Raw genomic sequence first — 52,829 nt, 5'->3', positions numbered from 1 at the left:
TAATTCCCCCATGAATGGGGGCTAGGGGGCTGAAGTGTCGAAGACACTTTTTTATCAAAAGACGGTCGGAAAACAGCATGATTATTGTGCACAGTGACGAAAATTTATAATTTCTCGAAAAAAAATAAAAATTTACAGGAAAATTCTTCCGATTTTTTGCGAAAAAATGTATAATATGAACTATATAGGTCAAAGGTACTGTTGTTTTGAGGAAGGGGGAGATATCGTATTAAATGAAAGATTGTATGCTGTTTTAAATCATTTACAGTAATTCATTTTTATTTTGGGAGGTATAATTGATGAGAAAATCAGTGAGAAAATTTACAGGAATTTTATTGGCGGTAATTATGTTCGTTACAGCAGTCTTTCCCCAGCAGGGCATGGCAGCGGAGAATAATGCCTTGGAACGTGAAGCTGCAGAAAAGGTGAAGGCACATTCAGAAGGAGAGGCGGAAAAGGAGAAAGCGTTTCTTTCTGAAGATGCAGTAACGGAAGAACTGAGCAGAAAGCGGGATTCATCGGAGCAGGATCAGATACCGGAAACAGAACAGCTGCCAGAGGCTCAGGGCGGGGGATTGGAAAATCCTGCAGGTCATGAACTGCCTTTTACAGAAGAAGCGGAAGGAAGGACATTTATGCTTCCAGGAGGCAGCGAAGATATCCTTCCTCAGGCAGATTCTTATGATATTTACCCGCCGGTTATTGAGAACTTTGAATTTGAGGAAAACGGAGATGCATTAACAGTAAATGATATCCTTCATTTTACCGTGTCGGCCTACGATGCAGATGGTGAGATTCAGTCGATTGTTGTTTCTGTATCCTGCAGTGACGCCCAGGGAAGCGGAGCATCCGTAACCCTGGAAAAAAGCGGAGAAGGAAATCTGTATGCCGGAACCATTTCCTGCAGTAGCCTGAAAGGCAGAAATTTTTACATTTCCGGCATTTATGCAGAGGATAAAGCGAACAATTATGTGAATTGGAAGACATGGGATGAGAACGGGCAGTACAAATATCAGTTCACCTTGGATGCGGAGGTAAACATAGATGAAAATGTATTGGTTTCCAATTTCAGGATGCAGGCAAATCCGGCGAATGAAGACGGCAAATTAAGAGCAGGAGATATGGTAACTTATACGGCTGATGTAACCTGTAAGGAGGAAACTATAAGAAATATTGTGCTCTATCTGTACGCAAATACAGACGGCTATTATGGTTCAGAATCCATCAGCGCAGTTTATAGTGCTGAAACGCAGACGCTGACAGGCACTTATACTGTAACAGAGGAAACGTATCCTGCCGAGTGGAGATTGGAACAGATTTATGTGTATACAGAGTCTGATAAATGTTATTATTTTTATCCCAATCAGACAGAAACGGATGCAAACCTGAGTTTTACAGTAGTACAGGCGGATTTTGATACTGAGAAACCAGTGATTGAAGATATTTCTATCGATAAGAACGGGGAGATCTTACGGGCCGGGGATGTGGTTACTTTGACAGTGAAAGTAAAAGAGGAGCATCCTTCGGAAAATGCATCCGCATGGTTTTATCCTCAGGTGGAGAATGTATCAGCGTCAGCTTATGTGAATCTGGAGTTTCATGCATCTGCCGGAGCGTATACAGGGAGCATCACTGTTACAGAAGATATGTATCCCTGTGAGTGGGCGCTGACAAATGTGAGCGTAAGTGATAAAGTTGGGCATTTCACCTATATCCATGATTTCCAGTCAGACAGTAGAAAACGTAGGGCGCAGAGCTTCCTTAAAGGAACTGGGAGTGTCTTTTCCTCAGCCGATGGAAGGAGTTTCTGCAGCCTGGACTTATGGCTGGCGTGGATTGGAAGCAGACGAGGATACGCGATTACTCTTTAACAGTTCAGCGGATATGACATGGGATTTTTATGCCAGCTATGACCAGGGATGTGCCAATATAAGGCTTACCTATATGACAGAAAACAGCGGCATAAAGGAAGTATACCTCCCGAAATTTACGGATAAGGAGGCAACCTATCAGAACATACTGGAGCTTCTGGAATTGCCGGAAGATGCCAGAACACAAGATTTTGCCGGATTCAGGCTAACTTACAGCGATGATTATCACAATGAAAGTACCATGATAGGAGATTGTGCTTATATCTATGCAGAGGCAAAGTATAAAAATTGCCAGGCGGCCTGGAATGCAAGATATCTGGACGCGGACGGGAAAGAAATATCCAAAGTAATCAATCAATCATATCTGGAAGGGACAAAGGTACGGGATGCTTTGGCAGAACTGGAGGAGCCGGAAACGGAAAATGGCCTGGAGTTTGCAGGCTGGGTTCTGACAAATTCTGGTATGGACGATACCTTTACCCAGCCTATGACAAGCTTGGATGTGGTTGCAGTATATCAGGGAAAGACAACGGCAGACGCATCTTACACTTACCGGGGAGAAGACGGTAAGATAACCTGCGGCAGCAGAATGATGCTTTTGGATGGAGAAAACCTTACAGATACACAGATTCAGGGAGAAGCATCCGAAGCATTCAAGGCTGCGGAGCATTTTCCAGGCTTAATCCTGTCGGAATGGACATGCAGTATGGAGATCAATCAGGAAAGGTATAAAAAAGTACAGTTCCAGGCATTATATTCCAACTGTGTGGTAATCCTGAAATATCCGGATGACGTCTGTCAGTACGTTGTTGTGGATAAAAACTCGGAATTTTTACTGCCTGAAGAAAATGATAAATACAAAGATATTCTCTGGGAAGGCTATCAAAAGGGAGAAGCCGTAGTGATTACGGAAGACAGGGAGTTTCTTGCTTCAGAGTATAAGAGGAAGGACGGCGCAACAGAAGAACCCGCTGGAGAGAAGCTTCCGGAAGAAGAGATTGCAAAAATTCTGACAGAGATTGAAAGCGCTCCGGCAGGAAGCAGGATTAAAATTGACATGAAAAAAGCTACTGTGGTGCCGAAAGAAGTTCTGGCTGCAATTCAGGGAAAGCCGTTGGATATTGTTTTGGATATGGGAGAATACAGCTGGTCTATTGGCGGTACGGAAGTGTTGGCAACAGAATTAAAAGATATTGATTTGGAGGTGAAAATTGGAACCAACGCAGTGCCTTCCAGTCTTGTATCCTCTATTGCAGAAGGAAAGCCGGTAACTCAGCTTTCTCTTACCCATAATGGAGAATTTGGATTCCGCGCAGATCTTACGCTGAATCTGGGCAGTGAGAACAGCGGTGGTACCGGGAATTTGTACTATTATGACAGCAGCGGAAAACTGATCTTTCGAAATGCCGGGCAGATAGGGGCAGACGGAACTGCAAGTCTCTCATTTTCTCATGCGTCAGATTATGTTATTGTAATTGATCCCAAAGCAGAGACGGAAGAGAAGGAGGAAGACAAAGAAGTTTCTGAGACAAAGAATCCGGAAGGAGAACAGGAAAAGAATACAGATATGAATACAACTAAGAATACAACTAAAGTTCCGGATAATGACACAATAAGTATCAGAAAAAATCAAAATAGCATAACGGCAGATTCCGGAGAAACCGGGAAAAATGATACAAACCAGAGAAAAAGTCCAAAGACAGGGGAGTAAAGAGGTATGAAATTCGAAAAAAAGAGTATTTTATCCGTTCTTTTCATTGTAGTATTCGGCGCAGCGGTTTCTTTGGTAAGCTTTCGCACAGGGAATGTGAGTTTTTCCGGGGATGCCGCAGCTTCTGTGGAATTATCCTTGGAAACAGCTGCTGACAGCGTAAAGCACACGGATGAATCCGGCAATGTAACGATTGATTTTGAGATGTTGCAGGAGTGGAATCCGGATATTTATGCCTGGATCACCGTTCCGGGAACCAGTATAGACTATCCGGTTCTCCAGAAAAGCGATGCAGAAGATCCTTATGATAATTATTATCTGAATCATACGGTGGATTTAGAAGAAGGGCTTCCTGGGGCTATTTACAGCCAGCCGGTCAATCAGAAGGATTTTATGGATTCTGTTACAGTTCTTTATGGGCATAATATGAAAAACGGAAAGATGTTTACCAGTCTTCATGAATTTGAAGACAGTGATTTTTTTGAAAAAAACCATCAGATCATGGTTTACACGCCAGACGGCACCCTTACTTATGAAATCTTTGCAGCGGTGGATTTTTCCGATGCACTGATTCCCTATGAGTATGAATTCAGCGACAGCGCTCAGGTTCAGAAGTATTTGGAAGATGTGGAAAACTCTACAGGAAATTTCCGGGAAGGAACGGATGTTTCACAAGAGAACAGGATTCTTACGCTGTCTACCTGTTATAGCGGAAGGGATGACAGACGTCTTCTGATTGAAGCGGTGCTGACAGATGATGCAGTTTAAAGAAGAGGGAAAAGCTGCATGAGGACAGGAAGAATTGAGGCGAAGCAGTTTCGCGGAAATTTACTGAGGAGGTATATCAATGAAGAAATCAGGCAGAAAATTATTAGGGATTTTACTGGCAATATCTATGACAATGGCAGCAGTGGTTCCAATGCAGGGGACGGCAGCAGAAAGCCAGAATAGTGAAGATGCGGCAGCAGAAGATACAGAACAGCAGAAAGGGTCTGAAACTGAAAATGCGGCAGCAGAAGATACAGAACAGCGGAAAATGTCTGAAACTGAAAATGCGGCAGCAGAAGATACAGAACAGCAGAAAATGTCTGAAACTGAAGATGCATCAGAAACTCCGGAGTATGAGCAGAAACCGGAAGAGGATTCCGTGATACCCCGCGACGATTCTTATGATATTAACCGGCCGGTGATTGAGAATTTTGAAGTGGTTGAAAACGGAGAGATTTTAGAGGAAGATGATACTGTCCATTTTAACCTGTGGATGTATGATGCAGACAGCGATATTCAGCTTGTTTCTGTGGAATTGTACTGTTACAGCACTTACCGCGGCAGAAATCTGACATTTGAAGAAACCGGCGAAGGAAATCGGTACACGGCAGAAATACCCTGCAGTCAGCTGGAAGAAGGCCGTTATTGTATTACACGCATTTATGTAGAGGATGCGAAAAGCAATTACGCCAACTGGAATGTATATGATGAGTACGGGCAGGAGCGCTATACGTTTACCAGAAAGAATAAGGAGGTAGAAAGAACTGTAGCGCTCTCAGGCCTGCAAATGGAGAAAAACATACAAGGAGAGAGGGAGACGCTGAAGTCGGGAGACAGCGTAACCTATACGGCAGACGTCCAGTGCGAGAATGAAACAATCACTTACATCGTGATGCATATAACATGTAAAAATAAATCTCGTGAACAGGATATTATTGGTTTCTATGACAAAGAAAACCAAAAAATATCGGGCATCTATCGGATTACAGAGCTGACTTATCCCGGAGAATGGGAATTGAATTATATTCGCATACATACAGGTTCTGGAAAAATCCTGCATTTTAATCCGGAAGAAATTGGGCCCTCTGCAGAATTGAATTTTATTGTGGATCAGGAATATGACGAAACCAAACCTGTGATTGAGAGCATTGATATCGGCGAAAACGGGCGGACGGTTCAGGCAGGGGATACCGTTGAGATGAAGGTGAAGGTGCAAGAAGCGCATCCCCACGACTGGGCAAGCGCATATTTCAGCCTGCAGGAACCTGGTATGGCAGACAGTGTATCTGTCAGTCTCCGATACAATACAGAAACAGAGGAATATGAAGGGAACATCAAAATTACAGAATCCACCTATCCGGGCGAATGGAAGCTGACTTCCTTATCGGTCAAAGATACTTATGGGAATTATGCATTTTTGGGGAATTTTGAGGCGGAACATCCCAATGCTTCCAGGCATTATTTTGTATCGCAGGATACTTATGACAGGACAGGGCCTGTGATTAAGAGTATCCGGCTGGATAAAAACGGTCAGTTAGTGGGGGCAGGAAACAGCGTTTCCATAGAGGTGGAAGTAGAGGAGCGTAATCCTGCCCGTTATGCAGAGGTGCGTTTTGACCCTGAGGATAACCTTGGCTATATATCATCCCTTTATACTCGTTTGAATTACAGCAGCGAAACCCATAAGTATGTAGGGAGGATAGACATTAATGAATCTATCCAGCCTGTAAAATGGGAGCTTGCAGAGCTTACCCTCTGGGATACAAACTACAATTACACATATCTGTCAGAGTGCGAAGAGGCTCTGGCGGAAGGCCCCTGGTATTTTACGGTGGATCCCTATGGGTATGACGCGGAAGGCCCGCTGATTGAGAGCGTTGCCATAGACAAAAACGGCCAATGGGTCAGTCCTGGGGAAACTGTTAATATCCGCATTAAAGTAAAGGAGAAGAATCCTTCCCCTTCGGGAGTGGTATATTTTCGTCCTCAGGTAACCAATGTGTCTGCTTTGGAACGTGTCGCTTTGAACTACAATCCGGAGACACAGGAATATACCGGAAGGATTTCCATTACAGAGGATACCTATCCCTGTGAGTGGACCCTTACAAGCCTGGAACTGAAAGACACGCTGGGGCATGGGGCGGATTTCTCCAGCTATCAGTCAGACTGGGAATATACCTATCCCTGGTATTATAAAGTAAAATCTAAAAATACCTATCGGGAAGATTTTAAGAATGTGACATTCCATTTCTATGGGTATGCAAAGTCACAGGATGGCAGTTATCAGCCTAACTCTCTGATTTCCTCCACAATGGTAGAAAATGTGGGAAGAAGAGCCACCCTGAATGAACTTGGCATTTTTCCGGAACCTATTGACGGAGTTGAGACAACCTGGAAATATGAATGGCATGAATGGGAAGTAAATGGGGATACGGAACTGTTATTTAACAGTACAGAGGATATGAGCTGTTATTTTTACGCCAGCTATGATAAGGGATGCGCCAATGTAAGCCTGACTTATATGTCAGAGGAAAGCGGCGTGAAAGAGATCCTGCTTCCGATATTTGTAGATAAGGAAATGACATACCAGGAAGTAATGGACGTTCTGGAATTGCCGGAAGACGCTAAAACAGAAGATTTTGCAGGCTTTCAGCTTCAGGATGGATATGATGGAACCATAGCTGTAGGAGAAATGGCATATCTGTCTGCAAAGGCGGTATATAACAACTGCCAGGTGGCCTGGAACGTAAAGTATCTGGATCAAAACGGCAGGGAAAGAACCAATGTTATCACCAAATCTTATCTGGAAGGAACCAGAGTCAGCGATGCATTGGCTCAGTTGGAAGAACCGGAAGAAGTGCAGGGAATGGGCTGGGAAGGCTGGGTTCTTACAGCCGATGGCACAGAGGAAACCTTCTCTCAGCCGATGACGGGCATAGACGCTGCGGCTGTATATCAGGGCAAGACGACGGCTGAAGTACATTATTCTTACCGGGGAAAAGATGGAAAAACCGCCTGCGGCAGCAAAATGATGATGATAGATGGGGAAGAGCTTTCTGATGCAGAGCTTCAGGGAGCTGCCGCAGACGCTTTTAAGGATGCGGAACATTTGGATGGGTTAAGATTGTCTGAGTGGACGGGCGCTATCCAGCTGGATTTGGGAAAATATAAGAAAATAAATTTTGAGGCGTTATACAGTAACTGCGTGGTAACCTTGAAGTACCCGGATGATACCTGCCAGTATGTGATTGTGAATCAAGGCGCCAATTATACGCTGCCGACGGAAAATGAGAAATATGAAGAGATTCTCTGGGAAGGTTTCGAGAGAGGGGAAACGATTGTGGTTACAGAAGATCGGGAGCTTCTTGCAGCGGACGCCAGGTTAAAAGGCAATGAACCGGAAGAACCAGCAAAGGAGAAACTTTCCGAAGATGAGATTGCAGAAATCATTGAAAAAGTTGAAAATGCCCAAGCAGGGGAAGTGATCGCAATTGACATGAAGAAAGCCACCGTGGTGCCCAAAGAGGTTCTGGAAGCCATTCAGGGAAAACCGGTAGATATAGTTCTGGAACTGGACGGATACAGCTGGTCCATCGGCGGCGATGAAGTGTTTGCGTCAAATTTGACAGATATTGATCTGGAAGTGAAAATTGGAACAGATGTGGTGCCCTCAAGCCTTGTGGCCTCTATTGCAGAAGGGAAGCCTACCACACAGCTTTCCTTAACCCATAACGGTGATTTTGGGTTCCGGGCAGATCTGATCCTGAATCTGGGCAGCATCAACAGCGGCGGCACTGGAAGTTTGTATTACTATGACAGCGATGGAAAACTGAAGTTCATGAATGCCGGGCAAATCGGAGAAGACGGAACCACAAGCCTTTCCTTCTCCCATGCATCTGATTATGTAGTTGTCATTGATTCCAAGAATCAGCAGACGGATGATAAGAAAGAAGAAAACGCTGGAAAAAATGACGATCCAGAGACACCGGAAAACACTGGAATTGGAAATAACACTGAAAACAACACTGAAAACAGCAATGAAAGCGGTAACGGACAAACCGGCGCTACTGGGGAAAGCGACAAAGATCCACAGGCGGAAACGAGTGGAAAGAAAGAGAAAAATTCCGATGAAAGTATGACCGGACAAGAAACCATAAGCATCCGAAAGAACGAACGCAGCCTGACGGAGGATTCCGGTCAGACAGAAAAAGACAGCGCAGATTCCAGCAAAAGAAAAAGTCCGAAAACAGGAGAATAATTTATCTCTTGACAGATCCTATAATCTGTTTTATTGTATCATATAAATAGTACAATAATACATAAGGTTAGAAAGGATTGGATATGAGAGAATTACTACAAGTGCGGGATTTGAAGAAAACCTTTAAGATTTCCGCAAAGCAGCAGAAAATCCAAAAAACAAAGGAGAGGATAAAAGTAGCGGTAAACCACCTGAGCTTTACTGCATACCAGGGAGAAGTATTCGGGCTCCTGGGTTCTAACGGCGCAGGAAAAACCACTACCTTGCGGATGATAGCATCTCTGATTACACCCGACGAGGGTGATGTAGTGGTTGACGGAACCAGCGTAGTTACAAACCCCAGCGAAGTCCGCAGGAAAATCGGATTTTTAACCAGTGAATTGAAATTGGAAGAATTTTTTACTCCCAATTATCTGTTTGATTTTTTTTCAGATTTGCATGGAGTGGAGAAAGAAACTGCAGAGAAACGAAAACGGGAATTATTTGATAAATTTCAGATTTCAGAATTTGCAGAGGTGAAAGTGGCCAACCTTTCCACTGGAATGAAGCAGAAGGTATCACTGGTGGTTTCCATTGTGCACGATCCGGATATTATCATTTTTGATGAGCCTACCAATGGCCTGGATGTACTGACCGCAAAAGTGGTGACGGATTTTCTTCTGGAGCTGAAAGCCCAGGGCAAAACCATTGTGGTGTCTACCCATATTTTCAGCCTGATTGAGAAAATCTGTGACCGTGTAGGCATTATTATAGACGGCGCCATGGTGGTTTGCGACACTTTGGAACATATGACAGAAGAGAAATCTCTGGAAGAGAAATTCTTTGACATTTATGCAGAAAGAGCAGGTGAGTCCTATGAAAAGTAATATGATGACGGTAATGAAGAAAGAGCTTACACGTTTTTTTACTGACCGGCGAATGGTGCTTACCACACTGCTGATGCCTGGAATTATGATTTATCTTCTGTATTCTCTGATGGGGCAGGGATTTTCCTCACAGTATGAAGATTCCGAGGATTTTAAGGCGCAAGTGCAGGTGGAAGCTCTTCCAGAGAGCATGCGGCAGATATGGGAACAGGATGTTCCTCTGGAATATGCAGAATTGTCGGGAGCACAGGAGAAGGAAGAGGCATTGGAAGCTTTGTCAGGGGGAGAGGGCGAATACCATCTGGTGGTTTCCTTTCCGGAAGATTTTGATGCAAAAGTGGCAAAATATCAGGTTTCTTCGGGACTGCCTGCACCGGCGGTAGAAATCTATTATAATTCCAGCGACACAGATTCCCAGTCTGCTTACGGGATCATGACAGGGATGCTGGACAGTTACGAATCTGCCCTTGCCAATAAATTTGACATCAATCCAGAGGGGGAGGACTATGATCTTGCCTCTGAAGAAGATTTGTCTGCCCAGGTATTCTCTATGATGGTGCCTATGCTAATGATGGCATTTCTGTTCAGCGGATGTATGGCCATTGCTCCTGAGTCCATTGCAGGAGAAAAGGAGCGGGGAACCATTGCCACATTATTGGTTACCCCTTTAAAGCGCAGCCATCTTGCATTGGGAAAGGTGGTCAGCTTAAGTATTATTGCCATTTTATGCGGCCTTTCCAGCTTTCTGGGAATGATGCTGTCTCTGCCTAAGCTAATGGGAGACGGAGCGCTGATTAATGCCAATGTGTATGGATTTCAGGACTATCTGCTGCTGCTGCTGGTAATTCTTTCTACAGTTCTGGTGATTGTTGCGGTGGTGTCTATCGTGTCCGCCTTTGCGAAAAATGTAAAAGAAGCTACTGGATGGGTGACTCCTATTATGATTGTTTCCATGCTCCTTGGCGTAACCTCCATGGTGGAAAGCCTCTGCAAAACAGAACCGATGTGGTTTTTGATTCCCTTGTACAACAGCGTACAGTGTATGAATGGAATTTTTTCACTTAAGATGGATATGGTAAATCTTGCAGTCACTGTTGCTTCGAATGTTTTCTATGCCGGAATCGGGGTAGTGATTCTTACGAAGATGTTTGACAGTGAGAAGGTGATGTTTTCAAAATAAATCAGAATACATAGTTTGAATATTCAGGGAAATACTATTTCAAAAAAGAAAAGCTCTTCTCTATATAGAGAAAAGGCTTTTCTTTTTTGAAATAACAGGAAAATGCCTGAAAAAAGAGTTGGAGGAAGCATATGGAATCTGTCTGGAAAAAAACGGCTGAAATTCCCTCAAGGGAGAAATTAAAGGAAAATATTCACACAAAAGCAGTGGTGATAGGTGCAGGGATGACTGGAATTCTGACTGCATATATGCTGCAGGAACAGGGAGTGGAAACAGTTGTACTGGAAGCCGGACGGATCGCAGGCGGGCAGACCTGCAATACTACAGCGAAGATTACCTCCCAGCACAATTTGATTTACGCTTACCTGATGGAAAAATTTGGAGAAGAAAAGGCTGCTATGTATGCCCATGCCAATCAGCAGGCCATCGAAGATTATGCCCGAATCATAGAAAAGGAAAAAATAGCCTGTGACTTTCAACGGAAACCAGCATATTTATACAGTAGGGAAAAAGAGCGAATAGAAGAACTGGAAAATGAGGCCAAATGGGCAACTCTTCTGGGCATTCCGGCGGAATTTGTGACAGAGACAGAATTGCCCTTTCCAGTGGCAGGGGCAGTACGGTTTGCAAATCAAGGTCAGTTCCATCCGTTGAAATTTATCGGGAAAATTGCAGAAAAATTAACTATCTATGAAGAATCCAGAGTAGTTCGTTTGAAAGATAACTGTGCGTTTACAGAACATGGCATGGCGGAAGGAGAGCATGTGATTTTTGCAGTTCACTATCCCTGGCAGATAGTGCCTGGATATTATTTTTTACGGATGCACCAGGAACGGAGTTACGTGATTGCCCTGGATATTTCAGAATGGGAAAAAATAGATGGCATGTATCTTGGAATAGAGCCGGAGGGATATTCTTTTCGGACGATGGAAAAAGACGGGAAAAGGATTTTGCTTTTGGGAGGCGGGAGTCATCGTACCGGAGAAAATACCTCCGGCGAAAGATATGAGCTGCTTCGAAAAAAAGCAGAGGAATGGTTTCCAAAAAGCAGGGAAATTGCCCATTGGTCCGCCCAGGATTGTATGCCTATGGATAAAATTCCTTATATTGGCTATTTTTCCTCGGAAATACCCAATTGGTATGTGGCAACGGGATTTGGCAAATGGGGCATGACATCTGCTATGGCAGCAGCGTCTGTGATCCGTGATATGGTGCTGGGAAAAGAGCATGAAGATGAAAAAGTATATGCGCCTCAGAGGTTTCCCGTGTCCGCGTTGTCAAAAAATTTTACAGAAAATACCATTCAGGCTGTGAAAGGTTTGACAAAGCAGGCAGTTTCTGCACAGGAATTTCCAGGAAAATGTACGCATATGGGGTGTAAACTGGAGAAAAATGCAGATGAAGGCACCTGGGAATGTCCCTGCCATGGTTCTTGTTTTACAAACGAGGGCGAATTACTCCATGGTCCAGCTCAGTATGGATTTGAATTGCTGCAAAAGGACTGACACATTAAGGAGCTGTCCTGCTGTCATATCCTGCAGGATAACTCTTTAATGTGGCTGCCCTTTCTTAGCGGCCGTTTTACCGGCAGCAGGCTACAATAACTTCCGGGCAATAGCCTCCGCAGTAGCGGAGCGGGCTGCCGCAAACAATTCCGGATTGCGTTTACAGAATACATAAAACAGGCATTCAATCAGAAAAAGCTGTCCCACTTTAGCAGCCACGGAACCGGACTGAAGGGGGCTCTCATTGTAACCGCAAAGTAAAATCACATCGGCAAACTCGGCTGCCCGGGATTTGGAAAAGTGAGTAATCAGTATAATGGGAATTCCCTGCTTTTTGGCAATGTTCATAATATCCTCCATGTCCTTGGTAGAGCCGGAGTAGGAGAAAAACAGAATCACGTCCTTCGAAGTTGCCAATGCAATATTCATGGCCTGCATATGGGAATCCTCAATATGGATAAAACGGGAGGAAGCAGTGGAAAAGCGGGCCCATGCCTCCATCGCCATTACCATGCTTCCACCTTGACCGAAACAGAAGACACGGTCTGCTTCAGAGAGTAAATCTACGGCTTTTTCTACATTTCTTTCGTCTATCAGCTCCAGCGTTTCATTCAGAGAGAGAATGTTGGACGCATGGAGCTTGTGAAAGATGTTGTTTAAGGAATCTTCTGAGGTGATGGTTTCCGGGGAATGGGAAGGGTCGCCTAAATCAGTGACATAATCCGCCTTGGCCAGCGCCAGTTTAAAGTCATTGTATCCGGACAATCCCAATCCATGGCAGAATCTTGTAATTGATGCCTCGGAAACGCCGCTTTGTTCTGCCAAAGTGGAAATAGACAAGTACTGGGTAGTGGAAGTATTGGCAAAAATAAAATCTGCCAACTTCTTGCCGGAGCGGGTGAGGGAATGATATTGTTCCGTGATGCATTCTAAAATATTACCGTTCAAAATATCTCCTCCTTCTGCTAAATAATGTGTGATTCAGGCGCCCGGAACTTTCTCAGATGCTTCTTCAATAGGAGACACTGTCTAATACAGCGGCTCCTAACATGCCGGCCTGGTTGCCAAGCTCTGCCTTTTTAATCTCTACATGGCGAAAGCTGGGAATCAGGTTCTGGTAAAGTCTTTCCTGTATTTGCTGCAGCACATAGGGTTGTTCCATGACCCCGCCTCCTAAAATGGCGCAGGAAGGGTTCATCATGTGCACAATTGTAATCAGACCATATACGATTTCCATAATCCAGTGATCGATGATTTGTCTGACTTTTGGTTCCTGCTGATGTTCAAATATCATCCGCCCATTGGACAGGGCGGGATACTGCCGGCTGGCTTCCCGGACAAGAGCAGTGGTAGAAGCATACCGTTCATAGCAGCCGGAAAACATGTCCTTTTGGATGTCGCGATCACTGGGATGCACCACAATACCGCCGAATTCCCCGGCAGAAAAACTGCTTCCGGAATACAGCCTGCCGCCTGTAAACATTGCGCCTCCCACGCCGGTTCCGTAGGTCAGGCACACAAAATCCTTCAGGCCTTTACCGGCGCCAAAGACAGCTTCTCCAATGGCTGCTGCATTGACATCATTCTGGACAGCCACAGGAACATGAAATTCCTGTTCCATAATTTCCTTCAGCATGGTTCCGGTGTAGCCCGGAATATTTTCATTGGCATAAATGATACAGCCCTTGACAGGATCTACCTGCCCTGCAGTGCTGATGCCTATCTTCTCAAAAGAGCAGGTATTTTTGTAGCCTGAAATAATCTGTTTGGCCCTGGCTAGCACATGGGGACCGCCCTGGCTGGCTTCTGTAGCTGTTTCTCTGAGCTCAGATAAATTTCCATTCTCGTACAGTCCTGATTTAATGGCGGTTCCGCCAATATCAAGTACCATAGTTGCCATAATTATCCTCCTTTACCGGATGGGAGTTCCCCGGTGGAATACAGTTTCCAGCCCCAAATCCTTATTCAGAATCACAATATTTCCATATTTGCCCGGGGTCAGGCTGCCGTAATTCTCCCAGAGCCCAATGGCTTTGACCGGGTTGACAGCAGCACACTTGATTGCGCTTGCGAGGGGAATTCCCATATCCAAAACGGCAGTGCGCACACAATCCATAAGGTTGGTGGCGGAACCGGCGATGGTTCCGTCAGCAAGAACCGCAAGGTTTCCCTTTACCGTTACTGCCTGGCCTCCCAGGTCATATTCTCCATCTTCCATGCCGGTGGCGCGCATACTGTCACTGATAAAAATAATTCTGTCGTCTCCGAAAAGCTTCAGGGACGCCCGCACTACAGAAGGATGAATATGAATGCCGTCACAGATTAATTCCGCCATGCAATGTTCGCTTTCAGCGGCGGCTCCGATGGGGCCGGGCGCCCGATGGCTGAAGGGTGGCATGGCATTGTACATATGGGTTAACTGAGAAGCTCCGAGAGAAAGGGCTTCCTTTGCAGTTTCATAGTCCGCAGTGGTATGTGCCAGGGAAATGTTGATGGCGCTGCCGTTTTCCTGAATAAATTCCATGGCTCCGTTCGTTTCAGGAGCCACCACAACGGTACGGATTTTCCCTCCGGAAATATCCTGCAGGCGTTTCAGCATGGCAGAATCTGCCGGATGAATATAGGCTGCATTCTGTGCGCCCTTTTTTTCTAGACTGATAAAGGGGCCTTCCATATACAGGCCGCAGAAATCTGCGCCTGTTGGACAGACAAAATCCCTGGCAGCCCGGCAGATTTCCGATAATGTTTCTTCCGGCATGGTCATTGTGGCGGGAGTGATGGAAGTGATTCCCTGCTGTAATTCATATTCTGCAATGGTGCGAAAAGCTTCTGCGGTGCCGTCGCAGCAGTCGCTTCCCATACACCCATGGAAGTGGATGTCTGTCAGTCCCGGAACGACATATTGCTCCCTGGCGTCTGTGACAGTTTCATCTCCTTCTGTATTCTGGTAGTCTGTTTCTGAGACAATTCTGTCATTGCAGAGACAGACAGTTCCGGGGACGAACGTTCCCTGTTCCTGAAAAACCAGTCCGTGGATAATCCGGTGCTTTTTTGTCATGCAATCCCGCCTTTCTGTGCCAGAAGGTCAGAACACTGTGACAAAGCGGCTTCATCCGCCACTAAGATGGCGTCCTGGTGGAACTGGAGAATAGAACCTGGAACCTGGGGGGTTACCGGGCCGAAGCATACAGCCTTGACAGCGGCAGCCTTGTCTTCGCCGGACACTACCACAAGAATTTTACGGGCAGACATAATGGTTTGGATTCCCATGGTGTACGCCTGGCGGGGCACATCCTTTTCCGAAGTGAAGAACCGGGTATTTGCCTGGATGGTCCGTTCTGATAAGGTAACGCAGTGGGTTTCTTTTTCAAACGCATCGGAAGGCTCGTTAAAGCCAATGTGCCCATTGTGGCCCAGGCCTAACAGCTGGAGATCCGCGCCGCCTGTGGCGTGGATGATCTCATTATATTTCTGGCATGCGGCGGCGCTGTCGGGTTCTGTTCCGTCTGGCAGAAATGTCCGGTCTTTGTTGATATTCACCTTACTGAACAGGTGCTCATTCATAAAGTAATAGTAGCTCTGGTCATTGTCCCGTGGGAGCCCCTTATATTCATCCAGGTTGATCGTGGTTACCTGGGAAAAATCCAGATCGCCTTGCTGATGCCATTTTACAAGATTCTGATAAGTGCCGATAGGACTGGAGCCGGTGGCAAGGCCCAGTACGCAGTCCGGTTTTAGAATGATCTGTGCAGAAATAATGCCGGCAGCTTTGCGGCTCATGTCGTTATAGTCTTTCGCTTTATAAATTTTCATAGAATCCTCCTTTATTTTGAAAATTTCATTTTAAGACAGCTATATGGAAATAGTACCATACATAAGAAGTTTTTTCAATCTGAATGTTAAAAATTTTCAAAAATAAAATAATTTGAAAAAAATTTTCAAAAATCTATTGACAAACAAATTCATCACCTATATTATAAAATTACAAAATACATACATGTGCACCTAAGAAAAAGCATGTATAAAAAAGGAGGATGAATTATGAAGTATCGCAAAATCTTGGCAATGGCATTGAGCTGCGTCATGGCGTTTTCCCTTGCAGCCTGCGGAAGCAATTCCGGCGGGAATGCAGACCAGAAGGAAGACACTAATCAGACGGACGACAGCAAGTCAGACGGGGACGACGCCGCAGACGACGCTGCAGACGGAGAGGAAGAGGGAGGCTCTTCTTCCGGCGCTACAGACATTACGCTGTGGACTTATCCGATTGGTAACTGGGGAGATTCTGCTACGGTAGAAGGGTTGATTTCCAACTTTTCCAAAGCTTATCCAGATATCAATGTAACAGTGGAATACCTGGATTACACCAATGGCGACGACCAGATTAACACAGCAATCGAAGGCGGAAAAGCTCCGGACCTTGTAATGGAAGGACCGGAAAGACTGGTTGCAAACTGGGGTGCGAAGGGACTTATGGTAGACCTTTCTGATTTGTGGACAGATGAAGCCAAAGAAGCAATTTATGATTCTGTAGAAAGCGCATGCCAGAACAATGACGGCGTATTCTATGAATATCCGTTATGTATGACAGCACACACAATGGCAATCAACCGTGATGTTTTTGAAGCGGCAGACGCCCTTCAGTATCTGGATGAAGAAAAGGGAACCTGGACAACGGAAGGATTCCAGAAGGCAGTAGAAGCTGTTGCAGCTTCCGGCCAGGCACAGGTTGGAGCAGTGTTCTGCGGCGGCCAGGGCGGAGACCAGGGAACACGCGCCCTGATCAACAACCTGTACGGCGGAACTTTCACCAATCCGGAACATACAGAATATACGGCAAACAGCGAAGAGAATGTTAAAGCGCTTGAACTGTTAAAGGGGATGGAAGGAATTAACTTTGATGCGTCTATCCAGGGCGGAGATGAAGTAAACCTGTTCAGCAACGGCACATTGGCAATGGCATTCTGCTGGAACGTATCACAGGAGAAGAACAATGCTGAAACCATCACCTTCGATGTTCTTCCGATGGCATTCCCCACAGAGAGCGGCGATCCGAAACTTTGCGGCGGTATCTGGGGATTCGGTATCTTCGATAATGGCGATGCAGCTAAGATTGACGCAGCTAAGAAATTCATTGACTTCATGGCAAATGATGAAGCGCAGGTAGTGGAAAGCGTTAAGGCTTCCAGTTACTGGCCGGTAAAAGACCTGGGCAACATCTATGAAGGAGATGATCTGATGACAGAGTATTCCAAATTTATCCCCTTTATGGGCGACTACTATCAGGTAGTAGGCGGATGGGCAGAAGCGCGTACCGCATGGTGGAATATGCTGCAGCAGATTGGAACAGGAACAGATGTAAAGACAGCAGTAGATGAGTTTGTGGCTACCGCAAATGCAGCAGCCGCAGCAGCAGCTAACTAGGAAACAGAGCCGAATTAAATGATAGGCCTGAAACCTGCGCCCCTTCCCAAGGTATGCGGGAAGGGGCGTTTTATGCAAAAATTTATGAAACTTTTAGGAATAATTTAGGATAGGAAAGGATTGGAAGGGGGAAAATCTTATGACAAAGAAGAATCCCATGAGCAGGGCGTTAGTGCGCCGGGAAACCATTGCAGGCTATGCATTTATGCTGCCGAGTTTGATTTTCTTTCTGGGATTTGTTATTTATCCCATGGTACAATGCGTATTCACAAGCTTTTTTGATTCAACGATGAACCGTGATGATATTTTTATCGGATTGGATAACTATAAAGAACTGTTCCAGGATCCCATTTTCCGCGGGGCGCTGTGGAATACCGTTATTATCGTTGTGGTATCCGTTCCGGTGGTATGTATCTTCTCCTTGTGGGTAAGCTCCGTGATCTATGATTTGAAGGGACCGGTCTGCTCCGCATTCAGATGTATCTTTTACCTTCCGGTAGTAACAGGTTCTGTTGCAGTTACCGTGGTATGGAAGTGGATGTTTAACAATTATTATGGTATTTTTAATTATGTGGGAACAAAAACCGGAGTGTTGGATCAGAACATTAACTGGCTGGGAGACGAGCGGTTTGCCCTGGGATGCATTATCCTTATTCTTCTGACTACTTCAGTAGGCCAGCCTATCGTGCTGTATGTGTCTGCGCTGAACAATGTGGATCAGTCCTTGGTGGAAGCGGCAGAGGTGGACGGCGCAACCAAAATGCAGTGCTTCTGGAAAATCAAATGGCCCCAGATTATGCCCACAACCCTGTACATACTGGTAATTACAACAATTAACAGTTTCCAGTGTTTCGCACTGATTCAGCTGTTAACCAGCGGCGGACCCAACCACAGTACTGATACCATTATGTATTATATTTATTACAACGCATTTAAACTGTATCGTTATGGTTACGGAAATGCCATGGGCGTAGTTCTGGCAATTATTATTGCAGTTCTTTCTGCTGTACAGTTTAAGATGGCCAAGTCAGAATAAGGAGGGAGGAAGCATCTATGAAGAATTCAAATTTTAACCGTTCTACGGTATATAAAGTGGTATCTGTTGCGGCAATTGCAATATTTGCATTTTTGTTTGCTTTTCCTCTGTACTGGATTATCACTGGTTCCTTTAAGACTCCTGCAGCCATCAATTCCACAACGCCCCAGTGGTGGCCTACGGAATGGGTGATGGACAATTACCAGAAATTGTTCAGCAGACAGGTGGCGCCTCTTTGGGAATTGCATATTCCTTTTACAAAGATTTCCTTTGCAGGGCCGGAAATGCCTGCAGCGCTGCGTTGGCTGGTCAATACTGTGTTTATGGCAGTGGCTTCCATGATTCTTACCTGTATTACCGCAGCTATGGCAGGTTATGCGCTTGCAAAGAAACGCTTTATCGGGCGTACCGTGATGTTTTCTCTGATTGTCTGCGCAATGGCGCTTCCGAAACAGGTAATTTTAATTCCATTGCTGCGTGAAATGTCATCCTTGGAGTTGTATAATACCATATGGGCAGTTATTTTCCCGATTGTGGGATGGCCTTTCGGCGTATTTTTGATGAAGCAGTTTGCGGAAGGAATTCCGGGAGAAATGATGGAGGCGGCAAGAATTGACGGCGCGGGAGAATGGAAAACATTTTATACCATTGCCCTTCCGTTAATTAAACCGGGGATCGGCGCGCTGGCAATCTTTACATTTATCAATTCATGGAATGATTACTTCATGCAGTTGATTATGCTGAGCAGTACGGACACCCTTACTATTTCTCTTGGTATTGCTAAGCTGCAGGCAGAAAATGCGACAGATTTCGGTTTGATTATGGCAGGCGCGTCTCTGGCGGCGATTCCAATTATAATTATCTTCCTGATTTTCCAGAAGTATTTTACAAAGGGAATTACCATGGGTGCAGTAAAAGGATAAGGATTTGCCATAAGCAGATCCTTTTGGCTCAAAGATTGTAGGAAAGGTATGAGATAAGGCAATGATTTATACAGAAATCAGCAAACTTGGGAATTACCGGGGAATCGGAACATATTTAGACCTTGCCATAGAATATCTTGTCAGCCACCCGTTGGATGAGATTGTGGCCGGGCATTATGAGATTGACGGAACGAAGGCGTACATGAATGTGTTTGACTATGAAACGATTCCCGAGGAAGAATGTTTTTTTGAGGCCCATGAGAATTATGCGGATATTCATATGACGGTGACCGGGGAAGAACTGGTGGGAGTTTCTGATATATCGAAAGTTACGGTAAAGTCATTGGATCGAGACGCAGATTTGATGGAGATCGAAGGCCCAGTGGAACATTATATGAAACTTTCACCGGGAAAAGCGCTGATTACCCTGCCGGAAGACGCCCACAAGGTAAAACTTTCGGCAGGGCCGCCTGCACCAGTGAAGAAGGCGGTAGTAAAAGTATTTATGGGGAGCCGGTAACTTGTTGGCGTTTGAAGCTTAAAGAGCAAGGAAAGAAGGGAAAGAGATGAAAAATAAAGAAAAGTATCAGGGCATTATTCCCGCATTTTATGCGTGTTATAATGCGGATGGAGAAGTGGACGAAGAACGTGTGGAACTTTTAACCAAATATATGATTCAAAAGGGCGTGAAAGGCGTCTATGTGGGAGGATCTTCCGGGGAATGTATTTATCAGACGGTTTCTGACCGGAAACTGACTCTAGAGCATGTGATGAAGGCGTCTGAAGGAAAGCTGACGGTGATTGCCCATGTTGCCTGCAATAATACTGCAGAAAGCAGGGAGCTTGCCGCCCATGCAGAAAGCCTGGGGGTAGACGCCATTGCGGCAATTCCTCCCATCTATTTCCATCTGCCGGAATATGCCATTGCAGAATACTGGAATGATATTTCCTCAGCAGCTCCAGACACGGATTTTGTGATCTATAACATTCCGCAGCTTGCAGGAGTGGCTTTGACTATGCCGCTGTTTCGGGAAATGAAGAAAAATCCAAGGATAGCGGCGGTAAAGAACAGCTCTATGCCCACGCAGGATATTCAGATGTTTAAAGCAGAGGGCGGTGAAGATTTTGTAGTGTTTAACGGTCCTGACGAACAGCTTGTTTCCGGTCTTGCCATGGGAGCAGACGGAGGAATCGGCGGAACTTACGGCATTATGCCGGAGCTGTATCTGAAAATTGAAGAGTTGGTGAAAGCCGGGAAGATAGCGGAAGCGGGAAAGGTGCAGTATGCGGCAAATGAAGTGATTTACGGCATGTGTTCCTGCCACGGCAACCTGTACGGCGTAATTAAGGAAATCCTGAGAATCAGAGAAGGACTGGATTTGGGCGGCGTAAGAAAACCCCTTCCGGCTTTGATCCCGGAGGATATGGCGCAGGTGGAAAAATGCGCGGCTATGATTGATCAAGCAGTGAAGGAATTCTGCTGATTGGAATGCAGTGAAACATTATTTTCATAAGGAGGCAGCCATGAAGAAAGAAGAAATCTTTGAGAACATAAAGGGCAAAGTCATTGTATCCTGCCAGGCAGTGCCAGGGGAACCTCTGTATGTGGAAGAGAAATCCATTATGTATCTTATGGCGCGTGCTGCAAAGCAGGCAGGAACCCCTGCCATCCGCACCAGCAGTATCCGTGATGTGATTGCTATTAAAGAAGAAACAGGGCTCCCGGTGATTGGGCTGGTAAAGGTTCAATATGAAGGATTTGAGAGTTATATTACCCCTACCATGAAAGAAGTGGATGATCTCATGGAGGCAGGTTCTGATATTATTGCCTTGGACTGCACCAACCAGAAGCGGGGAGATGGAAAAACAATCAATGAGTTTCTCACAGAGGTCCGTGAGAAATATCCCGAAGCTGTCCTTATGGCAGATATTTCCACCTATGAGGAGGGCGTAAACGCTTGGAAGCTTGGAATGGATTTGGTGGGAACCACTATGAGCGGCTATACTTCATATTCTTCTAAGCTGGATGGGCCGGACTATGAGCTGGTGCGGAAACTATCAGATACGATAGATGTTCCGGTGATTGGAGAAGGCAGAGTCCACAGTCCTGAGCAGGCAGTAAAAATGCTGGAAGCAGGAGCGTTTGCTGTGGTAGTGGGCGGAGCCATTACAAGGCCCCTGGAGATAGCCCGGCGTTTTATCCGGGCAGTAGAGAGCAGGTAGATTTATGAAAAAGCATATTGTTTGTTTTGGAGATTCCAATACTCATGGGTACTGTGCAAAGACCGGAGGGCGTTTTGATGAAGAACATCGCTGGACTTGTCTGCTGCAGAAAATGCTGGGAAATGACTATCTGATTCTGGAGGAAGGCTTAAGCGGCCGAACCACATGTTTCCCGGATCCCATTCATGAGGCCCTTAGCGGTCTGGACGTAATTTATCCCTGTCTGATGAGTCATGAACCAGTGGATTTGCTGGTGATTATGCTGGGAACGAATGACACCAAGGAACGGTTCGGCGTTTCAGCGGCCTGTATCGCTCTGGGATTGAAGCGTCTGATTGATAAGGCGGCTTCCGTCAAAGACTGCTGGGCAGGCGGCCGGGCGAATATCCTGGTTGTAACGCCTCAGAATATTGATCCAAAATATGAGGATACAGAAGTGGGGCTTACCATGGGCCGGGGATGTGCAGAGAAATCAGAGCTGCTGGCAGAGGAGTTTCGGAAAATTGCTGAACTGGAAGAATGCCGTTATCTGGATGCCAATACAGTGATTACGGCAAAACCCAATGAGATTGATTTCATGCACCTTACTGTGGAAGGCCACAGGCAGTTGGCAGAAGCTTTGGCAAAGGAAATAGCGGAAATCCTATCCTGAATTACAGGCCTCCGTTATTCTGAACTGCATCGTTCCCTTATATTTTTGATTTGGCCAGAAAAAAGAACAGACGGCGTCAGTGGCAGGAAAACCCCGGTTCAAGAAGAATCGGGGTTTTTCCTGTCAAAAGAAGCATTTGATTGAAAAATATGTTAATTTTGATATAATGGGAACATGTACAGGAAAAACGGACGCCAAGATGCGGATACGGCTTTTGCTGTGCGAAGGATAAAGAACTAAAATAAAAGGCAAAAGAGGAAAAGATATGGAACAGAAAGAAAAAAATGCGCAAGGTCTGCAGTTTATTTTTACAGATAAGGATTTCCATCTGGATGTTCAGACCGGCAAACCCCAGGGATGGGAGAAGGAATTTTCAAAGGATCGATACCGCGCCCTGTACCAGATGGGGCTTTCAGAGATGCCTGAGAATCTCACAGCTACCGGCAGATTCCTTCATCTGACGGCCCGTTCCTTTTTTGATATGCTCACCAGTCAGCCGGAACTGGAAGTGGCGAGGGAACATATCAAACCGGAATTGTCCGGGGAGATGATGGAAACTATATTAAAAGCAGTGCCATTTGCCATTGGGGCGGAATATGTGACGGAAAGCTGGATTCGGGCAGTGTTTCAGAAGCTGACAGCTATCTTTTCCGGAGAGATTGCCGCATACCAGGGAACGGTGGAAATGTACCTGACGGAGAAAAACCAGCATCTTCATGTGCCGGAACGGATTTTCTTTCATCTGGTGGAATATCGGAACGATACGTTCCCTTTCGCTTTTCTGGCCACCTATGCAACCAAAGGAGAGGATGGAAAAATCCGGCATGTTCCGCTGAAATATGCCCTGACGGAGTACAAGAATGAACGGGAAAAGCTGATGTCTCTTTTAGCCTGTTTAAACCGGGCGGCAGAGGCGTCCCCATTGATTGGGGGATTTATGGAAAAAGGAGAGATGTTTCATCCCCTCAGGCTGACTTCTGAGGAGGCGTATGCCTTTTTAAAAGCGATCGAGGCCATTGAAAGCACCGGAATCCTCTGCCGGATCCCCAACTGGTGGAAACGGAAGCTTTCGTCAGTTTCCCTGGAGGTGAGCTTAGGGGATGAAAGACCCTCTATGCTGGGATTTGATACATTAATTTCTGTCCAGCCCAGACTTGTGGTGGACGGCGTGGTCTTGACCCAGGAGGAGATCCGACAACTTCTGGCCCAGACCGAAGGTCTGGCAATGCTGAAAGGAAAATGGGTAGAGGTAGATCATGAAAAATTGAGAAATCTGCTGCAGCAGATGGAGGAGCTGCCGGCGGAGGTGACTCTGAGAGAGGCCCTGCAAATGGAATTGGGCCAGGGAGAACAGATCATTAAGGAAGGAACTGGAATTTCCAACGGGGAATGGCTGTCAGAGCTTCTGATGCATCTCAGAAAGCCCGGAACAATCCGAAAAACCCCTCTTCCCAAGAGTTTTCATGCAACTTTAAGACCCTATCAGAAAAACGGTTATACCTGGCTGAATTATATGGGCAATCTGGGATTCGGCGCATGCCTGGCGGACGATATGGGACTTGGGAAAACCGTTCAGGTACTGGCTTATTTGGAGCGGCTGCGGAAAAACAATAAACATGCCAGGGTTTTGCTGGTGCTTCCGGCCTCCCTGCTGGGAAACTGGCAAAAGGAAGCAGAGAAATTTTCTCCGGAAATGGATTTTCAGGTCTTGCATGGAAAGACAGCTGCTGCATTGGAGCGGGAATTGCAGGAAAATCCTGCATTTCTTGCAATTACAACCTATGGGATGGTATCCAGAATTAAGGGGCTGCAGGAGATTGCCTGGGACTGTCTGATTCTGGACGAAGCCCAGGCAATTAAGAATCCTGGAACAAAGCAGACACGAGAAATTAAGAAGCTGTCTGCGAATATGCGCATTGTCATGACCGGTACTCCCATTGAGAATGAGCTGATGAACCTCTGGTCCTTATTTGATTTTCTGAATCAAGGGCTTCTGGGCACAGCCAAAGAGTTTCACGAGTATTGCAAAGGGCTGAATGAACGCCCGGAAGGCTATATGAAATTAAAAACAATGGTAGCTCCCTTTATGCTCCGGCGCCTTAAAACAGATAAAAGCATTATCAAAGATCTGCCGGAGAAATTGGAAATGGTGGATTATGTGCCCTTAAGCAAGAAGCAGATTGTGCTCTACCGGAAGGCAGTTTCCGATATGGAGCAGGTAATTCAAGAGACGGAGGGAATTCAGCGAAGCGGAATTATACTTACTACGATTATGAAGTTAAAACAGATTTGCAACCATCCGGATCAATACCTGGGTCAGACAGGCTATGCCATGGAGGAAAGCGGCAAGCTGGCAATGCTGAAGGAAATCTGTGAAACCATTTATGAAAAGCGGGAACGGGTGATTGTATTTACCCAATTTAAAGAAATCACCGGGTATCTTGCAGAATTTCTGTCGGGTATTTTCGGCGTAAAAGGACATGTCCTTCACGGAACAACTCCGGTAAAGAAACGCGGAAAAATTGTAGAAGAGTTTCAGGGAGAAGATTATGTTCCATTTCTTGTGATCTCTGTCAAAGCGGGCGGAACCGGGCTGAACCTGACCAGGGCAAACCACGTCATCCATTTTGACCGCTGGTGGAATCCGGCAGTGGAGAATCAGGCCACAGACCGGGCGTTTCGGATAGGGCAGAAAAAGGATGTGGTGGTTCATAAGCTGGTGTGCGAAGGCACCATTGAAGAGAAGATTGACGCCATGATTGAGTCAAAGAAAGAACTGGCGGAACATGTGGTAGGCGCTGGCGGGGAAAAGTGGATTACAGAGTTGAATGACAAAGAACTGATGTCTGTGCTTCGTCTGGAATTGCCGGATAAGAAAAGGAGCAGTAAATGAGTAATTATTGGAATACATCACATTATGAACAGCCTGCAGCAAAAGAACTTAAGAAAAACGCCGCAGCCAGCAGGAAGAAAGAGAAAAAGAAGGGAAATATCTTAGAACCGGTTGCAGTGCATAGCAGAAATATTGTCACAAACTGGTGGGGAAAGGCATGGTGTCAGAATCTGGAGCAGTATGCAGATTATGAAAACCGGCTGGACCGGGGAAAACGTTATGTGCGCAACGGTTCTGTTATTGATTTAAAGATCCAAAAGGGCAAGATTCTTGCCAGAGTGCAGGGCACCCGCAAAGTGCCTTATAAAGTAGAAATCCGAATCAGCCCTTTGTCCGAGGAAAAATGTCAGAGTATTCTTACAAAGTGCGGCAGGAAAATAGAAAATATGGAAGAATTACTGGCAGGAAATTTTCCTATGGACATGCAGGAATTATTCCAGGGAAAAGACGGGCTGTTTCCAACCCCCAGAGAAATCAGTTTCAATTGCAGCTGCCCGGACTGGGCATTGATGTGCAAGCATGTGGCGGCAGCCCTGTATGGCGTAGGCGTGCGCCTGGATGAACAGCCTCTTTTGTTTTTTGAGCTGAGAGGCATTAATGTGGAACGCTTTATTGACGTGGCTCTTGCAAATAAAGTAGAAGAGATGCTTGCCAATGCCGGGAAAGCCAGCGAAAGAATCATCACAGATGAAGATATTTTTGGATTGTTTGGGGTGTTCTGAAATGTATGAGTGGAGTGGTTTGCAGGAGTTTTTCTAAGAATAAGTTATATTTCAAAAAATACACAGAAAGGAACGGTGAATAATTTGAACACAAAAGCAGTACGGATCTACGGCGTAAGAGATTTACGCCTGGAAGAATTTGAACTTCCGGCAATGGGCGATGATGAAATCCAGGCAAGAATTATTACAGACAGCCTGTGTATGTCCACCTATAAGGTTGCGAATCAGGGCGCAAAACACAAGAAGCTTCCGGACAATCTGGCAGAGCATCCTGTCATTATGGGACATGAATTCTGCGGAGTGATTGAAGCAGTGGGCAAAAAGTGGCAGCACATTTACCAGCCGGGGGACAAATTCGTGGCTCAGCCTAATCTGGGACGGGCAGATACCTTTTCCCTTGGGTATTCTTTTCCCTATGTAGGAGGAGAGGCAACCAGAGTTATCATTATGAACGAAGCCATTGAAAAAGGCTGCCTGCTGCCTTATCAGGGGGATAGCTTTTTCGAAGGAGCCCTTGTGGAACCTTTATCCTGTGTAATTGCAGGATTTAAAGCGAATTTCCATCTGCGGGACAAAAATGATTATGATCATGCCATGGGCGTGAAGGAACGGGGCGCTATGGCAATTCTGGGCGGAACAGGCCCTATGGGTTCCCTTGCCATCGACTATGCCGTTCATGGAGAGAAGAAGCCCGCCCTTTTAGTGGTAACAGGAAGCACCGAATTCAAATTAGAAAGAAGCCGTAGTCTTTATCCTCCGGAAGAAGCCAGAAAGCATGGCGTAGAACTTCATTATGTGCATACCCCAAAAGGAAGTGATTTTGCAGAAGAATTGCAGAAACTTACCCCTGGACAGAAGGGATTTGACGATATTTTTCTCATGGTAGCGCAAGAGGATATGGTAACAAAGGCAGAAGCCCTTCTTGCCGGGGACGGCTGTCTGAATTTCTTTGCAGGGCCGACAGATTCCAGCTTTTCCGCCAGAATGAATTTTTACAACCTTCATTACAACGCCACTCATTTTGTTGGAACCAGCGGCAGCAATACCCAGGATATGAAAGACGCCATTGCCTGTATCGAAAAGAAAACCGTAAATCTGGCAAAAATAGCTACTCATATTATGGGGCTGAATGATGTCTGTGCGTCTATCCTGAAAATTCCGGAACTTCCCGGCGGCAAAAAGATTGTATATTCCCAAAAACATTACCCCGTCACGGATGTACAGGCGTTTTTGGGCCAGGATTCCATGGAAGCTGCGCTGAAGGAACTGGTGGCAAAGCATGACGGTCTCTGGAGCGCGGAAGCGGAAGCATATTTTCTGGAAAATTGTCCGGATATCTGAATCTTGTATTACCATTTTCTGCATAATGCCGATATAAAAAGTAAATACCATTTATTTCAAGGAGGAAATGAATATGAGCACTAACGGAATAGGCAATACATATGCAGCGCAGGCAGCCGCTCAGTCAGCAGCGGCCGCACAGACAAAGGACAGCGGAAAAGTCAATAAAACCAACGGCCAGAAAGAAATCGGCAATCCTAAATTAAGTGAAAAGGCCCAGAAATATTACGACCAGTTAAAGAAGAAATTTTCCAATATGGACTTCATTTTAGTCAGTGCAGATAAGAAAGAGGAAGCACAGGCAAACATGAGCAAATACGGCAACAGCAGCCGCCTTGTGGTTCTGATTGACGATGAGAAGATTGAGCGGATGGCGGAAGATCTGGCATACCGGGAGAAATATGAGAAAGTGCTGCGGGGAGCAACCACTCAGTTTGCCCAAATGAAGAGTGATCTGGGCAGCAATGCAAGTGCGGTGAAGACCTTCGGCATGAAAGTCAATGACAATGGAACCGCTTCTTTCTTCGCAGTGATTGATAAGTCCCTTGCGGCTCAGAAAAAACGTATCGAAGACAAGGCAGCCCAGCGGAAAGAGGACAAGAAGAAAGCAGAAAAGCAGGAAGAGAAGAAGAAAGCGGAGGAAAGCCGGGCAGAGAGTCTTACCAAAGACGATGAAGATTCCGATACCATTACGGTTACCGCTAATTCCTGGGAAGAATTAATGAAGAAAATAAACAGTACCATAGATTCCTTCTATGGCGGCAACGTGCGGACCAAGGAGGAAACCTGGGTTGGACAGCGGTTTGATTATTCCATCTAGCAGCAGTTTCTTAATGTTTGACGCAGAATATGTTCTGAGCGTGCTTTTCGCCAACACACTCAAGGACTTGTTTCAGTTCTTGCCGGCTGCAGGGAACAAGGACTGCCGTATCAGAATTCTATACGGCAGCCTTTTTTGCTGTATTCTGTTTTAGAAATGTATCTTCCAAAACTGCTGAAAAACATTCAGAATGAATCAGATTTGGCCTGTCCTTTATTTTTTAACATATCAATTTCTACGGAATTGGGCTGCGTATATGCGCACTGGGGCAGGAAATTATACACATCCAGATAAGAATCCAGTTCTGCGCTGTCCTGGGGCGGCCTTGGAACTGCTCCTGTACAATCCGTGGCGGAACTTGCTTTTAAATAATCATAAGCAGTATCATTCCAATCAGGCACGGGATGCGTGTCTTCTTTTCCGCGGAAATTTTCTGTTTCTGCAGAACGGCGGTTTGAGCCAGACAGAGAACGATTAATATTCTCCATTGATAAAACACCTCCTTCTTTTTCATCCTATAATCAGTATGACAGAAAAAAAATTTTTTATGCGGCAGGCAATTTGACTTTTTTAGAACAAATCATTATAATATTTACAAAATCGCCAAAAATAAGAAAAAGAGGAAAAACATGAAAATTTCAGAATTATTACAGACAAAACAAGTAACCATAAGCTGTGAGCTTTTCCCTCCCAAGAAAGGTTCTGAACTGGAGAAATCTCATGAAATCGTAAAAGAAATGGCCAAAGTAAAGCCGTCCTTTATGAGCGTCACCTACGGCGCCAGCGGCGGTATCAGTGAACACACGGTTGATTTGGCAAATGAAGTGCAGAATGTCAACGGCATACTGGCCCTTGCCCACCTCACCTGCGCTTCTTCCGGCAGGGACAAGATTCAGGAAGTCTTAAAGGAGTTGCAGGAACATCATATCGAAAACATTCTGGCCCTGAGGGGAGATATTCCGGAAGATGTTGATTTTCCCCTTCCCAACCAGTACCATCACGCCAGTGAATTAATCGAAGAAATCAAAAATTTCGGTGATTTCTGCATTGGGGGAGCATGTTATCCGGAAGGACATCCCGAAGCGGAATCTTTAGAAGCCGACATTGATAACCTGAAACGCAAGGTAGACGCCGGCTGCGAATTTCTGACCACACAGATGTTTTTTGATAACAATATCCTCTACAATTTCCTGTATAAAACTCTGAAACGGGGAATCGAAGTCCCCATAATTGCAGGAATTATGCCGGTCACCAATGTAAAACAAATCAAACGGATTACCTCACTGTCCGGAACCATTCTGCCTCAGCGGTTCTGCGCTATTGTGGAACGGTTTGCAGACTATCCGGCTGCGCTGAAGCAGGCAGGAATCGCCTATGCTACCGACCAGATTATTGATTTAATTGCAAACGGCGTCAACCATGTGCATATTTATACTATGAATAAGCCTGACGTAGCAGGGGCAATTTTCCATAATCTTTCCGAGATATACAACCTTCCGGGGTAAACTTGTGAAAATGAAGACAGAACAGGAAAAAGAAATGGCGTTTATTATGAAAGCAGACAGAAAAGAAACTCTGCGGTATTTAGGATACCGCGGCCAGGACATTGACAGTCAGACGGAAAGACTTTTAGAGGAAGTTTTTTCGGAATTGGAGCGGGACAGCTCCCCAAAAAGCATTTACCAAAGATACCGCTGCCAGGCAACTGAAGACGCCGTAATCCTGAAGCCTCTTCTGGAGGAAATTTCTGGCTCTTCTTCCGCCGTTTTGCAATCAGACGGCTCTTCCCAATGGGAGGTAATATTGAAGAGCAAAAATCTTGCCAAAAACCTCAGAGGATGTGAACAAGCCGTACTTTTGGCTGCAACGATTGGACGGGCCGCTGATATGATGATTAAGAAATATTCTGTATCCAACCTTGCCAAAGCCGCTGTAGTACAGGCGGCAGGAGCCGCTTATATTGAAAGTTATGTGGATGAAATCGAAGACAAGGTCCGCGAGAAAGCCAACCGACAGGGACTTTACCTCAGACCGAGATTCAGTCCCGGATACGGCGATTTTTCCATTGATTACCAGAAAGATTTTTTTGAACTATTAGAGTGCAGGCGAATTGGAATCACATTGACAGAAGGGAATCTGATGATGCCCTCCAAATCCGTAACTGCCGTTATTGGCTTAACTTCCGGAAAACAGGAATCCTGCTGGAAAAGAAGCTGCAGCCAATGTGAAAAAACAGACTGTGAATTTCGAAAAGAAGAGAGTGGAGAGTGAACCGTATGAATATCATAGAGCGATTACAGACAGAATTATTGTTTTTTGATGGAGCCATGGGAACTATGCTTCAAAAACAGGGGATACAGCCGGGAGAACTGCCGGAAGTCTGGAATATGACCAAGGAAAATGTAATAAGGAATATCCACAAAAGCTATTTAGAAGCCGGCTGTGACATTGTAAAGTCCAACACATTTGGAATTAATCCCTTTAAGATGAAAAATTGCGGATATACCTGTGAGGAACTGACCGAAAAAGGAATACGGCTGGCAAAGCAGGCCATTGCTGAGACCGGAAGAGAAGCTTACGTCGCCCTGGACATCGGTTCGTTGGGCAAGCTGCTGGAGCCGCTGGGAGATCTGCCTTTTGAAGAAGCCTGCAAAGCCTTTGTTCCGGTATGCATCGCCGGAGAACGGGCCGGCGCGGATCTGTGCCTGATTGAAACCATGAACGATACCTACGAAATCAAAGCGGCAGTGCTGGCGGCAAAAGAACATACCAGCCTTCCCATTATTGTTACTATGGTATTGGATGAAAACGGAAAACTGCTGACAGGGGCGGATCTGGAGGCGGCCGTAGCCCTGTTAGAAGGGCTTAGGGTAGACGCTATCGGCTTAAACTGCGGATTCGGTCCGGACGTCATGAAGAAATTTCTTCCCAAGCTGCGGGAAATCAGTTCCCTTCCCATTGTAATCAATCCCAACGCAGGACTTCCGGTAGTGGTAGACGGACAAACATCTTATCTGGTAAAACCGGAAGAGTTTGCATCCATCATGAAAGAAATTGCAACAGACGGGGCGTCCATTCTCGGAGGCTGCTGCGGCACCACGCCTGACCATATCCGTGCGCTGATAGAAACATGTAAAGGGATGGCGCCTCTTTTGGTAACAGAGAAAAACCGATCCGTGGTTTCCTCCTATACTCATGCGGTGGTATTTGACAACCAGCCGAAAATTATCGGAGAACGGATTAATCCAACGGGCAAATCACGGCTGAAGCAGGCATTGCGGGAAAAGGATTTGGAATATATTTATAAAGAAGCCCTTTCCCAACAGGACAGAGGAGCTCATATTCTGGATGTAAACGTGGGTCTTCCTGAGATTAATGAACCGGAAATGATGGAAAGCGTTATTACCGGTATTCAGGGAATTACGGGACTGCCCCTTCAGATTGATACCTCCGATATTGCCGCCATGGAATCTGCCATGCGCATTTATAACGGAAAACCTCTGATCAATTCGGTGAACGGCAAGCAGGAGTCCATGGATGCCGTCTTTCCTCTGGCGGCAAAATACGGCGGCATGATTGTATGCCTGACCCTGGATGAAAACGGCATTCCAAAGACAGCGCAGGGGCGTATTGAAATTGCAGAAAAAATCATAAACGAAGCGGCAAAATATGGCATTTCCAAAAAAGACTTATTGATTGACTCCCTGGCCATGACCATAAGCACCGGTCAGGAAAATGCGGATATTACATTGGACGCCCTCCATGATGTGCGCCATACCTTAGGAGTACATACTACGCTGGGAGTTTCTAATATCTCGTTCGGGCTGCCCCAGCGGGAAAAGGTAAATACCGCCTTTTTCACCATTGCTTTATCCAAAGGCTTAAGCGCCGGAATTATCAACCCAAACAGTGAAGCCATGATGGACGCTTATTATGCCTACTGCGCATTAAACGGCAGCGATCAGCAATGCAGCAGCTATATTAATTATTATTCCAGTCAGGCACAGCAGCCGCAAGCAGCCGCAGAAACTGGAGAACTTACATTGTTTGACGCAGTTGTCAAAGGACTGGCAGAAAGCGCCGGAAAAGCTGCAGAAAAAGAACTGGAATCCAAAGAGCCCCTGGCTGTTATTGATGAAGATTTAATTCCCGCTTTAGATCAGGTAGGACAGGGATTTGAAAAGAAAACCATATTTCTTCCCCAGCTTCTGATGAGTGCGGAAGCGGCAAAAGCCGGATTTGGCGCCATCAAAGCGCATTTAAAGGTCAAAGGCGCAGCCTCTGAATCCAAGGGAACGGTTGTAATTGCAACCGTCAAAGGCGACATTCACGATATCGGCAAAAATATTGTTAAGGTACTGCTGGAGAATTATGGATTCCAGGTGATTGACCTGGGCAAAGACGTACCGCCAGAACGAGTGGTGGAAGCAGCAAAAGAACACCAGGTAAAATTGGTGGGCTTAAGCGCTCTCATGACCACCACCGTGGCCAATATGGAACTTACCATCCGGATGCTGAAGCAGCAATTGCCGGATTGCAATGTCATGGTGGGAGGCGCTGTTCTCACCCAGACCTATGCAGATATGATAGGAGCAGATTTCTATTCCAAAGATGCGATGGGATCTGTCCGGTACGCCAATGAGCTTTTTGCATAGTTCAGCTTAACGCTAGCAGCATTGGCAAATGTTAATAAAAATAAGGGGCTGTCGGGAAATAGATGGCTGATGACAACCATCTTCTCTCCATTACATGTATAAGATAATTATGCTTACCAAAGATTACTATAACGATTTTTTTGAGTTTGTGCTTGCCTGTTATTCAAATAAGGGAAGAACCGGATACAACCCAATCATGCTATATGCTGTTTACTTCAAAGGGAAAAAGCTGAAAGGCGAGGCATTGGATGAACTGAAATACGGCAGATGTGAAAAAGTGATAATGGAAACAGGCTGGGAATCAGAAATGCGCTGGCTCCCGGCTTATAAAATCAGGAGGTTTATGGTAGGATGGAGATGCGAAAACGAGAGGGAAAGCAGGTGGGAAGATTGACAGTGACGGATAAGCAACATCAGGAAGATATGCAGCGTTTGCGTTTGTTAAGGCCAATCGATGATGACTTTATGTGTTGTCTTTTCAAGAATAACATTCCATTGGCTGAATTTGTGTTACGCATTATCATTGATAAACCGGATTTAATTATTACTGATTGTAAAACACAGAAGGATATGAAAAGACTGGCTGGGGCATGTTTTATCTGCTTAGACGCATATGCGAATCAACCTTGCAACGGGTAAATCTTTTGAAGATGGGGAGCATATTCTTTATGTGAATGGTGAATATCGTGGTGATTCCGCTATAGGAAAACTCATGCATGATTTCAATTGTACCAAAGCAGATGATATGAATTTTGAATTGATGGCAAACCGAACACGGTATCTAAAAGAGAACCCGAAAGGAGTGGGCGAGATGTGTAAAATTATGGAAGATATGAGAATTGAATCTTTAAGAGAGGTTGCCGCTTGGTATGCTGGCAGCTGGAAAATATGCTCTGGAAGAAATTGCGAGTATTTCTGGACTTTCTCTTGATGAAGTGAAAAAATTGAAGACAGATCGAACTATATAGAAAAAACAGGCCGGAAAGAGGCTGTAGAAAATCTTGTGTCTATGAAAAATAAGACTTTCTGATAGGAATTAGATATGTAAGATTAATTTGTATTTTTTTGCTTTTGTTGTTATCGATTTACTGTCGATTTATCCTTTGTATTTATAGTATAACCATATCTGGAGTTTATACATTCCATTTTTTTGCACAGTTTTTAAGGCCCTGTATATATTGCTTTTTCGTGGGCTCTGCCCACATCTGGTCTCCGGAATAAACGAAATGATTTCAGGCAATACTACAGGTGCCGATGGAATAAGAAAGATGGTATGGCTAAGCATTTGAGCTGGTGCCATCCTGTTTCCTTACAGATAATCTGCCAGACGTTCTCCATACAGAAGAATCAGTTGATTGAGGAACTTGATCCCAATTCCAGTATTTCTGTGTCCATTTCTTTGTTATGTTCTGGCTTGCCAGATATAGCATTTTTTCCAGGGATGTGTCACTGGGAAAGTATCGTGTTGCTTTCAAAACTTCATACAAAACAGAATATAGAAGTGGAATTGGAAATAAGCGAGCTTGATTTGACGGCTGCGGAGAGCAAAGTGACCTATGAGGAAATCAAGGATTATGCTTTGAAACAAAGCGGATTGAAAGTCAGCAACTTGTATATTGCACAGGTAAAGCAGAAATGTGGTATTTGTTGAAAGAGAAAATTATAGCTTGCCGAAATCAGAAAATACCAGACAGCCGAAATGCCCACCAGAGAAAGAAGCGGCTATAAGGGAGGTGTTGGAGTATTTTCGTATGATTTGATGGGAAATAGGTCACATAGTGATTGGATAGTAAAAGTGCAACGAGCGTTGCACTTTCAAGATATATAAAAAACATCTTTTCTGAGGAAAAACTGGTAAGAGAATCAGTTGTTGTAAATTTTGCAACAACTGTGGCAGATGGAAAAACTATCAAGTTGACTGTGGTTGCTTTTCATGCTTCTTATAAATAAAAAAGTCAAGAAACAAGTGGAAAAAGAGGAAAAATTATAGTAAAATATAATATGTATATTATATTGAAGGTTGGTGAAATTATGCGTACTCCTATGGATGAGATGACTTTTTTAGAATTTTATAAAAACACTATTTTGTGTGGCTCGAATAATTTTCAGCATTTTATTTGTAAGCAGTTAGAAGCGGAGAATAGAATTACTTTTGAAGAACAGCGCAAAATAAGTGATAAAGATGATACATTATTTTTTGAATCTAAGAGAGATTTTAAGGGTATTATTTCAAAGACTGCAACCATGAAGTCTTTTATTAGTTTTTATGAAGCGCTTGAGTACAAGAAATTGTATAAGTATTCAGTACCATTCTTTTATGAGACTGGCGAAAAACCCATAGATGATATGTTGAAAGAAATGCAGATTGCAATCTTTGATAATGAAATATATCAGCCGGAATATGTTATTGATAGGAACTTAAATGAATCGGCTCCGATTGTATATGTAGAAGATGGTATATACTTTATTAAGTTTGTTTTACAGAAAGCGTATATGCAATCTGATACATTTGAACCAATTGATTACAGATATCCTATAGTGATATATATTAATCCATCGATAAATATATTAGAAGTAAGATATGATTCTGTGCGTTATAGTTATAATGAACAAATTGATAGAGATGTATATTCAAAAATAGTATTTTATTGTACGGATTGGATTAAAGATAATTTTGGTATGAAATTGTTCCGCTGTGAACATATGGATACTATTAAAATTATTAATGATATTCAAAATACAGAAGTAAGAATCTATAAGCAGATGATGGAAATGAAAGCGGGAGGCTCGGCTGAATTGACAGCATCAGAAAATGGTGATTATATGCTGCCGTTTTTGGGCGAGATTCGTGAACTCATTGATGAAAATGAAGAATTATTTGCAGAAGCGGATGAAATAAGGCAATTATTATTACAGTATCTTAATGAGAAGGAAGCTACTGCAAGCTATCCGTATATTTATGTTAAATGGATTAAGCCGGTAGAAACAAAGAGTTACATTGTTAAGATTACCTTTGATTATTTTAATGGGAAAATTACTTTGTTACAACATATTACAGGAAAATGTAATGATTTAGGAATGGGGCGAATGAATGATGCAATCGAATATCTTTCAAACAGTGGCTCCTTTGTTAAAGGAGAAGAAATTTAATATTGATTTGGAGTCATTCTTGGACTTTATGAAGCAATATCATTCTAATGATTGGATTTATCCAGATGCAATTCATAGAAAACTTGGAATGGAAATAAAGGATATTTATGGTATTTTAGAGATGTGTGTGGATGAGAATATTGTAGAGCAGTATTTGAATGTATATTGTCCAATATGTCAACGTTTTACAGGGAACATATATAAAACGGCTCTAGAGATTCCAGAATTTGTCAATTGTGTACATTGCGATACTGAAATCGATAATCCGCTACAGCATGCTATTATTATATACAAGGTGTTATAGTTGGATTTAGAGGAAAAGAAGTTTAGAGACGCAGAAAAATTATTACATCAGTCAGGGTACACATTGACTGAATTGATGATGGCATCAAGTAGATATAATTCCAGCTTATTGATGGTTTCCAACGAAGACAATGAAAAATGCAAAGTTTTATATAATGAAATCAAGAAAGGTAAATTAACGAGAAAGCAGAAAGGTCAAAAACTCGAAGAACTGACATCAATTCTGTTTGAGAAGAGTGTAGAAAATCTTTTTGATATTTATAGAAATTGCAGAACAAGTACGAATGAAATTGATTTGTTAATAAGATGGACAGAGAATGCGAGACTTTCTGGAATAAATAATGCATTTCCTTGTTTTGGAGAATCATTTTTAGCTGAATGTAAAAATTATGATGGTTCAGTAAGTGTGACGTTTGTTGGTAAGTTTTGTTCATTGATGTCTGTTACAAATACAAATTTCGGAATAATGGTATCATGGGATGGAGTATCTGGCAGAACTAAATGGAATGACTCAAAGGGATTAATAAAAAAGATAGCATTACATGAAAGTAAATATATTATCGTAATTGATAAAAATGATTTGAAACAGATTTGTGATAGGAAACAGAATTTGTTTTCTCTTATATATGATAAATATGTGGCATTGAAAGAGGAAATTGATTATGAAACATATATTGTTAAGCATGAAGCTGAAGATTGTATGATATGAGAAGGTTGAAATTTACCTTCTCTTTGCTTTAAGTACAGGTTTGGACAACCGTGAACATGTGGAAACACGCTCTTTGCTTTCGTGACTTTCCGGCTCCCAGTTACTGATGGCATAGGGATACTTCTTTCCCCGTGTTTCCTTTACGCTTTCCAGTCTGACAGGGCTGCTGCTTCATTTAGAGCATTATAAACCGCCTTAAAGTCGGAAGAGAACTTTTTTAAGTCTTTATAACTAACATACTTAAAAGAATTTCGCAGCATATGAATCACGCATCTTTGTATTTCTGCCTTTGGAAATACTGCCTGATGTATTTCTTTGTACCCATCAACAGTAACCCCCATCACTACATAAGCTGCACGGCTTAAAATCCTCCCATCCTCCCGGACTTTATAGTGAATACATTCCATAAAAACAAAGATAATCTATGGCACCATTTGTTATTGGAAATGTGAAATCACATAAAGGAATACAGCGAACACATTACGATAAATCCTTTGTTTTCAAGGCTTTCAGAAGATATTATTGATAACTTATGAAGAGTAATAATCGCCCATAATTTTATGGTTTTCAAATTCCTATTTATATTGTGTAATTCCTTTTTTCTGGAAAACTGGATGAAAATTTAAATTATCATTTTCTTTAATCTAACCTTGATTTCCTCTGGGGCTAATATCCCTGCGCACCCTCCACCCCTTTCTGAATATATTAGTAAAAAAGAAAGGAGTTGGAATATTTTGAATTTTATTGACTTATTTTGGGGAAGTCTTGCAATCCTCGCCGTGCTGGCCGTGATCCTGTTCTGCTGCAGATATCAGCAGCGCAGAAAAGCCAGATGTCTGGTGAAAGAGCAGAGTGAGCAGGAAAAATACAGGAAAATCAATCAGGCCTTATTACCCTTTGGATTTGCTTACAGCCTGTCAAAAGACATATTTTACTCTTTAGAAGACGCCTGGCAGAAGAATTTCGGTTACGGAAAAATATATGATGAGATGGCTCCCGTTATGAATATGATTATTGACTGCGAACCTGTCTATTTCGAATATGGAGGCAGACGGTGGATGATTGAATTCTGGAAAGGGCAGTATGGCATAACCACCGGCGCTGAAGTAGGGATTTATGTGGAGAAGGAGAGAGGCAGCCAGAAGAATCCGGAAGATGTATTTTACGACTGCGTATCAGAAGAAGATCAGCTCCCAATCCACATGAAACTATATAAAAACGGCAAACTGCTATTTCAAAGGATTGAAAATCATTGGTGGCTGACAGGATTTATGCTGGGTAAATTTTCCTATCCGGGGGAACTGCTCCTGGAAGTTACCATTACTTTTGAAGACCGCAACATGATGGAGAAATTTGTAAAAGGCTGTTACCGAACCGGATACCGGCCGGAAGACCTTCGGATCTTCCGCAATCAGGCGTCTCTTTGTATCTATCAGCCCAAAAGTCCCCAGACTTCTATTTATGGAAAATTTTTCCATAAATTTGTTCAGTGGCAGAACCGCTTCAATTGCAAACTGTATTGCCGAATCACAAAAGAATATCCCCGAACCATTGATAAATTATATTATCTGATGCTGGCATACCCCAGAATTTTTGCCGTTATCACCAAAACCGGACGAATTGCCTGGGAGAAAAAAAGGAAATGAACCGCACAGAAAAAAAGCTGAATCAGGCATATGAGAACGCCCTCTGCATTCCCATCCATATGGGCAGCCGAATTGTGCTGATGAGTGACTGCCATCGGGGAGTCGGAAACTGGGGGGATAATTTTCAGCCAAACCAGAATTTGTTTTTCGCTGCATTACAATACTATAACAGAAGAAATTTTACCTATATCGAACTTGGGGACGGCGACGAACTGTGGGAGAACCGGAATCTTCAGGAAATTGTGCGGATACACAGCAATCAGTTCTGGATCATGGGGGAACTTTATAAAAATCAGCGGTTTTACATGATATATGGGAACCACGACCGGAAAAAAGAACAGGAAAAATACTTTCAGACAAAATGCCATTCTTATTACTGTGAATCAGAGAAATGTGAAAAGATTCTTTTTCCGGATATGAAAGTATACGAAGCCATCCGGCTGATCGAAACCTGCAGCAAAACAGAATTATTTCTGGTGCATGGACATCAGGGCGATCTTTGGAATGACACGTTATGGAAAATCACCCGTTTTCTGGTGCGCTATCTCTGGCGGCCTCTGGAACTGGCCGGATGCAATGATCCCACCAGTGCAGCCAAGAATTACCGCAAAAAAGAAAAAGTTGAAAAAAGGCTGGCAGAATGGGCAAATAAACATAAAACACTCCTGGTAGCCGGCCATACCCACAGGCCGGCATTTCCCAAACCTGGAGACGGATACTATTTCAATGACGGAAGCTGCGTCCATCCAAGATGCATTACAGCTCTGGAACTGGAACGGGGAACCATTTCCCTGGTGAAGTGGAGCGCAAAAGTACGGGAAGATAATGTAATTTATATTGGCAGAGAGCTGCTGGATGGACCTGAGCCCCTTGTAGAATATGGAAAATAAAAGGAATCACCAGCGTCCCCTTCGCATCAAGAAGTTCGGTCTATACGTCTCTGCTTAGACCCTTGACACAAGGAATGAATCCTCGAACTGTACTGCAGCACTGTTTGGGGATTCTTCTTTTCTTTTATAGTAGCAAAGCACGCGCTAGGTTAGTTGCTGCCAACGCTGGATGTCAAACAGGAATTATTAAAAGTCAATATACTTAATGGTATGATATATCCGAGGATTAAATGCAAAGTATGGAAAAATTTAGAATCTATTGCTGCAGTGAGTTCAGGGAGCTGTTTGTTTGTCAATGTCGGCAATTTTACGTGAAACCATCGAAAGAGATAAACAAGATAAGAAAAAATTAAGAATTAAAGAAAGAAATACTAAAAACAATTATGATAAACTTAAATTATCACAATGACGGAATATTCAGGGAAAACAGGAAAGGCAGGTGTTTGAAATGAAGATCTGCAAAGAGAATTATGTATCACAATTAAGGCTTCACAATGGAAAGGCGCTGGAATTTTTTCTTATGGAACAGGAAGAGCGTCTGATTTCCATCATCAGAAAACATTTATTTACTTTGCCCCATTTACAGCAAGAATGTCTTTTGGATACCATTACATGTATTTGGAACCATATAGACAGTTTCCAATATGGAAATGAATTTGGCAGCTGGATTGGCACCGTAGCCAGATACCGCTGCCTGGAATTACTGAGAACCCATCAAGAAGAAGCTACCATCCCCTGGCTCATTGAAAAGGAAATTGCAGAAGAGAAGGAGATGATGATAAGCTGCCTGAATCCTCAGGAACAGGAAATTTTTTCTCGCTTTTACACAGGCGCGCCTTTTGAAGCTGCAGACCAAAAATCCGGCGGCAATATTTACCGCAATATGTACGATTTGCTGAACCGTATTGACACGGATATTTTTGAATATGAAAAAGAGCATATGACCCCGGAAGAAAAAGAGTGGCTCCATCAGCAGATGAAGTTTTTCCAGAAGGAGAAAAAACACAGATTTTCCCTGAAAAAATATTTTGGGATCTGTTTTCAAAAAGCCGCTTTTATGAATTGTTAACATAAGATTGGAGTGGAATCATTCTTTTTCCAGCATAGCATTTCCAGTATAAACACACAGGAGCTGTCAGAAAATGACAGATTTTCCACAATATATCTTGTGATTCTTTTGATGTCACAACCATAGATTGTGGAAAAATTGCATTGTCTGACAGCTCCGGTTTATGCCTCATAGATTGACATTTTTCCTGTTAAGCGGCGGTAGTTTTCTTTTTATCTTTAAATGCCGTTTTCAGAAGAATGGGGGTGATGACTGTAGTGATTACCACAGTGACAACAATTGGCGCATACAAAGAATCACTGAGAAGCCCCAGGGCTTCTCCTTTATTTGCCACAATCAGCGCAACCTCACCTCGGGAAATCATTCCGATACCAATCTGTAAGGATTCTCTGGAGGTATATCCCATTGCTTTTGCACCCAAACCGCAGCCCAGGATTTTGGTAAGTATGGCAACTGCCAGAAGTAAGACCGTAAAAGTTATCAGACTTCCTGACATGGAACTTAATTCTACCTTCAAGCCGATACTGGCGAAAAACACCGGGGCCACCAGAAGATAAGATACCGTATCAAATTCTTTGTAAATAATTTCCCGTTTGGTACTGTGGCTTAATACAAGGCCGGCCACATAAGCGCCGGTAATATCCGCTACTCCAAAGAAATGCTCTGCGCAAAAGGACATCACCAGACAGAAGGCAAAAGTCATAATGACATGCCGACGGTTGGGCTTTGGATCCATGGCAACCCATTTCTGCATGATGAAACCGAAGCCAATGCCGAACAAAATGGCAAAAACGAAGAAACCGGCAATTTTCAGCAGCACCAGCACGATATTTGTGCTTGGGTCCGCCATACTGGTGATAACAGTAAGAGCAATAATTCCCAGAATATCATCTATAATTGCGGCTCCGAGAATCGCAGTTCCTGCTTTGGTGGAAACCTTTCCCATTTCCTTCAAAGTTTCTACTGTGATACTTACAGAAGTAGCCGTTAATATAATTCCGATAAAAATGTTCTGCATCAATTCATTGGCAGACAAGTCCGAAGAGGCCACATGGCATGCCATTGCGATGCCGAAACCGCCTGCCAGAGGAACCACCACTCCAAAAAGGGCGATGATAAAAGATGCAAGTCCGGAACGCTTCAATTCCTCTGTATCTGTTTCCAGTCCAGCCATAAACATCAGCATAATTACTCCGACTTCCGATATCTGATTCAGAAAAACGCTTCCGTGAACCAGATTCAAGCAGGCAGGGCCCAGAATCAATCCGGCAATCAATGCGCCTACTACCTGAGGCATATGAGCTTTCCGTGTCATCAATCCCAACAATTTCGTACTCATAAGAATAACCGCTAAATATAACAGGTAATCATAATTCATAATATTTCCTCCATCCCGCTAAGTTAAATCTTAGAAATTATAACTCTGCAACTGGAAAAAAACAAGTCGAAAAATTGCCAATAAAAAACATTTTCACACTGTGTTTTGGTAAAAAATATACGATAACTTTATGCAAAAAGATTGTTTTTTTGAAGATAATTTAATATGATAGAATCTGTCACCAAATTTAGTTAACAGAAAGGAATTCCATGAAATGAAAAAGAACATTTTGCTGATTGCCACAGGAGGAACCATAGCTTCCCAGAAATCAGAGCACGGACTTGCCCCGCTGATTCAGGCAAAAGAAATCTTATCTTATATTCCGGATGTGTCAGGATTCTGCAATCCGGACGCCATACAGTTATGCAATATTGACAGCACCAACATGGAACCCTGCCATTGGAAAAATATGGTAAAGGCCATCCGTGACAATTATGATAAATATGACGGATTTGTTCTCGCCCATGGAACCGACACCATGGCCTATACAGCGGCGGCGCTGTCTTATATGATACAGAAATCCAGGAAACCTATTGTCATTACCGGCGCCCAGAAATCCATTGATCTGGAAATTACAGACGCAAAAACCAACCTTTTGGACAGCTTTTGCTATGCCGCAGACGAGAATTCTCAGGGAGTCCAGATTGTATTCGGGGGAAAAGTAATTGCCGGCACCAGGGCCAAGAAAATCCGCTCCAAAAGCTATAATGCCTTTGACAGCATTGATTTTCCCTTTCTGGCTATGATACAGGACGGACGGATTATGCGTTATATTCCGACTGTCCCTTTCGAAGAAGAAGTTACTTTTTATGAAGAAATGAATGACAATATCTTTTTGCTGAAGCTGATTCCGGGTATTTCTCCTAAAGGGCTCAGGTTCCTTTTTGAGCAATATGACGCAATTATCGTAGAAAGCTTTGGAGTAGGCGGAATTCCCGCCTCTGTTGCAGATATTTTTTATGGGCTCCATGAGACCTATCCGGATAAAATTATCATTATGGCGACTCAGGTAGCCCATGAGGGCAGCGACATGACTGTCTATGAGGTGGGAAATAAAATTAAAAAAGAATGTAAGTTTTTGGAATCTTATGATATGACGCTGGAGGCGGTAATTGCCAAAACCATGTGGATGCTTGGTGGCAAAATGTTGAAAAAATGGGAACTGGAACAAATATTTTATAAGAAAATAAATTATGATTTAATTTTTGATCCACATGTCTGACGCTTTGTGAGCCGAAGGCGTCGGCTTATGAAAAATCATGTAATTCAAAAGCAACAGCACAGTACATCAGCGGGTTTTCCGGTTAATAAATTCTGTTTTATATTTTGAATACACAATTTTCTGGCTGTGGTACAGTCCGTAATAGCCTGACAGCATATACCCAAGAGCCACAGACAGCATGAAATAGGGCATTCCCTCAAACCCAAAGAGTTCAAAGGAGATAAACAGGGAAGTGATGGGACAGTTGGTGACGCCGCAGAAAACCGCTCCCATGCCTGCAGCAGTACATAAATCCGGCGCAAATCCCGCCAGATTGCCAAAGAAACAGCCAAAAGAAGCCCCGATAAAAAAGGAAGGGACAATTTCTCCTCCTTTGTAGCCGGCTCCAAGCGTTATTGCTGTAAATAGAATTTTCATCAAAAAGGCATAGGGCACGACTTCATGCTCCGCAAAGCACCGGGCAATGATTGGCATACCGGCGCCGTTGTAATCTTGATTCCCTACCAAAAGGGTAAGCAGAATAATCAGGAGGCCGCCTGCAACAATCCGGAGGTAAGGATTGGGCAGATATTTCTTATAAAGCGCCTCCCCCATGTGCAGCGCAATGCAGAATAATGCGCTGACAACGGCGCAGAGAATGGCAAGAAGGGCCGTTATCACTGCAGAAGAAATTGTGAACTCCGGCACAGAAGCCAGCAGAAACTGCTCCGGCGCAATCCGGCAATATTCCCCAATTCCCTGTGCCACTAAAGAGGAAACCACGCAGGGAACCAGAGCTGCATAATGCATGATTCCCACGCTGACTACCTCCATGGAAAATACCGCGGCAGCCAGAGGAGTGCCGAAAAGCACAGAAAAGGCCGCACTCATTCCGCACATAATCATGATATGCTGATCCTTTTCATCAAATTTCAGAAACCGGCCCAGAGAATTGCCGATGCTTCCCCCAAGCTGAAGAGCCGCCCCCTCCCGGCCGGCAGAGCCGCCGAACAGATGGGTCATCACGGTTGAAATAAAGATCAGGGGAGCCATCCTTAAGGGAATGTGTTTGCCGGAATGGATGGCAGACAGCACCAGATTGGTGCCCGTATCCTCTTCATTCCGCATCAGATGATAGACTCCCACAATCAGAAGCCCTGCAGCCGGCAAAAGGAAAATCAGCCAGGGATATTTTTCCCTAGCGTTAGTTCCATAGAGAATGCAGTAATGAAAAACCGCTCCCACGCTTCCTACCAGAATGCCGCTTAATATAGAAAATGCCAGCCATTTCAGGAAAATCAGAAACCGTTTGGCAAAATGTCTCACATAATGTTCCAATTCTTTTCCAATCATAATGAAACTCCTGTTCTTTATAGTCTGTCTTAATCTTATCATCCAGCAAGCAAAATAACAAGGGTGGTTTGTAAGGTTATTGTAAGAAAAAAACAGTTTTCCTTTAAGGCTCAGAAGGTATGATACAATCATCAAAGAAAACGAATAAAGGAGGAATATAGATAATGTGGTCAAGAAACGAATTAAAAGAAACAGCAAAAAGCCGAATCAGCAGAAATTACTGGAAGTCCGTGCTGGCAGCGCTGATATTTTCTGTATTATGCGGAGGCTATGGCTTATTTGGTTCTACAGGAGGATTTGCCAGCGGTTTTTCGAATTCAAATTCTTCAGAAGAAAGCGGATTCGAAGATTATATAGACGAAGATTATTTGGATGAAGATGATGCAGATGAAGATTATCTGGATGAAGATGATGCAGATGAAGATTATCTGGATGAAGATTATGACACTGTAGATGAGGAAGTGGATATGATACTGGAAGACGGTCCAGTTACGTTCTTTTTTGCATTGATTTGCATTGTAATTGCAATTGCTCTGGCGCTTGTTCTGATTGGGCTGCCATTAAACATTCTGGTATTTAACCCCTTAGAGATAGGCGTCTCTCGCTTTTTTACCAGGAACTTGAAGGAAGAGGCTCAGGTTAAGGAAGTGTGCTTTGCTTTTGACCGATGCTATAAAAACTGTGTCAAAGTAACATTTTTCCGGGATCTCTATATTTTTTTGTGGACGCTGCTTTTTGTGATTCCTGGTATTGTGAAAAGCTATGAGTACCGCCTGGTTCCCTATATTCTGGGAGAATGCCCGGATATGGAACGGGAAGAGGTTTTGGATTTAAGCAAAACCATGATGTACGGAAACAAGTGGAAATCTTTTGTGCTGGACTTATCGTTTCTGGGATGGTATCTTTTGAATGGGATCACCCTGGGGATTCTGGGCGTTTTCTATCTGAATCCCTATATATGCCAGACAGACGCTGCCCTTTACCTGACCTTAAAGGAGCAGTATCTGCGGGGCAGGAAAACATCTGACTTATAGGAGGAAATTACAATGGCATATACAATTCTCATTGCAGATGACGAAAAGGAAATCCGGGATTTACTGCGGCTGTATCTGGAAAAAGACGGTTATCAGGTACTGGAGGCCGAAAACGGGATTGCTGCCGTTGCCCTGTTGGAAAAAGAAGAAATTGACATGGCTCTTTTGGACATTATGATGCCGGAGCTGGACGGCTATCAGGTTTTAAAAAGAATACGGGAAAGCAGCAATATTCCTGTTATGATCCTCTCTGCCAAAAACCAGGATTCCGACAAAATTCTCGGATTGGATCTGGGAGCGGACGATTATCTGTCCAAACCCTTCAACCCAATGGAGGCGATGGCCAGAATTAATTCCAATATCCGCAGGTTCTATTCTCTTGGGGCAAAAAGTAAGGAATTAAAGCAGTTAAAGGTCAAGGACCTGCGCCTGGACACGGAATCCTGTCTGGTATACAAAAATGACGAGCCCATTGACCTGACTTCCGTAGAATATAAGCTTCTCCGGCTGTTTATGGAAAATCCCGGCAAAGTATATACCAAGCAGCAGGTCTACGAAAATGTATGGGGCGAGGAATACGCCGTTGCCGATAACAATATTATGGTATGCATCAGCCGCCTGAGGGCCAAACTTTCCGAAGACAACGGAGCTTATATCAGAACCATCCGGGGACTGGGCTACCGCATGGAGAAATAAACAATGAAGCATAATACCTGGAAATGGTTTTTCATCCGCCGGTTTTTATTACTGTTGATTCTGGTGTCCCTCAGCGAAAGCCTGCTGAATCTTTTTTATAGCAGAATCGTTTATCCCTGGCTGGAAGAAGTGTTCCACATCGGATTTTTTATGGCAGACTGGGAACAGGAACAGACCCTTGGACTGCTGATCCGGGGTGTGCTGTATTTATCTGTCACAGGCTTCGGCAGTCACTTTCCCGGCATTGCAGGGGTTGGGCTGCAGGGCGCTGCCGAACACTTTGCCGGAAGCAGGCTGACGGAGTATCTTTCCGAACGGACCAGCCATATGTCCGGACGGGAAACACAGATTTACCTGATGGGAACAGCCCTTTTAACAATTATTATTATCATTACGCTGCTTCTTCCTTATTTGATCGCAGCTCTTTTGTTCAGCAGAATGGCAGAGCTTCATATCCGGCAGTTAAAAGAGCAGGAGCGGCAGCAGCGGGAGGAATATGACAGAAGGAGAAATCTCCTGCTGTCTGACGTGGCCCACGATCTGAAAACTCCCATGACAACGGTAGCCGGCTATGCCAGGGCGCTGCTGGAAGAGCGGGATGCCCCGGTTCAGGAATATCTGGAAGCCATCTATGGGAAGTCCATGCAGATGAATGGTCTGATCAGCCTTTTGTTTGAGTATGTAAAACTGGACAGCGAGGGATATCAGCTAAAAAAATCCAGGGAAAATCTGTGGGAGCTTTTGAGGAAATGCGTCGCAGATCTGTATCTGGACTTTGAAGAAAAAGAGATGGAAGTTTTTGCAGACATTCCAGAAGAGTCTCTTTGGTTTTCTGTGGATAAGCTGCAGTTTGAGCGGGTGATTTCCAATTTACTGAACAATGCCGTCCGGCATAATCCCAGGGGAACGGCTGTCTGGATAAAGGCAAAAGAGGAGGATGAAACTATAACCATCCGTATCAGCGATAACGGGCCCGTGATACCGCCTGAGACTGCAAAATATATTTTTGACCCTTTCGTCTCAGGAGATGAATCCCGCCGAAGCAGAGGCGGCAGCGGATTGGGTTTATGCATTGCCCATAAAATCATTTCCATGCACGAAGGAAGCCTTACGCTGAATCAGGAGGAAGAAGAGGGCAGTGTAAAATCCTTTGTCATTCAGCTGCAGATTAAGGAAGAAATACTTCGTTGACAAAAAAGAACAGACTGGGTATGATAAGAAAGGAAAAATTTTGCGGAAAGGAGTTTATGAGCCATGGCATATTATACCATCGGCGAATTAATCCGTGATACCAGAGAACGTCGGCATTATTCCCAGGAAGAGCTTTGTTACGGAATCTGTACCGCATCCACTTTGTCCAGGATTGAAAACGGCCTTCAGACGCCAGGAAAGAAAATCCTGGAAGGGCTGCTGCAACGCCTGGGAATTGTGGATCGGATTTATAACGTATTTTTAAACCGGCAAGAGCGGGAAGGCTATGAACTTGAGCAGCAGCTGACCAGCTGCCTTGGAAATAGGGATTTTGAGCAGGCGGAAAGACTTGCTGCCTCCATCGAAGCAAGGATACAGGGCCATAGGGGCAATTCTGTTCATTTGAAAATGGAAAAGCAGTATCTTGCTTTTGCAAAAGTCCTGATTGAAAAAGAGAAAGGAAAGAAGGCCGAATGGGTTCTGAAAGAGCTTTTGCATACCATTCATATGACAATGCCTGATTTTGACGGAATTCATATTCGTTCCCGGCTGCTGACTTATCATGAAATTACAATATTAAACAATATTGGCTGCGCATATTACAATTTAGGAAGGGTATTGGAAGGGATTCAGCTGTTATACGGCTTGAAAGAATATATTGAATCACACACCCTGCATGGAGATGAGATATCTGACAAATACCCCATGATTCTTCAAAATCTGTCTTCCTGGCTGGGCCGGGAAGGAATGCATAAAGACGCCCTGAAACTCTGCCAGGCGGGAATTGATTACTGTATTGAATATGGAAAATTGCATACATTTCCCATGCTTCTGTGCAACAAAGCCTGTGCGCTGGCAGCGTTAGAGCAATATGATGTGGCGTTAGAATTTTTTGGTCAGAGCATTGCCGTTTTTCAGGCAATCAATCAGCACGAATGTGCCGAACAGGTGAAAAAATATGCCATGATACATTATGGCATCCTTATATAAGAACGCTTTGCAAGAAACTGATTAATATGTTTCTTCCACGTTTTCCAGGAAAAACCCTGCTTCAGCAGGATTTATTTTTTGGGTTTTCCCATGTATTACACCTCCCCTCTGGCATTTAGTATAGCAGGCAGGCGTTTTGGCCGCCATATGAAATTTTGCAAATTTATCTTTGCGTCATTTCATATGGCAGAATAGAAAAGAGTGTGCTATAATATATGGAGGTTTTTTGACGCAGGAATGCGCAGGCGCTTCGGCATTTTCCAGACAGGGAAATTTGGAATATGCCTGCAGCCGGAGGGAGGGACAATTATGGCAACATGGAATTCCAGAGGATTAAGAGGTTCCACGCTGGAAGAATTTATTAACCTCACCAATGAAAAGTATGCGGAACACAGGCTTGCACTGATTCAAAAAGTGCCTACCCCGATCACTCCGGTCCGAATTGACAAAGACAGCCGGCACATTACTCTTGCTTACTTCGAACAGAAGAGTACGGTAGATTATATCGGGGCAGTTCAGGGAATTCCCGTCTGCTTTGACGCCAAGGAGTGCCATACAGATACCTTTCCGCTGCAGAATATCCATCCTCACCAGATTGATTTTATGGAACAGTTTGAAGGGCAGCAGGGAATTTCATTTTTGATTATTTTTTATTCCCACCGAAATGAATTTTATTATCTGCGGCACAACAAGCTGATGGAATTCTGGAATCGGGCCAAAGAGGGCGGAAGAAAAAGTTTCCGCTATGAAGAATTAGAGCCGGAATACTTTATTTCCTCCAAAGGAGGAATTCTGGTGCCCTATCTTGACATGATACAGCAAGATTTGGAAAAACGCAGTTGACAAACATTTAGGCGTTTTATATAATATGGGTGTTTTTGATGTTGTAATATAGTAGCATACTAAAGCGCTTTTGTAATAGAAAGGGTGCTCAAAGAATTCCTATGCGCTGCAGCATAGAAAAGCGATACCGTAAATTATACAAACGAAAGGATCAATATCAATGATGGAACGGAAATTATTACATACGCCGGAAGGAGTTCGGGACATTTATAACAGAGAATGTGCGCGGAAATTAATTTTACAGGAAAATCTGCACGCCTTGCTGAAAAAATACGGATATCATATGATTGAGACGCCCACTTTTGAATTTTTTGACATTTTCAGTAAAGAAATTGGAACTATCCCTTCCAAGGATCTCTATAAATTTTTTGATCGGGAGGGAAACACGCTGGTTTTGCGGCCTGATATCACCCCTTCCATCGCAAGATGCGCTGCAAAATATTACGGAGACGAGAACTTTCCTGTCCGGCTGAGCTATATGGGCAATACATTCATCAACAACAGCAGCTATCAGGGACGGTTAAAAGAAACCACCCAGTTGGGCGCAGAATTAATCGGAGATAATTCCGTCAATGCAGACGGAGAAATTCTGGCGCTTGTGGTTCGTGCGCTGCAGACAGCAGGACTGCAGGAATTTCAAATCGGCGTGGGTCATGCAGACTTTTTCCGCGGCCTGGCAAAAGCGGCGGACCTGAAAGAGGACATAAAGCTGGAATTGATGGAACTGATTTCCAATAAGAATTTCTTCGGAGTGGAAGAGTTGGTGGACTCCTTATGTCTGACGGTGGAGTTAAGGGAGCTGTTTTCCATGCTGGGCAGCATCTGCATGACCGAAGCAATGATAGATCATGCCAAAGCTCTGGCTTCTGATTATCCGGTTATTATAAATGCGCTGGAACGTCTGGAAAAGCTGATGAAGATTCTACGTTATTACGGTGTGGAAAAATACGTATCCATTGAACCAGGTATGCTGAGCAGCTATCATTATTATACTGGTATTATATTTGCAGGTTATACCTTTGGAAGCGGAGAACCCATCGTAAAAGGAGGACGTTATGACAAACTGCTGCATTATTTTGGCAAAGACGCTCCTTCTATCGGATTTGCTGTGGTAATCGACCAGCTTCTGGCTGCATTATCCAGACAGAAAATCCAGATTCCGGTACAAGATAACGGAACTTTGATCGTATATCGTGAGGCAGTGCGGGAAACCGCAATCCGCCAGGCGGAACAACTGCGGAACCAGGGCATTATTGTGTCTCTTGTGGTCTGGGATGAAACGAAAACCAGGGAAGAGTATCAGGCTTACGCAAAACGAATGCATATCCCTGCAATTCGGTTTTTATAAAGAAAGACTTTCGCAGGCTGTCTGTGTCCTTAACAGCGGATCCTGAAATGCACAGAATGGAGGAAACCATGAGATATTTAACATTTGCACTGGGAAAAGGAAGGCTGGCAAAACAGACGCTGGGCGCCTTTGAAAAAATAGGAATTACTTGTCAGGAAATCAATGATAAGGATACCCGGAAGCTGATTTTTGTGAACGAAGAACTGAAATTGAAATTTTTCCTTGCCAAAGGGCCTGATATTCCCACTTATGTGGAATACGGCGCCGCCGATATCGGAATCGCAGGTAAGGATACTATTTTGGAGGAAGCCAGAAATATCTATGAAGTATTGGATTTAGGGTTTGGACAGTGCCGGATGTGCGTCTGCGGACCGCTGGAGGCACAGGAGTTGCTGCAGCATCATGAATTGATCCGCGTCGCAACCAAATATCCGAGAATTGCCAAGAATTATTTCTATAATAAGAAACATCAGACGGTAGAAATTATCAAGTTAAACGGCTCCATTGAACTGGCGCCCATTGTAGGCTTGTCGGAAGTGATTGTGGATATTGTAGAAACCGGCTCTACTCTCCGGGAAAACGGCCTGCAGGTATTGGAAGAAGTCTGTCCCCTTTCTGCCAGAATGGTGGTAAACCAGGTCAGCATGAAAATGGAAAACGAGCGAATTACAAAAATAATTCAGGATTTAAAAGAAGTTTTGTAAGCTTAAATAAATTTAAATTTAATTTTTATAAAAGAGACGTTGCCCTGCCGTTCAGAATTATGGAGGAATTTATGAGAATATTAAAGTTGACAGAAGAGACCAGAAAGAATCTGCAGGAAGATTTGCTGAAGCGAAGCCCCAATAGCTACCGGCAGTATGAAGAACAGGTACATCATATTATAGAAGAAGTGCGTGAAAAAAAGGATGAAGCCCTTTTTGCATTTACGAAACAGTTTGACGGCGCAAAACTAGACAGCGGCAATGTTCGGGTAACCAAAGAAGAAATCGAAGAAGCATATCGGCTGACCGATAACAAACTGATTGACGTCATGAAGAAAGCCTTGGAGAATATCAAAGCCTACCATGAGAAACAGAAACAATACAGCTGGTTCGACAGCAGGCCCGACGGCGTTATGCTGGGGCAGAAGGTAACCCCTCTGGCCCGGGTGGGCGTGTATGTGCCCGGCGGTAAGGCGGCCTATCCCTCATCGGTTCTTATGAATGTGCTTCCGGCAAAAGTGGCCGGCGTAGGAAAAATTGTCATGACAACGCCCTGCGATCGGGAAGGTAAAGTGAATCCTGCCACGTTAGCAGCGGCAACCCTGGCCGGCGTGGATGAGATTTATAAAGCAGGCGGCGCCCAGGCAGTGGCAGCGCTGGCCTTCGGCACAGAGAGTATCCCAAAGGTGGATAAAATTGTAGGACCCGGCAATATTTACGTGGCCCTTGCCAAGAAAGCCGTTTTCGGCCATGTCAGCATTGACTCTATTGCAGGCCCAAGTGAAATTCTGGTGCTTGCAGATAAAACGGCCAACCCCAGATATGCAGCAGCTGATTTATTGTCTCAGGCAGAGCATGATGAGCTGGCCAGCGCCATTTTAATTACCGACAGTGAAGCCCTGGCAGAGCAGGTATCTTGTGAAGTGGACAAGTTTACTGCAGTTCTTTCCAGAAAAGATATTATAGAGAAATCTCTGGAAAACTATGGGTGCATTCTGGTTGCGGAAAACATGGACGCAGCGATCGAGGCTGCCAATGAAATTGCTTCCGAGCATTTGGAAATCCTTACCTCCAATCCTTTTGAAACCATGATGAAAATCAGAAATGCCGGAGCTATTTTCCTGGGTGAATACGCCAGTGAGCCTTTGGGCGATTATTTTGCCGGCCCCAATCATGTATTGCCGACCAATGGCACAGCCAAATTTTTCTCCCCGCTGAGCGTGGATGATTTTATCAAAAAATCCAGTATTATTTCTTATTCAAAAGAGGCTTTGGAACCGATTTATCAGGATATTGTGCAATTTGCTGTCTCAGAACAGTTGACGGCGCATGCAAATTCCATTAACGTAAGATTTGAAGAATAATCTATCACAGCCCTGGGGCTCTCACATAGAAAGAAAAGAGGAAAGAATAATGCCAGCAGAAAGAACTGCCAAACAACACCGCAAGACGAAAGAAACCGACGTCAGCCTGACT

General features: G+C 44.1%; 46 protein-coding genes and 3 pseudogenes (1 of these 49 only partly in view). 40 read left to right on the top strand and 9 right to left on the bottom strand.

What is annotated here, in order from left to right; translation table 11 throughout:
• The first annotated feature begins 1,686 nt into the window (after positions 1–1,686).
• From E5329_RS08500 to E5329_RS08475, 6 genes are all read left to right on the top strand, one after another.
• Complete coding sequence (locus E5329_RS08500) at positions 1,687–3,582, top strand: hypothetical protein (RefSeq protein WP_168356559.1); 1,896 nt, start codon at positions 1,687–1,689, stop codon at positions 3,580–3,582.
• Positions 3,583–3,588: 6 nt separating this feature from the next.
• A complete protein-coding gene (srtB, locus tag E5329_RS08495) occupies positions 3,589–4,350 on the top strand; it encodes a class B sortase (RefSeq protein WP_135989135.1) in 762 nt (253 codons plus the stop codon).
• Between the two features lie 79 nt (positions 4,351–4,429).
• The gene (locus E5329_RS08490) at positions 4,430–8,608 is read left to right on the top strand and encodes a hypothetical protein (protein ID WP_135989134.1); all 4,179 of its coding nucleotides are present in this window, start codon (positions 4,430–4,432) and stop codon (positions 8,606–8,608) included.
• Positions 8,609–8,691: 83 nt separating this feature from the next.
• On the top strand, positions 8,692–9,474 hold the full coding sequence (locus E5329_RS08485) for an ABC transporter ATP-binding protein (RefSeq protein WP_135989133.1): 783 nt from the start codon (positions 8,692–8,694) through the stop codon (positions 9,472–9,474).
• Positions 9,464–10,654, top strand: coding sequence for an ABC transporter permease (locus tag E5329_RS08480; protein WP_135989132.1), 1,191 nt, complete (start codon positions 9,464–9,466; stop codon positions 10,652–10,654). Before E5329_RS08485 ends, E5329_RS08480 begins: the two co-directional genes overlap by 11 nt.
• A 131-nt stretch (positions 10,655–10,785) precedes the next feature.
• On the top strand, positions 10,786–12,159 hold the full coding sequence (locus tag E5329_RS08475; RefSeq protein ID WP_135989131.1) for an FAD-dependent oxidoreductase: 1,374 nt from the start codon (positions 10,786–10,788) through the stop codon (positions 12,157–12,159).
• 90 nt (positions 12,160–12,249) lie between these two features.
• Here the strand turns inward: E5329_RS08475 and E5329_RS08470 are convergent, their stop codons facing one another.
• The 4 genes from E5329_RS08470 to nagB all read right to left on the bottom strand — a co-directional run bounded on the left by E5329_RS08470 (position 12,250) and on the right by nagB (position 15,972).
• A complete protein-coding gene (locus tag E5329_RS08470; RefSeq protein ID WP_135989130.1) occupies positions 12,250–13,107 on the bottom strand; it encodes a MurR/RpiR family transcriptional regulator in 858 nt (285 codons plus the stop codon).
• A gap of 64 nt (positions 13,108–13,171) precedes the next feature.
• Positions 13,172–14,059, bottom strand: a complete 888-nt coding sequence (locus E5329_RS08465; protein WP_135989129.1) for an ROK family protein — start codon at positions 14,057–14,059, stop codon at positions 13,172–13,174.
• A 12-nt stretch (positions 14,060–14,071) separates the two neighbouring features.
• The gene (gene nagA / locus E5329_RS08460; RefSeq protein WP_135989128.1) at positions 14,072–15,217 is read right to left on the bottom strand and encodes an N-acetylglucosamine-6-phosphate deacetylase; all 1,146 of its coding nucleotides are present in this window, start codon (positions 15,215–15,217) and stop codon (positions 14,072–14,074) included.
• Entirely contained in the window at positions 15,214–15,972 is a 759-nt protein-coding gene (gene nagB, locus E5329_RS08455) for a glucosamine-6-phosphate deaminase (protein ID WP_135989127.1), read from the bottom strand. Before nagB ends, nagA begins: the two co-directional genes overlap by 4 nt.
• Before the next feature lie 228 nt (positions 15,973–16,200).
• On the opposite strand from nagB, the gene E5329_RS08450 reads away from it, so the two are divergent.
• The 11 genes from E5329_RS08450 to E5329_RS08400 all read left to right on the top strand — a co-directional run bounded on the left by E5329_RS08450 (position 16,201) and on the right by E5329_RS08400 (position 28,193).
• Entirely contained in the window at positions 16,201–17,583 is a 1,383-nt protein-coding gene (locus E5329_RS08450) for an extracellular solute-binding protein (RefSeq protein ID WP_275443125.1), read from the top strand.
• A 139-nt stretch (positions 17,584–17,722) separates the two neighbouring features.
• Positions 17,723–18,619 (top strand): carbohydrate ABC transporter permease, encoded by an 897-nt coding sequence (locus tag E5329_RS08445; protein ID WP_135989126.1) that lies wholly within the window; start codon positions 17,723–17,725, stop codon positions 18,617–18,619.
• 17 nt (positions 18,620–18,636) lie between these two features.
• On the top strand, positions 18,637–19,542 hold the full coding sequence (locus E5329_RS08440; RefSeq protein ID WP_135989125.1) for a carbohydrate ABC transporter permease: 906 nt from the start codon (positions 18,637–18,639) through the stop codon (positions 19,540–19,542).
• A gap of 61 nt (positions 19,543–19,603) precedes the next feature.
• Positions 19,604–20,062 (top strand): YhcH/YjgK/YiaL family protein, encoded by a 459-nt coding sequence (locus tag E5329_RS08435; RefSeq protein WP_135989124.1) that lies wholly within the window; start codon positions 19,604–19,606, stop codon positions 20,060–20,062.
• Positions 20,063–20,108: 46 nt separating this feature from the next.
• Positions 20,109–21,026 (top strand): dihydrodipicolinate synthase family protein, encoded by a 918-nt coding sequence (locus E5329_RS08430; RefSeq protein WP_135989123.1) that lies wholly within the window; start codon positions 20,109–20,111, stop codon positions 21,024–21,026.
• A gap of 40 nt (positions 21,027–21,066) precedes the next feature.
• Positions 21,067–21,765, top strand: coding sequence for an N-acetylmannosamine-6-phosphate 2-epimerase (locus E5329_RS08425; RefSeq protein ID WP_135989122.1), 699 nt, complete (start codon positions 21,067–21,069; stop codon positions 21,763–21,765).
• Between the two features lie 4 nt (positions 21,766–21,769).
• On the top strand, positions 21,770–22,417 hold the full coding sequence (locus tag E5329_RS08420; protein WP_135989121.1) for a GDSL-type esterase/lipase family protein: 648 nt from the start codon (positions 21,770–21,772) through the stop codon (positions 22,415–22,417).
• Between the two features lie 265 nt (positions 22,418–22,682).
• A complete protein-coding gene (locus E5329_RS30565) occupies positions 22,683–25,310 on the top strand; it encodes a DEAD/DEAH box helicase (protein WP_135989120.1) in 2,628 nt (875 codons plus the stop codon).
• Entirely contained in the window at positions 25,307–26,032 is a 726-nt protein-coding gene (locus E5329_RS08410; RefSeq protein ID WP_135989119.1) for an SWIM zinc finger family protein, read from the top strand. Before E5329_RS30565 ends, E5329_RS08410 begins: the two co-directional genes overlap by 4 nt.
• A gap of 75 nt (positions 26,033–26,107) precedes the next feature.
• Positions 26,108–27,373 carry a zinc-binding dehydrogenase gene (locus E5329_RS08405; protein ID WP_275443124.1) on the top strand — a complete coding sequence of 422 codons (1,266 nt, stop codon included), beginning with the start codon at positions 26,108–26,110 and terminating at the stop codon, positions 27,371–27,373.
• A 73-nt stretch (positions 27,374–27,446) separates the two neighbouring features.
• Positions 27,447–28,193, top strand: a complete 747-nt coding sequence (locus E5329_RS08400) for a DUF6033 family protein (protein WP_135989118.1) — start codon at positions 27,447–27,449, stop codon at positions 28,191–28,193.
• A 185-nt stretch (positions 28,194–28,378) separates the two neighbouring features.
• Here the strand turns inward: E5329_RS08400 and E5329_RS08395 are convergent, their stop codons facing one another.
• Complete coding sequence (locus tag E5329_RS08395; RefSeq protein ID WP_135989117.1) at positions 28,379–28,681, bottom strand: hypothetical protein; 303 nt, start codon at positions 28,679–28,681, stop codon at positions 28,379–28,381.
• A gap of 141 nt (positions 28,682–28,822) precedes the next feature.
• Here E5329_RS08395 and metF point away from each other — a divergent pair, with 141 nt between their 5' ends.
• The 5 genes and pseudogenes from metF to E5329_RS32115 all read left to right on the top strand — a co-directional run bounded on the left by metF (position 28,823) and on the right by E5329_RS32115 (position 33,816).
• Positions 28,823–29,698 (top strand): methylenetetrahydrofolate reductase [NAD(P)H], encoded by an 876-nt coding sequence (gene metF, locus E5329_RS08390; protein ID WP_135989116.1) that lies wholly within the window; start codon positions 28,823–28,825, stop codon positions 29,696–29,698.
• Between the two features lie 4 nt (positions 29,699–29,702).
• A complete protein-coding gene (locus E5329_RS08385; protein WP_135989115.1) occupies positions 29,703–30,464 on the top strand; it encodes a vitamin B12 dependent-methionine synthase activation domain-containing protein in 762 nt (253 codons plus the stop codon).
• Between the two features lie 5 nt (positions 30,465–30,469).
• Complete coding sequence (locus E5329_RS08380) at positions 30,470–32,848, top strand: homocysteine S-methyltransferase family protein (protein ID WP_135989114.1); 2,379 nt, start codon at positions 30,470–30,472, stop codon at positions 32,846–32,848.
• A 109-nt stretch (positions 32,849–32,957) separates the two neighbouring features.
• On the top strand, positions 32,958–33,242 hold the full coding sequence (locus tag E5329_RS08375; RefSeq protein ID WP_135989113.1) for a hypothetical protein: 285 nt from the start codon (positions 32,958–32,960) through the stop codon (positions 33,240–33,242).
• Positions 33,200–33,816 (top strand): annotated as a pseudogene (locus tag E5329_RS32115) (hypothetical protein). Before E5329_RS08375 ends, E5329_RS32115 begins: the two are co-directional and overlap by 43 nt.
• A gap of 341 nt (positions 33,817–34,157) precedes the next feature.
• Here the strand turns inward: E5329_RS32115 and E5329_RS32815 are convergent.
• Positions 34,158–34,305: pseudogene (locus E5329_RS32815) on the bottom strand (IS256 family transposase); the annotation flags it as partial.
• Between the two features lie 44 nt (positions 34,306–34,349).
• On the opposite strand from E5329_RS32815, the gene E5329_RS32810 reads away from it, so the two are divergent.
• The 5 genes from E5329_RS32810 (at position 34,350) to E5329_RS08340 (ending at position 37,010) form a co-directional block, all read left to right on the top strand.
• Positions 34,350–34,499 carry a hypothetical protein gene (locus E5329_RS32810; protein WP_456320027.1) on the top strand — a complete coding sequence of 50 codons (150 nt, stop codon included), beginning with the start codon at positions 34,350–34,352 and terminating at the stop codon, positions 34,497–34,499.
• A 131-nt stretch (positions 34,500–34,630) separates the two neighbouring features.
• Positions 34,631–34,798: a hypothetical protein gene (locus E5329_RS31600; RefSeq protein WP_330572036.1), complete on the top strand. Its 168-nt coding sequence runs from the start codon at positions 34,631–34,633 to the stop codon at positions 34,796–34,798.
• 81 nt (positions 34,799–34,879) lie between these two features.
• Complete coding sequence (locus E5329_RS08350) at positions 34,880–35,998, top strand: hypothetical protein (RefSeq protein ID WP_275443123.1); 1,119 nt, start codon at positions 34,880–34,882, stop codon at positions 35,996–35,998.
• A gap of 19 nt (positions 35,999–36,017) precedes the next feature.
• Positions 36,018–36,302 carry a hypothetical protein gene (locus tag E5329_RS08345; RefSeq protein WP_275443122.1) on the top strand — a complete coding sequence of 95 codons (285 nt, stop codon included), beginning with the start codon at positions 36,018–36,020 and terminating at the stop codon, positions 36,300–36,302.
• The gene (locus E5329_RS08340) at positions 36,303–37,010 is read left to right on the top strand and encodes a restriction endonuclease (RefSeq protein WP_135989111.1); all 708 of its coding nucleotides are present in this window, start codon (positions 36,303–36,305) and stop codon (positions 37,008–37,010) included. It abuts the gene before it with no gap.
• Between the two features lie 93 nt (positions 37,011–37,103).
• On the opposite strand, the pseudogene E5329_RS08335 reads toward E5329_RS08340, so the two are convergent.
• Positions 37,104–37,426 (bottom strand): annotated as a pseudogene (locus tag E5329_RS08335) (transposase); the annotation flags it as partial.
• A gap of 318 nt (positions 37,427–37,744) precedes the next feature.
• Between E5329_RS08335 and E5329_RS08330 the strand changes: the two are divergent.
• From E5329_RS08330 to E5329_RS08320, 3 genes are all read left to right on the top strand, one after another.
• The gene (locus tag E5329_RS08330) at positions 37,745–38,656 is read left to right on the top strand and encodes a DUF4474 domain-containing protein (RefSeq protein ID WP_168356557.1); all 912 of its coding nucleotides are present in this window, start codon (positions 37,745–37,747) and stop codon (positions 38,654–38,656) included.
• Positions 38,653–39,546, top strand: a complete 894-nt coding sequence (locus tag E5329_RS08325) for a metallophosphoesterase (protein WP_135989109.1) — start codon at positions 38,653–38,655, stop codon at positions 39,544–39,546. Before E5329_RS08330 ends, E5329_RS08325 begins: the two co-directional genes overlap by 4 nt.
• A gap of 448 nt (positions 39,547–39,994) precedes the next feature.
• Positions 39,995–40,615 carry a sigma factor gene (locus E5329_RS08320; RefSeq protein WP_135989108.1) on the top strand — a complete coding sequence of 207 codons (621 nt, stop codon included), beginning with the start codon at positions 39,995–39,997 and terminating at the stop codon, positions 40,613–40,615.
• 190 nt (positions 40,616–40,805) lie between these two features.
• On the opposite strand, the gene E5329_RS08315 is transcribed toward E5329_RS08320, so the two are convergent.
• On the bottom strand, positions 40,806–41,993 hold the full coding sequence (locus E5329_RS08315) for a cation:proton antiporter (RefSeq protein ID WP_135989107.1): 1,188 nt from the start codon (positions 41,991–41,993) through the stop codon (positions 40,806–40,808).
• 214 nt (positions 41,994–42,207) lie between these two features.
• On the opposite strand from E5329_RS08315, the gene E5329_RS08310 reads away from it, so the two are divergent.
• The gene (locus E5329_RS08310) at positions 42,208–43,215 is read left to right on the top strand and encodes an asparaginase (protein WP_135989106.1); all 1,008 of its coding nucleotides are present in this window, start codon (positions 42,208–42,210) and stop codon (positions 43,213–43,215) included.
• A 66-nt stretch (positions 43,216–43,281) separates the two neighbouring features.
• Here E5329_RS08310 and E5329_RS08305 read toward each other — a convergent pair whose 3' ends face one another.
• On the bottom strand, positions 43,282–44,547 hold the full coding sequence (locus tag E5329_RS08305; protein ID WP_135989105.1) for a chloride channel protein: 1,266 nt from the start codon (positions 44,545–44,547) through the stop codon (positions 43,282–43,284).
• 164 nt (positions 44,548–44,711) lie between these two features.
• On the opposite strand from E5329_RS08305, the gene E5329_RS08300 reads away from it, so the two are divergent.
• The 9 genes from E5329_RS08300 to hisB all read left to right on the top strand — a co-directional run.
• Entirely contained in the window at positions 44,712–45,581 is an 870-nt protein-coding gene (locus E5329_RS08300; protein WP_135989104.1) for a DUF975 family protein, read from the top strand.
• Positions 45,582–45,593: 12 nt separating this feature from the next.
• The gene (locus E5329_RS08295) at positions 45,594–46,277 is read left to right on the top strand and encodes a response regulator transcription factor (protein ID WP_135989103.1); all 684 of its coding nucleotides are present in this window, start codon (positions 45,594–45,596) and stop codon (positions 46,275–46,277) included.
• Positions 46,278–46,280: 3 nt separating this feature from the next.
• Positions 46,281–47,468, top strand: coding sequence for a sensor histidine kinase (locus E5329_RS08290; RefSeq protein ID WP_135989102.1), 1,188 nt, complete (start codon positions 46,281–46,283; stop codon positions 47,466–47,468).
• 63 nt (positions 47,469–47,531) lie between these two features.
• A complete protein-coding gene (locus tag E5329_RS08285; RefSeq protein WP_135989101.1) occupies positions 47,532–48,458 on the top strand; it encodes a helix-turn-helix domain-containing protein in 927 nt (308 codons plus the stop codon).
• Positions 48,459–48,767: 309 nt separating this feature from the next.
• On the top strand, positions 48,768–49,301 hold the full coding sequence (locus E5329_RS08280) for a Holliday junction resolvase RecU (protein ID WP_135989100.1): 534 nt from the start codon (positions 48,768–48,770) through the stop codon (positions 49,299–49,301).
• Positions 49,302–49,461: 160 nt separating this feature from the next.
• Complete coding sequence (gene hisZ, locus E5329_RS08275) at positions 49,462–50,649, top strand: ATP phosphoribosyltransferase regulatory subunit (RefSeq protein ID WP_330572035.1); 1,188 nt, start codon at positions 49,462–49,464, stop codon at positions 50,647–50,649.
• Positions 50,650–50,717: 68 nt separating this feature from the next.
• On the top strand, positions 50,718–51,353 hold the full coding sequence (gene hisG / locus E5329_RS08270) for an ATP phosphoribosyltransferase (protein WP_135989099.1): 636 nt from the start codon (positions 50,718–50,720) through the stop codon (positions 51,351–51,353).
• Positions 51,354–51,424: 71 nt separating this feature from the next.
• Complete coding sequence (gene hisD, locus E5329_RS08265) at positions 51,425–52,717, top strand: histidinol dehydrogenase (protein ID WP_135989098.1); 1,293 nt, start codon at positions 51,425–51,427, stop codon at positions 52,715–52,717.
• 49 nt (positions 52,718–52,766) lie between these two features.
• Positions 52,767–52,829, top strand: the start of a protein-coding gene (gene hisB / locus E5329_RS08260; protein ID WP_135989097.1) for an imidazoleglycerol-phosphate dehydratase HisB. 531 nt of this gene lie beyond the right edge of the window; 63 of the gene's 594 nt are visible here — the first part of the coding sequence; it begins with the start codon at positions 52,767–52,769; the stop codon falls past the right edge of the window.

The organism is Petralouisia muris (assembly GCF_004793545.1).
Taxonomy (GTDB): Bacteria; Bacillota; Clostridia; order Lachnospirales; family Lachnospiraceae; genus Petralouisia; species Petralouisia muris.
Note: the sequence above shows the minus strand (reverse complement) of the source record. Positions and strands in the feature narration are given on the sequence as shown.

Excerpts from the sequence above, each read along its gene's own strand:
- E5329_RS08380 (WP_135989114.1), top strand. The coding sequence starts at position 30,470 with ATGAATATCATAGAGCGATTACAGACAGAATTATTGTTTTTTGATGGA.
- E5329_RS08485 (WP_135989133.1), top strand. The coding sequence starts at position 8,692 with ATGAGAGAATTACTACAAGTGCGGGATTTGAAGAAAACCTTTAAGATT.
- E5329_RS08450 (WP_275443125.1), top strand. The coding sequence starts at position 16,201 with ATGAAGTATCGCAAAATCTTGGCAATGGCATTGAGCTGCGTCATGGCG.
- E5329_RS08305 (WP_135989105.1), bottom strand. The coding sequence starts at position 44,547 with ATGATTGGAAAAGAATTGGAACATTATGTGAGACATTTTGCCAAACGG.
- E5329_RS08490 (WP_135989134.1), top strand. The coding sequence starts at position 4,430 with ATGAAGAAATCAGGCAGAAAATTATTAGGGATTTTACTGGCAATATCT.
- E5329_RS08440 (WP_135989125.1), top strand. The coding sequence starts at position 18,637 with ATGAAGAATTCAAATTTTAACCGTTCTACGGTATATAAAGTGGTATCT.
- E5329_RS08325 (WP_135989109.1), top strand. The coding sequence starts at position 38,653 with ATGAACCGCACAGAAAAAAAGCTGAATCAGGCATATGAGAACGCCCTC.
- E5329_RS30565 (WP_135989120.1), top strand. The coding sequence starts at position 22,683 with ATGGAACAGAAAGAAAAAAATGCGCAAGGTCTGCAGTTTATTTTTACA.
- E5329_RS08420 (WP_135989121.1), top strand. The coding sequence starts at position 21,770 with ATGAAAAAGCATATTGTTTGTTTTGGAGATTCCAATACTCATGGGTAC.
- E5329_RS08395 (WP_135989117.1), bottom strand. The coding sequence starts at position 28,681 with ATGGAGAATATTAATCGTTCTCTGTCTGGCTCAAACCGCCGTTCTGCA.
- E5329_RS08465 (WP_135989129.1), bottom strand. The coding sequence starts at position 14,059 with ATGGCAACTATGGTACTTGATATTGGCGGAACCGCCATTAAATCAGGA.
- E5329_RS08425 (WP_135989122.1), top strand. The coding sequence starts at position 21,067 with ATGAAGAAAGAAGAAATCTTTGAGAACATAAAGGGCAAAGTCATTGTA.
- hisD (WP_135989098.1), top strand. The coding sequence starts at position 51,425 with ATGAGAATATTAAAGTTGACAGAAGAGACCAGAAAGAATCTGCAGGAA.
- E5329_RS08475 (WP_135989131.1), top strand. The coding sequence starts at position 10,786 with ATGGAATCTGTCTGGAAAAAAACGGCTGAAATTCCCTCAAGGGAGAAA.
- E5329_RS08300 (WP_135989104.1), top strand. The coding sequence starts at position 44,712 with ATGTGGTCAAGAAACGAATTAAAAGAAACAGCAAAAAGCCGAATCAGC.
- srtB (WP_135989135.1), top strand. The coding sequence starts at position 3,589 with ATGAAATTCGAAAAAAAGAGTATTTTATCCGTTCTTTTCATTGTAGTA.
- E5329_RS08315 (WP_135989107.1), bottom strand. The coding sequence starts at position 41,993 with ATGAATTATGATTACCTGTTATATTTAGCGGTTATTCTTATGAGTACG.
- hisZ (WP_330572035.1), top strand. The coding sequence starts at position 49,462 with ATGATGGAACGGAAATTATTACATACGCCGGAAGGAGTTCGGGACATT.
- E5329_RS08435 (WP_135989124.1), top strand. The coding sequence starts at position 19,604 with ATGATTTATACAGAAATCAGCAAACTTGGGAATTACCGGGGAATCGGA.
- metF (WP_135989116.1), top strand. The coding sequence starts at position 28,823 with ATGAAAATTTCAGAATTATTACAGACAAAACAAGTAACCATAAGCTGT.
- E5329_RS08480 (WP_135989132.1), top strand. The coding sequence starts at position 9,464 with ATGAAAAGTAATATGATGACGGTAATGAAGAAAGAGCTTACACGTTTT.
- E5329_RS08350 (WP_275443123.1), top strand. The coding sequence starts at position 34,880 with ATGCGTACTCCTATGGATGAGATGACTTTTTTAGAATTTTATAAAAAC.
- E5329_RS08290 (WP_135989102.1), top strand. The coding sequence starts at position 46,281 with ATGAAGCATAATACCTGGAAATGGTTTTTCATCCGCCGGTTTTTATTA.
- nagB (WP_135989127.1), bottom strand. The coding sequence starts at position 15,972 with ATGAAAATTTATAAAGCGAAAGACTATAACGACATGAGCCGCAAAGCT.
- E5329_RS08295 (WP_135989103.1), top strand. The coding sequence starts at position 45,594 with ATGGCATATACAATTCTCATTGCAGATGACGAAAAGGAAATCCGGGAT.
- E5329_RS08320 (WP_135989108.1), top strand. The coding sequence starts at position 39,995 with ATGAAGATCTGCAAAGAGAATTATGTATCACAATTAAGGCTTCACAAT.
- hisG (WP_135989099.1), top strand. The coding sequence starts at position 50,718 with ATGAGATATTTAACATTTGCACTGGGAAAAGGAAGGCTGGCAAAACAG.
- E5329_RS08280 (WP_135989100.1), top strand. The coding sequence starts at position 48,768 with ATGGCAACATGGAATTCCAGAGGATTAAGAGGTTCCACGCTGGAAGAA.
- E5329_RS08400 (WP_135989118.1), top strand. The coding sequence starts at position 27,447 with ATGAGCACTAACGGAATAGGCAATACATATGCAGCGCAGGCAGCCGCT.
- E5329_RS08310 (WP_135989106.1), top strand. The coding sequence starts at position 42,208 with ATGAAAAAGAACATTTTGCTGATTGCCACAGGAGGAACCATAGCTTCC.
- E5329_RS08285 (WP_135989101.1), top strand. The coding sequence starts at position 47,532 with ATGGCATATTATACCATCGGCGAATTAATCCGTGATACCAGAGAACGT.
- E5329_RS08375 (WP_135989113.1), top strand. The coding sequence starts at position 32,958 with ATGCTTACCAAAGATTACTATAACGATTTTTTTGAGTTTGTGCTTGCC.
- E5329_RS08430 (WP_135989123.1), top strand. The coding sequence starts at position 20,109 with ATGAAAAATAAAGAAAAGTATCAGGGCATTATTCCCGCATTTTATGCG.
- E5329_RS08410 (WP_135989119.1), top strand. The coding sequence starts at position 25,307 with ATGAGTAATTATTGGAATACATCACATTATGAACAGCCTGCAGCAAAA.
- E5329_RS08445 (WP_135989126.1), top strand. The coding sequence starts at position 17,723 with ATGACAAAGAAGAATCCCATGAGCAGGGCGTTAGTGCGCCGGGAAACC.
- nagA (WP_135989128.1), bottom strand. The coding sequence starts at position 15,217 with ATGACAAAAAAGCACCGGATTATCCACGGACTGGTTTTTCAGGAACAG.